General features: G+C 51.1%; 36 protein-coding genes, 1 pseudogene and 1 other annotated feature (1 of these 38 running past the window's edge). Of the genes and pseudogenes, 13 read left to right on the top strand and 24 right to left on the bottom strand.

The window, feature by feature from the left end:
- The first annotated feature begins 352 nt into the window (after window positions 1-352).
- Window positions 353-973: a hypothetical protein gene (locus BM056_RS17980; RefSeq protein ID WP_092472978.1), complete on the top strand. Its 621-nt coding sequence runs from the start codon at window positions 353-355 to the stop codon at window positions 971-973.
- Between the two features lie 595 nt (window positions 974-1,568).
- Here BM056_RS17980 and glmS read toward each other — a convergent pair.
- The 7 genes from glmS to BM056_RS17950 all read right to left on the bottom strand — a co-directional run bounded on the left by glmS (window position 1,569) and on the right by BM056_RS17950 (window position 12,015).
- Complete coding sequence (gene glmS / locus BM056_RS17975; RefSeq protein WP_092472976.1) at window positions 1,569-3,398, bottom strand: glutamine--fructose-6-phosphate transaminase (isomerizing); 1,830 nt, start codon at window positions 3,396-3,398, stop codon at window positions 1,569-1,571.
- A 169-nt stretch (window positions 3,399-3,567) separates the two neighbouring features.
- On the bottom strand, window positions 3,568-3,816 hold the full coding sequence (locus BM056_RS17970) for a hypothetical protein (RefSeq protein ID WP_131820788.1): 249 nt from the start codon (window positions 3,814-3,816) through the stop codon (window positions 3,568-3,570).
- A complete protein-coding gene (locus BM056_RS26320) occupies window positions 3,807-3,956 on the bottom strand; it encodes a hypothetical protein (RefSeq protein WP_165613594.1) in 150 nt (49 codons plus the stop codon). Before BM056_RS26320 ends, BM056_RS17970 begins: the two co-directional genes overlap by 10 nt.
- A 104-nt stretch (window positions 3,957-4,060) precedes the next feature.
- On the bottom strand, window positions 4,061-5,395 hold the full coding sequence (gene glmM, locus BM056_RS17965) for a phosphoglucosamine mutase (protein ID WP_092472972.1): 1,335 nt from the start codon (window positions 5,393-5,395) through the stop codon (window positions 4,061-4,063).
- Window positions 5,396-5,706: 311 nt separating this feature from the next.
- Window positions 5,707-8,892 carry an AAA family ATPase gene (locus BM056_RS17960; RefSeq protein WP_238456534.1) on the bottom strand — a complete coding sequence of 1,062 codons (3,186 nt, stop codon included), beginning with the start codon at window positions 8,890-8,892 and terminating at the stop codon, window positions 5,707-5,709.
- A 5-nt stretch (window positions 8,893-8,897) separates the two neighbouring features.
- On the bottom strand, window positions 8,898-10,187 hold the full coding sequence (locus BM056_RS17955; RefSeq protein ID WP_165613593.1) for a metallophosphoesterase family protein: 1,290 nt from the start codon (window positions 10,185-10,187) through the stop codon (window positions 8,898-8,900).
- Between the two features lie 250 nt (window positions 10,188-10,437).
- Window positions 10,438-12,015, bottom strand: coding sequence for an FGGY-family carbohydrate kinase (locus BM056_RS17950; RefSeq protein ID WP_092472966.1), 1,578 nt, complete (start codon window positions 12,013-12,015; stop codon window positions 10,438-10,440).
- Between the two features lie 220 nt (window positions 12,016-12,235).
- On the opposite strand from BM056_RS17950, the gene BM056_RS17945 reads away from it, so the two are divergent.
- The gene (locus BM056_RS17945) at window positions 12,236-12,958 is read left to right on the top strand and encodes a CpaE/TadZ family protein (RefSeq protein WP_092472964.1); all 723 of its coding nucleotides are present in this window, start codon (window positions 12,236-12,238) and stop codon (window positions 12,956-12,958) included.
- A gap of 66 nt (window positions 12,959-13,024) precedes the next feature.
- Here BM056_RS17945 and BM056_RS17940 read toward each other — a convergent pair whose 3' ends face one another.
- The 5 genes from BM056_RS17940 to BM056_RS17915 form a co-directional block, all read right to left on the bottom strand.
- Complete coding sequence (locus BM056_RS17940) at window positions 13,025-14,650, bottom strand: glycerol-3-phosphate dehydrogenase/oxidase (RefSeq protein ID WP_092472962.1); 1,626 nt, start codon at window positions 14,648-14,650, stop codon at window positions 13,025-13,027.
- 13 nt (window positions 14,651-14,663) lie between these two features.
- The gene (locus BM056_RS17935) at window positions 14,664-16,256 is read right to left on the bottom strand and encodes an FAD-binding oxidoreductase (RefSeq protein WP_092472960.1); all 1,593 of its coding nucleotides are present in this window, start codon (window positions 16,254-16,256) and stop codon (window positions 14,664-14,666) included.
- A 177-nt stretch (window positions 16,257-16,433) separates the two neighbouring features.
- Window positions 16,434-17,420, bottom strand: a complete 987-nt coding sequence (locus tag BM056_RS17930; protein ID WP_092472958.1) for a CdaR family protein — start codon at window positions 17,418-17,420, stop codon at window positions 16,434-16,436.
- 6 nt (window positions 17,421-17,426) lie between these two features.
- Entirely contained in the window at window positions 17,427-18,254 is an 828-nt protein-coding gene (gene cdaA / locus BM056_RS17925) for a diadenylate cyclase CdaA (protein ID WP_092472956.1), read from the bottom strand.
- A 600-nt stretch (window positions 18,255-18,854) separates the two neighbouring features.
- Window positions 18,855-19,202, bottom strand: coding sequence for an SLC5/6 family protein (locus BM056_RS17915; RefSeq protein WP_092472952.1), 348 nt, complete (start codon window positions 19,200-19,202; stop codon window positions 18,855-18,857).
- Between the two features lie 254 nt (window positions 19,203-19,456).
- Here BM056_RS17915 and BM056_RS17910 point away from each other — a divergent pair, with 254 nt between their 5' ends.
- The gene (locus BM056_RS17910; protein WP_092472950.1) at window positions 19,457-19,888 is read left to right on the top strand and encodes a hypothetical protein; all 432 of its coding nucleotides are present in this window, start codon (window positions 19,457-19,459) and stop codon (window positions 19,886-19,888) included.
- A 124-nt stretch (window positions 19,889-20,012) separates the two neighbouring features.
- Here the strand turns inward: BM056_RS17910 and BM056_RS17905 are convergent.
- Together BM056_RS17905 and BM056_RS17895 are read right to left on the bottom strand one after the other, a co-directional pair.
- A pseudogene (locus BM056_RS17905) lies at window positions 20,013-20,174 on the bottom strand (MerR family transcriptional regulator); the annotation flags it as partial.
- 247 nt (window positions 20,175-20,421) lie between these two features.
- Complete coding sequence (locus tag BM056_RS17895) at window positions 20,422-21,108, bottom strand: nucleotidyltransferase domain-containing protein (protein ID WP_092472948.1); 687 nt, start codon at window positions 21,106-21,108, stop codon at window positions 20,422-20,424.
- Between the two features lie 460 nt (window positions 21,109-21,568).
- Between BM056_RS17895 and BM056_RS17885 the strand changes: the two genes are divergently transcribed.
- From BM056_RS17885 to BM056_RS17840, 9 genes are all read left to right on the top strand, one after another.
- Window positions 21,569-22,591, top strand: coding sequence for an MtaA/CmuA family methyltransferase (locus BM056_RS17885; RefSeq protein ID WP_238456530.1), 1,023 nt, complete (start codon window positions 21,569-21,571; stop codon window positions 22,589-22,591).
- Window positions 22,592-22,778: 187 nt separating this feature from the next.
- Window positions 22,779-23,435, top strand: a complete 657-nt coding sequence (locus BM056_RS17880; protein ID WP_092472944.1) for a corrinoid protein — start codon at window positions 22,779-22,781, stop codon at window positions 23,433-23,435.
- Window positions 23,436-23,813: 378 nt separating this feature from the next.
- Window positions 23,814-24,491 (top strand): corrinoid protein, encoded by a 678-nt coding sequence (locus tag BM056_RS17875; RefSeq protein WP_337833523.1) that lies wholly within the window; start codon window positions 23,814-23,816, stop codon window positions 24,489-24,491.
- Between the two features lie 103 nt (window positions 24,492-24,594).
- Window positions 24,595-26,646, top strand: a complete 2,052-nt coding sequence (locus BM056_RS17870; RefSeq protein WP_238456533.1) for a sigma-54-dependent Fis family transcriptional regulator — start codon at window positions 24,595-24,597, stop codon at window positions 26,644-26,646.
- Window positions 26,636-27,388, top strand: a complete 753-nt coding sequence (locus tag BM056_RS17865) for a cobalamin-dependent protein (RefSeq protein ID WP_092472940.1) — start codon at window positions 26,636-26,638, stop codon at window positions 27,386-27,388. The genes BM056_RS17870 and BM056_RS17865 overlap by 11 nt, the downstream gene beginning before the upstream one ends.
- A 437-nt stretch (window positions 27,389-27,825) precedes the next feature.
- Window positions 27,826-29,199 (top strand): methyltransferase MtaB domain-containing protein, encoded by a 1,374-nt coding sequence (locus tag BM056_RS17855; protein WP_092472938.1) that lies wholly within the window; start codon window positions 27,826-27,828, stop codon window positions 29,197-29,199.
- 53 nt (window positions 29,200-29,252) lie between these two features.
- Window positions 29,253-30,002 carry a B12-binding domain-containing protein gene (locus tag BM056_RS17850; RefSeq protein ID WP_092472937.1) on the top strand — a complete coding sequence of 250 codons (750 nt, stop codon included), beginning with the start codon at window positions 29,253-29,255 and terminating at the stop codon, window positions 30,000-30,002.
- 195 nt (window positions 30,003-30,197) lie between these two features.
- Window positions 30,198-31,193: a CobW family GTP-binding protein gene (locus BM056_RS17845; protein WP_165613592.1), complete on the top strand. Its 996-nt coding sequence runs from the start codon at window positions 30,198-30,200 to the stop codon at window positions 31,191-31,193.
- A gap of 215 nt (window positions 31,194-31,408) precedes the next feature.
- The gene (locus BM056_RS17840) at window positions 31,409-33,037 is read left to right on the top strand and encodes a methylamine methyltransferase corrinoid protein reductive activase (RefSeq protein WP_092472933.1); all 1,629 of its coding nucleotides are present in this window, start codon (window positions 31,409-31,411) and stop codon (window positions 33,035-33,037) included.
- A gap of 224 nt (window positions 33,038-33,261) precedes the next feature.
- On the opposite strand, the gene BM056_RS17835 is transcribed toward BM056_RS17840, so the two are convergent.
- Entirely contained in the window at window positions 33,262-34,791 is a 1,530-nt protein-coding gene (locus tag BM056_RS17835; protein ID WP_238456529.1) for a L,D-transpeptidase family protein, read from the bottom strand.
- Window positions 34,792-35,679: 888 nt separating this feature from the next.
- Here BM056_RS17835 and BM056_RS17830 point away from each other — a divergent pair.
- Window positions 35,680-36,606 (top strand): deoxyribonuclease IV, encoded by a 927-nt coding sequence (locus BM056_RS17830; RefSeq protein WP_337833522.1) that lies wholly within the window; start codon window positions 35,680-35,682, stop codon window positions 36,604-36,606.
- Between the two features lie 12 nt (window positions 36,607-36,618).
- Here the strand turns inward: BM056_RS17830 and BM056_RS17825 are convergent, their stop codons facing one another.
- The 9 genes from BM056_RS17825 to leuD form a co-directional block, all read right to left on the bottom strand.
- On the bottom strand, window positions 36,619-37,317 hold the full coding sequence (locus BM056_RS17825) for a phosphoribosylanthranilate isomerase (RefSeq protein WP_092472929.1): 699 nt from the start codon (window positions 37,315-37,317) through the stop codon (window positions 36,619-36,621).
- A 2-nt stretch (window positions 37,318-37,319) separates the two neighbouring features.
- A complete protein-coding gene (locus tag BM056_RS17820) occupies window positions 37,320-38,027 on the bottom strand; it encodes an indole-3-glycerol-phosphate synthase (protein WP_092472927.1) in 708 nt (235 codons plus the stop codon).
- Window positions 38,027-39,055 carry an anthranilate phosphoribosyltransferase gene (trpD, locus tag BM056_RS17815; protein ID WP_092472925.1) on the bottom strand — a complete coding sequence of 343 codons (1,029 nt, stop codon included), beginning with the start codon at window positions 39,053-39,055 and terminating at the stop codon, window positions 38,027-38,029. The genes BM056_RS17820 and trpD overlap by 1 nt, the downstream gene beginning before the upstream one ends.
- 41 nt (window positions 39,056-39,096) lie before the next feature.
- Window positions 39,097-39,879: a tryptophan synthase subunit alpha gene (trpA, locus tag BM056_RS17810; RefSeq protein ID WP_092472923.1), complete on the bottom strand. Its 783-nt coding sequence runs from the start codon at window positions 39,877-39,879 to the stop codon at window positions 39,097-39,099.
- Window positions 39,872-41,056 carry a tryptophan synthase subunit beta gene (trpB, locus tag BM056_RS17805; RefSeq protein WP_092472921.1) on the bottom strand — a complete coding sequence of 395 codons (1,185 nt, stop codon included), beginning with the start codon at window positions 41,054-41,056 and terminating at the stop codon, window positions 39,872-39,874. Before trpB ends, trpA begins: the two co-directional genes overlap by 8 nt.
- Window positions 41,057-41,110: 54 nt before the next feature.
- Window positions 41,111-41,358 (bottom strand) — a binding site (T-box leader).
- Window positions 41,359-41,521: 163 nt separating this feature from the next.
- Window positions 41,522-42,400 (bottom strand): ATP-dependent sacrificial sulfur transferase LarE, encoded by an 879-nt coding sequence (gene larE, locus BM056_RS17800; protein ID WP_092473006.1) that lies wholly within the window; start codon window positions 42,398-42,400, stop codon window positions 41,522-41,524.
- Window positions 42,401-42,407: 7 nt separating this feature from the next.
- Window positions 42,408-44,027 carry a citramalate synthase gene (gene cimA / locus BM056_RS17795; RefSeq protein WP_092472919.1) on the bottom strand — a complete coding sequence of 540 codons (1,620 nt, stop codon included), beginning with the start codon at window positions 44,025-44,027 and terminating at the stop codon, window positions 42,408-42,410.
- Between the two features lie 109 nt (window positions 44,028-44,136).
- Window positions 44,137-45,225, bottom strand: a complete 1,089-nt coding sequence (gene leuB, locus BM056_RS17790) for a 3-isopropylmalate dehydrogenase (RefSeq protein ID WP_092472917.1) — start codon at window positions 45,223-45,225, stop codon at window positions 44,137-44,139.
- Between the two features lie 167 nt (window positions 45,226-45,392).
- A protein-coding gene (gene leuD, locus BM056_RS17785; protein WP_092472915.1) for a 3-isopropylmalate dehydratase small subunit crosses the window boundary here: on the bottom strand, window positions 45,393-45,421 show its 3' portion. The gene runs 484 nt beyond the window's last position; only the last 29 of its 513 coding nucleotides appear in the window; the start codon falls outside the window, past its right edge; its stop codon occupies window positions 45,393-45,395.

Raw genomic sequence — 45,421 nt, 5'->3', positions numbered from 1 at the left:
TATTGAACAATTGGCAGCCGGCAAGGTGAAACCATTTATTGTTAAGGTTTAATAAAGTCATGTTTTTGGTGAGTCCCTGAGGAACCCTTGGGCCTTAGTACTAGGCGCCTTTGGGTAGCCTTGATAGCCCGTTAAGAGGGCTGTTGTATAATATTAAGTCCGATGGAACGGTAAGCTTATTACATGTTTTCGGAGCCGCCCATCGGTAATTAACACACACTACAGCCCTTAGGGCTGTCAAGGCCGCCGTCCATCATGGAAAGTTTAAATCCCACAGTACTATTTTATGTAATTCTATGAAATCAAGAGATTATGGGATATAGACTCTAATAATAGGGGGTTTCTCCGGTATATGTGGCTGGCGGAAGGTCTTATTGGTAGATTGGCGATACGTTTTGTGTACCTGACACCACTGGTTCGAAATGCCATCATAACGAAAACGCAATCTCAGATTTATCTTACACCAGAGGAAAAGGTAGCTTGGATGGGTCCAAGTCCAGCAAGCAATGTGATTGATTTTGTAGAACATGTCATTACCGTAACTTTGGCGAACTTCGTAGACAAGTACATGTCGGACGGAACAATTAAGGAAACTCTCATCAAAGAGGAACTCAGCCACCTCGCAAAATTAGTCGATACAATTGAGCAACAAGATGATTACAAAAAGATCAGAAGCGAACTGGGGGCATCGTGGGGTGAACTTCGTTTCTATGATTCCACTAATGTCAATTTCGATTTGCTCTCCAGTGCCGTCTGTGAAATACTATCCGAACATCCAGATGTCCTTAATAATTTGAATGACACCATCAAAAAGAGAATTGCTCTACAGAGTGGTATCGGTGTGGTTAATTACGCCAAAGAATGTTTGTCTATCTTGGGGGATAAATATAGGTCAGAGTCATCTGAAGGTTTCGACGCAAACGACTACTTTAATCCCGAAAAGAACCCTTACTCGTTCCTGTCGGAACAATGACGCTCAGTCACAACACGCGGTAGAGATATGCTGTATTTTTTCGCATTTTTGTCCGGGCTGTCTTCGGGAATCCTTGACATGTCGGGCTTTTTCGCGTCTTGTCTGCTTCAAAACTTCTCCCTGAGTTTCCCCCGCATTGCGCTCCCAGCAAAAAACACAGGCGAATCCAGGCTTTTCACCCGAATTCACCCGTGCTCTACGGAACAACCATTTTTACTCAGAGTACAACCTATTTTGCGGAGGAGGGAAGAACTTCATTTTGCGAACATATTAATATAAAAAGCCGTGCGTCTTCTTTTAAGGAAAACTAACGGCTTTTTATATAATTGGATTGCGGAGATAATATTTATTATGAACCGTAGATACATAATCCACCGCTGTCAGACATGCCACCACAGAACAAGATTAGATTAAGGAGCATAAAATTATGACCAACTGCACCTTCAAACAAGGGGCCAGTCAGTATCCAACTTTATTGTCTTAGTATCCAACTTTATTGTCTTAGTATCCAACTTTATTGTCTCAGTATCCAACTTTATTGTCTCAGTATCCAACTTTATTGTCCAACAACACTAATTGTAATGGTCTAAATTCTCTACTCCACAGTCACACTCTTCGCCAGATTCCGCGGCTGATCCACGTCGCATTTGCGTGACACGGCCATGTAATAGGCCAGCAGCTGCATGGGCACCACCGCCAGAATCGTTGTCAGCATTTGGTGGGTGCGCGGAATGTACAGCACTTCGTCGGCCACTTTGGCCACTTCCTCCAGCCCGCGTGAGGCCACTGCCAGCACCGTGGCTTCCCGGGCCTTGACTTCCTTGATGTTGCTTACGGTTTTGTCGTAAAGCGCTTGCTGCGTAACTAGCGCAACTACCGGCACATCCTTCACGATCAGAGCCAGGGTGCCGTGCTTTAATTCGCCGGCGGCGTAGGCTTCGGCGTGGATATAGGAAATTTCCTTCAATTTCAGTGAGCCTTCCATCGCCACGGCATAGTCCAGCCCCCTGCCGATAAAGAAAGCATGCTCGCAGTTGCAGTGTTTTTGCACAAACTCTTTGATATTAGTGCCATTTTCCAAAATGGAGGCCACTTTATCCGGCAGCTTGCGCAAATCCGTGATGATTTGCGTTATTTCTTTATCTTCCAGTGTGCCCCGGCTTTGGGCCAGGTACAGGCCCAGCAGGTACATGGACAGCAGTTGGGTGATATAGGCCTTGGTGGAGGCCACGGCGATTTCCGGGCCGGCCCAGGTATAGAGCACATCATCCGCATCCCGGGCCACGGAGCTGTCAACCACGTTGGTCACCGCAATAACCCGGGCTCCTTTTCTTCTGGCTTCCCGCAGCGCCGCCAATGTGTCGGCGGTTTCACCGCTCTGGCTGATCACTATCACCAGTGTGTTTTTATCTATCAGCGGGTTCCGGTAGCGCAGTTCGGAGGCGATATCGGCTTCCACCGGTATTCTGGCCAGTGTTTCGATGACGTATTTTCCGACCAAGCCGGCATGAAAGGCGGTGCCGCAGGCGGTAATAACAACTTTGTTGATTTGCTGTAGCTGCTCTTGCGGAATGTTGATTTCATTTAATACTACCCGGCTGCCGTCCGGGGCAATCCGCCCGCTCAGGGTGTCTTTAAGCGCCCGGGGCTGCTCGTGTATTTCTTTGAGCATGAAATGGTCGTAGCCGCCTTTTTCGGCCTGCGCGGCTTCCCATTTAACATGGAAAACCTTTTTATCCACCCGCTGGCCTGAGCGGTCACAAACCTCAACATCATTCCTGGTTAGAACGGCAATTTCCCCGTCCTCCAGTATGTAGGTTTGCCTGGTATGTTTAAGCAGGGCGGGAATATCCGAGGCCAGGAAGTTTTCTCCCTCGCCCAGGCCCACAACCAGAGGGCTGTCGTGGCGGGCCGCCACCAGCCGGTTTGGTTCGTCCAGCGCCAGGGCCACCATGGCGTAGGACCCGTCCACTTTTCTAATTACCCTCTGGATGGTCTCCACCATGTCGCCCATGTAAAATTCTTCAATCAGGTGCGGCAGCACCTCGGTGTCGGTTTCAGACCGAAATACATGGCCCTGGGAGATCAACCACTCCCTCAGGGTCAGGTAATTTTCTATAATTCCGTTGTGAATCACGGCAAAACGCCCCTGGCAGTCAATATGAGGGTGGGCGTTGAGATCATTGGGGCGCCCGTGGGTGGCCCAGCGGGTGTGCCCAATGCCAATTGTGGATTCAGGCATGTAGCCGTTCATTTGCGCCCGCAGCTGGGCCAGTTTGCCCGATTTTTTCAAGGTTTCAATGGTATTTCCCCGGATTACCGCAATGCCGGCGGAATCATACCCGCGGTATTCCAGTTTTTGCAGACCTTCCAACAATATCGGGGCCGCCTGGCGGCCGCCCAGGTATCCTACTATACCGCACATATATTAATAACCTCCGATGCAATCAATTTATTTCAATTTATCAACTCAAAAATTACCAACACTTCAACATAATATTCTTATTTAGCTAGGCCCGTTACACCACGGGGCCAGGCCACGGAAACGGTTCCACCGTCTTTCCTTCGGACCTTTCGCTGCGCTGCGATGAGGCTCAAACCGTTCCCATGGCTCCGCTCTCATTCTGACTCCTGTCTTCTGACTCCTGACTCCTGAAAAAATACAAATGCCCGGGCGCTACCAGCCCCAGGCAATGGTTTTTGGGCACAAAAATACCGTCACAAGAGCATACCTGTCCCGACGGCATTTTTCCCGTATAAAATATGCCTTTTGCGGCCACCCGGCACCCTTTGTCCCCGCGGTTGCCCGCGGGATTTGTAGTGCCTTTGTCGGTTATGGCCAAACCGGGGAGCATCCGCCGAAAACTTCGATTAACTCCCACCTCGTCAACCCGGCTGCCGGGTTCTGGCGCTGCAATTCAGTTGTCAAAAAAGTGCCGCCCACACCCACACGGCCTGTTATCGCTGCATCACCGCCTTTCATGCTCTTACTTAATTAAACTGCTTACTTGATTAAAACATCTGAACAAAGATGCTTCAATTTAAACATCATATCATCAATAGCCCGAATCATCAAGTATGATAGGCTTATAACTGCTTAACTATATCAACCAGCTCGCCCACTATTTCCTGCAATTGGCCCATGTCCCTGCCTTCCGCCATTACCCGCACCAGTGACTCCGTACCGGAGGGGCGTACAAGTATCCGCCCCTGCCCGGCCAGGTGTTCTTCCTTTTTCCGGATGCTTTTGGCCAGTACCGGGCTGGACATGACCCTTTGTTTATCCGCAACCCGCACATTTTCCAGCAGCTGCGGCAGCCGTTCCATCCGGGCGGCCAGTTCGGCCAGGCTTTGCCCGGTGGCTTTTACCACCGAAAGCAGCTGCAGCGCGGTTAAAACGCCGTCGCCGGAAGGGCTGTGCTCCAGGAACAATATGTGCCCGGACTGCTCGCCGCCAAAAACAGCACCGGTGCGCAGCAGCTCCTCCACCACATACCGGTCGCCCACCTTGGTTTGCAGCACCTCGATGCCGGACTCGCGCATGGCCAGATGCAGTCCCATATTGCTCATCACCGTTACAACCACCGTGTTTTTGGGCAGCCGGTGTTGAGCCTTTAAATGATTGGCGCAAATAACCATGATCTGGTCGCCGTCCACCAGGTTGCCCCGGTGGTCGACGGCTATCAACCGGTCGGCGTCCCCGTCGTTGGCCAGGCCGAGGTCGGCTCCCTCGCGCACCACTGTTTCCCGCAGCTTGTCAGGGTGGGTGGAGCCGCACTTTTCATTAATGTTGACCCCGTCAGGGGTATTGTGGATGGGAATAACCTCGGCGCCAAGCTCACTTAATACCCTGGGCGCCACCCGGTAGGAAGAGCCGTTGGCGCAGTCCATCACAATTTTCAAACCTTTAAGATCTGCGGAAACGGTGCTTTTGAGGAAATTCACATAGCGGTCTTCCGCATCCTCCACCCGGTTAATTCTGCCTACAGCCGGTCCCACCGGGGATGGAATGCCGGTATCAGTGCCGGTAATCAGCTGTTCAACCTGTATTTCTTTGTCGTCAGGTAGTTTATAGCCGCTGGGCCCGAAAAATTTGATCCCGTTGTCTTCCACCGGGTTGTGGGAAGCGGAAATAACCACACCACCGGCGGCGCCGAATTCCCTGGTCAAAAAGGCCACGGCCGGGGTTGGCAGAAAACCGACACTAAGCACATCCACACCGGCGGAACAGATGCCCGCGGCAAGCGCGGCCTCCAGCATATCACCGGATATCCTGGTATCACGGCCCACCACCAACCGTTTAGCCCCCCCGTTTTGCGCCAGCACGTGTGCCCCTGCGCGGCCCAGTTTAAAGGCCAGTTCCGGGGTAAGGTCTTTGTTGGCTACGCCGCGTACGCCGTCGGTGCCGAATAACCGTGTCATTTGCATATTACCTCCCGCTCTTTTTAACCAGGTAAATTATAGCTTTTATTGACCGTTGATGTCAATTTATTTGGGTATTCAGGAGTCAGGAGTCAGAATTCAGAATGTGGATACACGGTAAAATACAAGCACCAAAGATACGCCTCCCGGTATACCAAAATCTTAAAAATGTTTATCCCGCTTTCTTATTCTGACTCCCAACTCCTGTCTCATGTCTCATGTTTTTATTCTGACTCCTGACTCCTGTATTCTGTCTCCTACCCCATATTATGCCCTAACCCGCGCTGCGGTTAATAATCTGCCGGATGCAATTATTGACTTGGGGCCAATTTTTTGACGCCGTCCATAAACACCAGGTTTAAACCGGGCACAATTTCTTTGGCGGCTTCGACAATGTGGTTGTGGCAGGTGAACAGCAGCACCTGGCGCCCCCGTGCAACCTGATCCAGTACCTGCAGCGAGCCGTGCAGCCGGCGGATGTCGAAATCCACCATAATATCATCCAGTATGATCGGCATGGGAGCCGCCACCGAGCAAAAGTGACAGGCCAGGGCCAGCCTTACAGCCAGGTATAGCTGGCTGGCCGCCCCCCTGCTCAAGGCCGGGGCGCCAACCCGGCGCCCGCCCGGTTCTTCCACCTCCAGGGCCGACGGCGAGCCCACCGGGGACAGGACCCGGTTATAGCGCCGGGCGGTTAGCGGGCTGATCAGTTGGGAGGCGTGGGCCAGCACGGCGGGCTGACGATCCCGCTCATGCTTTTCCCGGGCCAGGTCCAGCAGGGTGGAACACAGCACGGCAACCTGCCATTCCCTGGCCCCTGTCGCCAGGCTTTCACGCAGCATTTCCCTCTTTTGCCTGGCCCGGGCCAGTTCCTCGCCGCTCTCCAGAGTTTTCATTTCCTGTTTGAGGGCCGCCAGCTCGTCGCCTAAAGCGGCCAGCTGTTGTTCGCCGCTTGCCAGCGCGGCTTTGATGCCGTCATACTCTTCTTCGTGGCTGGATTTTTTGGTTTGCTCCAGCTCCCGCTCCAGTTCGGCCAGTTCCGCCGCCGAGCCGGCAATATTGAGCAGGTGCCCGCGCAGGTTTTCCGCCTTACCGGCCAGCTCTTTACGCTCACGGTGAGCCGCGGCGCGGTTGCGGAAGTCTTCATTATCAATGGCGCCGCCCAGGTCCAGCAGCTCTTTAATTTTTGCCCGCACCATTTGCAGTCCCGCAGCGGCGGTTTTTTGGCCGGCCAGCGCCAATTCCAGGTCTTCATGGCACCTGTCCAGTTCCGCCTTCATTTGCTGCTGCTCCCGGAGGTATTCCACCATTCCGGCCACGCGCCCCGCCACTTCTTCCCTTGGCACCAAGCCGCGTCCCAGGGTCTCGGCCAGCCTGTTCACCCGGTCCTCGTAATCTGTAGTATAGCGCCTGGTTTGCTCCGCGGCCTGCCTTTCCAGCCGCAGTTTTTTCAGTTCATCCGCCGCCTTTTCGGCCAGGGACAAAAAGTCGGCCGCCCCGGAAAGGGTGAGCCCGGTTAATCCCTTGCCGGCGAGCCATTTCTCCCACTCCCTTTGCAACCGGCGCAGGTTGCCCGTTATTTGCTCCAGTTCTGTTTCCGCCTGCCGCAGTTCCCTGCCCGCCGCCGCCAGATCTTTTTCGATAGTTTCCAGCCGGGCGGCCAGCTCCGCTTTGCTGCGCAAGCTGTCCCGCTCTTCCATAACGCGGCGCCTGAGGACAGGAATCTCCTCCCGCTGCAGCTTTTCCCCACCTTTCAAAACCGCCCCGGCCCGGCTTAATTGCTCGGAGGCCGCTTTGATGCTCCGGTCCAAACGCTCCAGCGCCCCGGCCAGGTTTTCTCTGGTTTTAGCCAGTTCCCCGGCTTCCGCACTTAGCTCTTGCAGCCTATCCCGCCGCTGTTTGACTTGCATCAAGTACAGGCCGGCAAGCAGCACGGCGGCCCCCAGGCCGACGCCGCCCACCCAAAGACCGTAGGGCCAATCGGCATAAATCATCCAGATACCCAGACAGCCCAGCAACACAGCCGCCATCACGGCCGCGACAAGCCCTTTGTTTCGCCCGGCCTTTTTTTGCTGCGATAAATTGCGTTCCATCCGATGGTAAATTTCCTGCAACCTGTTTTGCTGGATATCCTTCAATTCCTGCGCATGATTAAGCTGTTCCAGCTCCGCGGCTGCCCGGTCCAGCAGTTCCATTTTCTCTTCAATTTCAACCTGGCCGCCGGAAGCGGGCGGCAGGCCGGCCAGCAGCCCGGTGGTGCTTTCCCGCTCCAGCCTGAAGCGGTCATATTCCTTGCGGCAGCCGGTCAGGCGGTTGGCGGCAATGGCCTGCTGCTGCTCCAGCGCCGCAGACTGCGCCGCTGTGTCCTCAACCCGCCGCCTCTCCGCCAGGGAGATGTCCAGTGCCAGCACTCTTGCTTCATCCCAGCCCGGGCCCAGCATCGCCATTCTTTCCCGGGCGGTTCTCTCCATTTCGGCCATGCGGGCCACCAGTTCAATCAGGCTCTGTTTCTTTTCCAGGTACAGGGACCGCTCTTTATCAAATTCATCGATAACGTGGGCGGCGGCAATGATCTGTTCTTCCACCGCCATGGAAGCCAGCTTTTTCCGCAGGGCTTGGGTTTGCCCGGACCGGTTGAGAACCTCCTCCTGTTTGGCGTCAAGCCCGGCCTCAAGCTCGCCCAGCCTCTCCGTACCGCGCTCGGGAAAGTCCGGGATCGCAGGCAGGCGCCCCATTTGGGCCAGGCACTGCCGCAAATCGTTCCAGGGCGCCCGGGCTTTAAGCAAATAATCCAGACGCCGCAGCCTCGCACGCCGTTGGGACTGCAGCTCCCGCAGCCGGTCCCGGTCCCGCTCCAGCCGCCGCTGTTCTTCCAGCAGCTTAAAGTAACGTTCCGGCTGTTGCTCCAACTCCCTTATTTTCCGGTCCAGCTCTTCCAGCTCCAGCATCAGCTTGTTCAGCCGCGGGGTGCGACCCCGCGGTTTATAGAGCTCACCGGCGGACTTTTCCAGGGCGGCGGCGGCGTCCGCCAGCCGCCGGGGGCTGGTTCCCGTTCCGGCGCCGTAAATATAGGCGCTGATTTCATCCCTTTCCAGTTCCTCCAGCCTGCGTAATTCATCCAGGCCAAAGGCAAAGACGTTTTTAAACAAAACCGGGCTGAGCCCCCGGAGCAGCCGGGTTTTCAGCAGTTCTTCACCGGCCCTGCCGCCGCCGGGCAATTCCACCACAACCTTGCCGTTCCCTTTGCCGCCGCGCTCAACCCGGTAAACCTCTCCATCATCCTCCAGTAAAAGATAGCCGCGGGCCTCCCCGCCCCGCACAGGTTTGGCCAGATTGCCCTCGGTTTTAAAGCCGAACAGCACACCCCGGATAAAGGACAGCAGTGTCGATTTGCCGGCCTCGTTCAGCCCGAAAATGATGCTGACGCCACCGGTCAACTGATTATCCGTCAGCGCAAAATCGGTCAATATGCCGTAGTTGTATATGTATAAGCCCATCAGCCTCAACGCGCATCGTCCTCCCAGAGCAAGTCCAGCGCCATTTCCCCGGCGGCTTCGATAAGTTCATCCAAAGCTGTCCCCTGCGGCAGTTCAATAAACCGGGCGGCCCGGCCCTGCAGCGGGGCCAGCGCTTCCGCCAGCTGTTCCCGCAGCCGGCCGCCGCAGCGGGCCTCCCGGGCTATTTCCAGCAGGTCCCCCAGCAGGGTCTGGCTGCCCCGCAGCAACTCTTTGTCCACTTCCGGAGCGGTATAGGGCCGGATCGACTCCGGCCAGACAAATGCCCCCCCGGTCCCGGCAAACCGCCGCCGCAATTCCTCCAACAGGCCATCCAGGGCGCCGGGTTGCTGCAGCCTCCGGTGCAGAGGACCCCGGCCCGCCAGTTCCAGCCGCGCTACCAGGGAACGCCGCCCGTGGGCGCGGCTGAGCTCAGTAAGGGCGGCGTCAAGGCTTTCCAGCAGCTCCTGCTCCGTCCCCAGGCCTTGTATTGATACCCGCTGCTTGACCCAGCGCACCGCGTCGGTGGCCAAAAAACTCAGCTCAGCCAAACCGCCGGGTTTCACCCGGACCAGATAGCAGCCCCTGGCCCCCGTTTCATGCGGCCCCCGTCCCTGGAGATTGCCGGGGTAGACCACACAGGGACCGTGTTCTTTAAGAGTCAGCCTGCGGTGCACGTGCCCCAGCGCCCAGTAGTCAAAACCGCCGGCCGCCAGGTCCGCCAGGCTGCAGGGGGCGTAGTTGGCGTGCTCAGGATTGCCCCCGACGTTGCAGTGCAGTACGGCCACGGCATAGGGCGCGGCCAGATCCCGCCTGAACAGAGCGGCGTAGTTTTGGGCAACGTCCCGGCGCGGGTAGCTGATGCCGTAAACCCGGGCTATTTCCCTGCCGTCGCGGGTCACCGGCCGGGCCTCCACCCGGCCCGGCGCAAAGATATGCACATTGTCCGGCCAGGCCAGCGCGGCCTGAAACCCCTCGTGGTGGTCGTGATTGCCGTGGGCCACAAAAACAGAAATCCCGGCGGCGGCCAGGCGTTCAAAGGCGTCCCGCAAACGCAGCTGCGCCCGCAGGCTGCGGTCGGCCCGGTCGTAAACGTCCCCCGCCAGCACCAGAAAATCCACCCGGTTTTGCAGACAGGCCCGCACCAGGCTGTCCAGGGCCGTAAATGTGCAGTCCCGCAGCTGTTGCAAAATGTTTTCTCTGGTTTCTTCTTCACAGTCAATGCCGGCATAGCCGCGGAAAGGGCTGTCCAAATGCAAATCGGCAGCATGAATAAAAGAAAAGCCCGTATCCACCATACCACTTCCTTTAAAATTGTCATTACACCTCCACCCTAAAACCATAACCCAAAAGGAGGTGTTTCCTCTCTGTTAACACTGTAACTTGAGCTTTATTCTGCTTCAAGTTAAAATGTAAGCGGAGGTGTTTGTTGTGTCGGAAAGAGTGAGACTCACCATTGCTTTCACTTTTTTAACCATCGCCGCATTGATTTATTACTTTAAAGTGCCGCACTAAATCCATTCGTTAAATATAAGTTTTTACCAGGTTTTATCTTGTACCTGAAGGCGTTTCCGGGTAATTGGTAATATTGCAGATATCCTTATACGCGGGAAGCAGCTTGCGGTACATGCGTCTGAACACCTTGCGGTAAAGCCGGTCATATATCTTTACAGCTTCCCGGTTGGGCTGGAATTCCTGGCCCGGACCGGTCATTGCACCAACAGCCGTTTTCAGGTCGGGGTGGAGCCCGGCACCGACCGCAGCCAGCATGGCGGCGCCCAGGCCCGAAGCTTCAAAAACAGCCGGCCGGACAGCGGGCAACCCGAATACATCCGCAGTTATTTGCATCATTTGATCGCTTCTTGAGCCGCCGCCACAAACCTTGATTTCCGTTACCGGTATCTTGCTTCGCCTTTCAATTCTTTCCCGGCCTTCGCGAACCGCGTAAGCCAGGCCTTCCAGCAAGGCTCTGTACAGGTGGGCCCTGGTATGCACGCCACCGAAGCCAATTACCGCACCCTTTGCTTCCGGTCCGGGATACTTTAAGCCGGGGGACCAGAAAGGCTGCAGCACCAATCCCATTGACCCGGGACGCACCTTGGCCGCCAGCCGGTCCAGCAGTTCCTCCACCGGCACACCGGATTGGCGGGACAAAGCCTGTTCCTGCCAGGCGAATTCCTCCTTAAACCAGGACACCATCCAGAATCCGCGGTAGATTTGCACCTCCAGGTTGTATTCCCCCGGGCAGGCACTGGGATAAGGCGGTATCAACATGATAGGTTCAATATACCGGGCCGAATTTACGTTAATGGTGGCGGTAGTTCCGTAGCCGATACAGCCCTGGTGGGGCTCCAGGCAGCCCGATCCCAACACCTCACAGGCCTTGTCCGAGGCCGCCGCTATTACTGGCAGGCCTTCCGGCAGCCCGGTTACGGCGGCAGCTTCCGCTGTAATTTCCCCTAATTGCCGCCCCGGAGGCACCAGCTCGGGGAAAAGCTCCCGCGGCACCGGGATGGCGCGCCACTTCCAGTGGGAGGCGGGAGGCCAGGTCTGCCGGCGATAATCAAAGGGTATGTAGCCAACCTGACAGCCTATTGAATCGACAAAACTGCCGGTCAGTCTGTAGGTAAGGTAGCCGGAAAGAAACAGGTAGTGAGCTGTTCTTGCCCAGATCGACGGCTGATGCTCCCGCAGCCAGTTGGCCTCGGCCTCGGCCCGCAGGTAGTTCAGCGTTCCACCCAAGCCGGCCAGGCGGAAGGCCAAGCTCCATAAAAAGCCCACCGAAGGCACTTTGCCGGCGCGGCGCTGGTCCAGCCAGACAATGGCCGGCCGCAGCGGGTCGCCGTTGCGGTCCAGGTTGACCAGGGTCGCCCGCTGCGAGGTTAAGGAAACCGCCGCCAGCGCTGCCGGGTCGACCAGGCCCCGGCTCCACAGCTTGCGGCAGGCTTCGGCCAGGCGCTGCCAGTAATAGCCCGGGTCCTGCTCCGCCCAGCCGGGCCGGGGGGACCGGTATGGTTCAGTATATATCACCCTAACCTGGTCAATCAATTGACCGCTGGGATTAAAGGCTAAAGCACGCACGCTCTGGGTACCTACATCAATTGCTAAAACTGTTTCCTGGTACATATTTCAAGCTCCTGTGAAAAAGGTTACAATAAACTCTTTTTTGTTACTGAAAACCATATTATAATATGTTAAAATTATGTAACTATTCAGCATTGTTGGTGATAATAGCCGGTAGTCGGCAGGCAGAATGAAAGAAACCGGGCTCGGTGAATTCTGACTGCTGAATTCCGGCTCCTGATTACTGAATAGTAATAAAAGGTAAAAAGGAGTTTTATATTATATGAAAATAATCTCAATTTATGGTGTATCCCGGCAAAGCGGTAAAACCACAATTGCAGAAGAAATGGCGTTAATCAGCCAGAAAAAAGGCTATAAAACTCTGTTGGTGGATATGGACATCCATGACGGCGATGTCACCCAGAGACTGAAGCTGGACCAACATCCCAATATCAGCAACTGGTGTGAAGGCATCTACCGGAAAAGCAAAAAAACCTCAATTATCCACATTGAATATAATCAGGACGGCTGGCGGCCGTTTATACAAAAACACTCGTCGGGGCTGGCGGTTCTGGCCACCAACACCAACCCCAAGCTGCCTAATTACGGCAACATCTTTTATGAAATTAAGATTATTTACAACTCCATCAGGCAAAGTGATTACGATGTTGTGATTTTTGATATGGGTAATGACGCCACCAGCTTTAATTATATGATTTTGGAGGAGTCCGATTACCCCATTTTGGTTGTTGATACCTTTAGATATAATGTGGAGGCACTGAAGCATTTCCTCTGGGATGCCCGGGATGTGCATTTCCCGGTGGAAAAATTCCAGCTGCTGTTTAACAGAGAACCAACCGCCATTGAAGATCTGCCGGAAAGCGTAGGCCGAGAATTCCAACTGCCGGTGCTAAGCGTGCTGCCGGAAATTAAAAACAGAGAAACAATGGCGCCGGACATGTTTAACAACAAGCTTGGCGCTTTGCTGGAAGATATCATGAAATAATAAAGAAAGACTTGGTTCAGGTGGGGTTTTGACCCCACCTGAACCTTAGTCGCACTTATTTCGAGTTTATCGCCGCTTAACTCCGCCTTTAGAGGCGGGAGTCTTAGCGGCGGTTAACGAGATCAACCTGGGACTGTAAGCCTGGTCCCATAATTTCAGGTACTGCCGAACCTCCGCCTGCCATTTTGCATCATCCCAGCCCAGGGCCAGCTGCGCAACCCGGCGCAGTTGGCCCAGCAAAGGTGAGCCGCCCTCCACGGTAACGTTGCCCAGGCGAACCCGGCGCAACAGCAGGTCTTCCAGGTGCACCACCCCTTCATGCCGGGCGGCCCAGCCCAGCTCAGCCCACATTGTTTCAGTGCCCGGCACAGGGTCAAGCTCCCCCGCCGCCGCATCCCGCGCCAGCGGCAGCGCAGCCCGTCCGTAGCGTCCCGCCAGCCGCAGGGCGCGCTTTCCGCCCAGCTGTTCCGCTAGTAAGGCCAGATCTTGATTCAAACTTTTACCGGGCCCTTGTGCCGGCGGGATTCCCGGGGCGGACTTCAGCCATTTGCCGGCTTGCGCCAGGGCGTCCCGGGCCAGAAGGCGAAAAGTGGTCAGCTTGCCGCCGGTTACCGTTACCAATCCTTTTTCGGCCCGGACCACATGATCCCGGGATTCTTTGGAAGGATCTTTCTGCCCCGTTCCCACCACAGGCCGGACGCCGGAAAAGGTGGAAAGCACATCGCTTGCGGTGAGGTTGAGGGACGGAAACATCTTCCGCACCCCGGCCAACAAATACCGGCCCTCGGCGCAACTGATAAACGGCTCCCGCTCCAGTGCCAACTGGTGGTCTATGTCGGTGGTTCCCAGCAGGGTGGCCCCTTCCCAGGGCAATAGGTAAACCGGGCGGCTGTCTTCAGGGTGCGGAAAGCTGACTGCCTGGGCCAGGGGAAAACGCCAGCGGGGAAAAACCAAATGGCTGCCGCGCAGCGGGCGCAGCACGGGGGTTTTACACACCCGGGCGCCAATCTCGCCGGACCAGATGCCGGCGGCGTTGACCACCACCTGCCCGGCAACTTCAATCTCCCGACCTGAAACCATATCTTTGACCGCGGCTCCCCGCACATAGCCGGCGGCGTTTTGCAGCAGCTTGACGACCCGGGCATAATTAAGGGCCGTCCCCCCCAGTTCAACCCCCTCCAGGATTACCCGCAAAACCAGCCGGGCGTCATCCGTGCGGGCGTCCAGATACCACAGCCCGCCCGTTAAACCTTGGTTATTGAGTCCCGGCGTGATTAAGGCAATCTCACCGGGCTTATAGCGGCGCCGGCTGCGCCGCCCGGCCATGAGATCATAGATAGTCAGGCCGGCCCCGATTAAAAACGGATCAAGTGGCCGGTCGCGGTAGGTCGGGACTAAAAACCCTACGGGCTCAACCAGGCCGGCGCGGTCCCGCAGCAGTTTGTCGCGCTCCCGCACCGAATGCCAGGTAGTCTTTACCTGCCCCTGTTTGAGATAGCGCAAACCGCCGTGCACCAGTTTGCCCGAGCGGCTGGAAGTCCCCCAGGCGAAGTCCCGCTGCTCCAGCAGCAGGCAGCGCAGGCCCCGCCCGGCGGCCTCCCGCAGCACCCCCGCCCCGGTAATGCCGCCGCCGATTACAATAACATCCCACGGCTGGCCCAGCCTGGCTATTATTTGTTCCCGTTCCAGCATCAAACCACCCCTTTTAGGGCACCAGCTTGCCCGGGTTCATTATGCCGGCCGGGTCTGCGGTCTTACAAACAGAACGGATCATCTCCAGCCCCAACGTTCCTTTTTCAGCAGCCAGATAAGAGCGGTGATCCAAACCCACCCCGTGCTGGTGGCTGATGGTGCCCCCGCAGCGTACTATAGCCCGGCTGGCCGCCCCTTTAAGCAGCTGCCAGCGGCGCATCGTCTCGCCGGGGTCGGCGTCTATGCGGAACAGATAGGAAGTATAAATACTTGACCCCTGCGGGTAAACATGGGACAGGTGGGTAAAAACATGCACCTGCTCCCCGCTCTCCTTTAATCCGTCTCGCAGGGCAGTCTCAATTGCTGCGACGGTTTGCTCAACCCGGCTCCAGGTTGTGGCCGTCTCCAGGGTGTCCACCGCATAGCCCTTTTCCCACAGCACGTTGCGCAGGTACGGCACGCGGAAGCGGTTTTTCCGCCATTCATGCCCGGGCCTGGCGCCCACGGGGACGCCCCCGTGCTCCTTGATTATCACCGCAGCCCGGCGCAGAGCGCGATTAACCTCTTTGCCGCCGCCGACGGCTCCATACAAAAGCATGCATTTGTCCGGCCCCGCCCCCCGCCAGGCCAGATAACGGTTGAGCAGGTCAATCAGCCTGCCGCCTCCCGCCAGGGCCAGGTTGGTGGCCGTCTCCTCCGGCAAGCTGAGCCGCAGCATGGCCAGGGACATAGACGAACGGGCCAGGGCGCGCACCGCGGCCATACCGCTGTCCGGCCCCGGGAAAAAAGCGGCCAGGAAGGTTTCCCGCTCCGGCAGGGCAGTTACCCGGACGGTAGCCCGGCTGATAATACCTACTTTGCCTTCCGACCCCAAAATGAAATCCCTCAGGTCCGGGCCGGCAGCCGAAGCCGGAAAGGCCGGCAGCTCCAGGTCCCCTTCCGGGGTTTGCACCCTGCCCCCGGCAAAAAGACGCTCAATCCTTCCGTAGGCCAAAGAAAGCTGACCGGCCGAACGCGTTGCCACCCAGCCGCCCAGGGTTGAGTATTCGAAGGATTGGGGATAATGCCCCAGGGTGAAGCCCCGGGCCCGCAGCGCCGCCTCCAGATCCGGACCCCGTACTCCGGCCTGAAAATCGGCCAGGTGGTTGTCCTGGTCCAGTTCGATGAGCCCGTTCATCCGTCCCATATCAACGGTAAGCACCGGCCGATCCCCCTCCGGCGCGCTCAAATGACCCACCACACTTGTCCCGCCGCCGTAAGGAATCACCATGGCCCCGGTTTTTTGGGCATACGCCAGTAGCTGCCGCACGTCGTCCTCCGTTAAGGGATAAGCCACCCCGTCGGGGAAACACGGCACCGTCCCCCCCCTGAGGTTGATCCAATCACCCAGGCTTTGCCCGGCTGCGTGAAGCAGTCTGTCAACCGGATCGGTGGTGATCAGCGGATGCCCCGGCAGCGGTGCGGCAGGTACCCGCCGCACCGCTGTTTCCAGGGCAACGTCCGGGGGTGCGGAGCCCCGACCCAGCTTTTGCTCCAGATAGGCTTGGGCCGGTTGCGGCAGCGGATAGCCGGTATTGTCGTCGCCCCAGCCATTCCATCGTTTCATCGAGTCAACCTCCAGTATACTTTTACCAGTATTCTTTAATAATTGCCAAATCCCTGCCGGACAGCTGCTTAATAAAAGTTAAAACGCACCCCCTGTAATTACAAAGGATGCGTTTTAAGGAAAGGGGACATACCTCCTTTGATTGGAGCATGCCCCCGCTATTATGCATTATAACCTTTAACGGCCTGCTTGTGACCTTCCCTGCGTTTCCGGCTGGGTGTCGCTTTCAGGCGGAGTCTCATTTTCGGGAGGAGGCTGTTGTTCATCTTCCACCGGCGATATTTTAACGATAATGTGCACACTTTCCGGATTTAATTGTTTAACCCCGTCCGGCAGCAGCAAAACTGCTTCTTTTTCCACGTCCGAAGCAACGCCGGTAATGTCGACAGCCATAGTGCTGACGGCGGTCATGCTGTTTAATATCCCGTCATTGGCCGTAACCTGCACGCTGAGCGGGTTTGACGTTACTTCGCTGACGGTATAACCCGGTGCGGGCTCGCCGGTTAAGCGGATTCTTACCGGTATGGTTTTGGACGGTACGTGGATGACCGGAATAGTTACGGCAACCCGGTCCGGAGTTACCGATACGCCTTCCGCCCCCGTTTCCACGGATGCCACCCGCTCCAGGGTATCTTTAGCGCCGTTGACGTTTACAGTTACCCCCAGCTGATTGATTTCATCGAGAACCTGACTCGGCCCCCGGATGGAAACCACCGGCGGCTTTAAAACCGGCTCGCCCGCCTGCTGCCCGTCCGCTACATTGCCTTTCAGGCTGACCACCACGGGAACACTTTTAGTTACTATTCTATCAACCTGCAGGCGGACTGTCTGAGGGGTAACCTGCAGCACCTCCACCCCCGGGGGCGAAGTTATCTGCACCGGAAATTGCTGTTCGCCAACTTCACTGATGCCTGAAAGATCAACGCGGGCTGAAAAATCCATCCTCTGCAAGGTGCCCGTCACGGACCGGACTCCTTTGAATCTGACATTGACTGTCCGGGGCAAGCCTTTGATAATATATCCTTCAGGCTGATTTGCCTCCAGCGTAATATTGTAGCTGATATCGGTCACCGGGTTTTGCTCGTTGGTCACGTAAACCCACAATATGACGGCAATAAACAGCGCCAGTATTCTAACAGAATTATCTCGCCACTTAAAGGTCAATCAACATCACCTCCACTGCCAAAAGGAAGACAGGGCTTTTTTCTTAGATTGCCCCGGCTGCAAAAACTCCACCAGCAGTTCCCGCAGGCCGGCCTCATTTAGACGCCTGTAAAGACTGCCTTCCACAGCCATGGATACATTACCGGTTTCCTCCGATACCACCACCGCCAGCGCATCGGATTGTTCCGACAGGCCGACCGCGGCCCGGTGCCTGGTGCCCAGTTCCCTGCTGAGCTCCCTGCTTTCGGAAAGCGGCAGCACGCAGGCGGCGGCCTGCAGCCTGTCACCCCTGATGATAGCCGCACCGTCATGCAACGGCGATTTGGGGATAAAAATATTCTCCAGCAATTCTGCACTTACCAGGCCGTCCACCCTGATCCCGGCGTCAATAAATTCCTCAAGCCCGGTGCCCCGCTCAAGCACGATCAACGCGCCCGTTCTGGTGGCGGACATTTTCTGCACCGCCCGCAGCACCTCGTTAATCAGCGCGCTTAAATCACCTTCCGCCATTTGAGTCAGGGGGCGGGCGAAGAAATTACCTCCGCCAATTTTTTCCAGAGCGCGGCGCAGCTCGGGCTGGAACACAATCGGCAGCGCCACTACCAGCGCGGTCATGGTCTGCCTTAACAACCAGTGCACGGTATTAAGATTCAGCAAACTGCTCATCGCGGTGGCAACCAGCAGCACCACCATGCCCTTGATCAACTGGACGGCCCTGGTCCCCCGGATCAGCATCATCAGCCGGTATAAAACAAAAGCTACGATCAAAATATCAATAATACTGGTAATATCAAACAGGTTGAGATTAACCCTTAATGCTTTCAGATATTCCATTTAGCAGCCTCCATAAGCATAACCTATCTTAATTGTAACATATTATGCGGTTAAAAAAGCGCGATCAAACAGTTCCCTTAATGCTCTTTTTTATACTTTAATCCCTAATTCTGGTCATAAGCTGGGGACATTCATACGTTGGGGATATACTGTCCCCAACGGAATATCAATTGGGGACATACCTTCGACCCTAATAGCTTTACCCGAAAGAGAAGGTGTGTCCCCTGACCGATTCCCTTCGGCAGGTGTGCCCCCTGACGCTGATTGGCCGGTTATTTTCCGGTATTCCGGTAAAGAGATCAAGCTGCCGGCATTACCGGGTGAAATTCTAAATTTTTACCTGATCTACAGCTATTTTCCCTACCACCACAAACAAAGATGTAATTTATTACTTAAATTGTTTTATGGAGTTATTATAGAGTTGCTTCATAATATGACAAAAAGCCGGTATTACCGGCTCAGAGCTAAGGGTGTCAAGGGAACGTATGGCTCCAGCCTGGTTCGGTTACAAAATATCAAGGGGACGGGATTGATAACATTGAAATGTTGTCAACCCCGTCCCCTTGGCACCCCTTAACCTGACTTTTTATATCTTTATGCTTAAAGTCTGATAATGTTTAAACCATTCAGTAAGACGAGTAATATTGCAGCGGGTGCGAAATAGCGCACGGTAAAAAGGAAAACCTTTAAGAGGCTTTGATTCCCAAGGGCTCCGCTGTTTGAAGCCTCGTCAATCACCTGTTTGTCACCCAGTTTCCTGCTTACAAAAATACAAATAAGGATTCCACCCACCGGTAAAAGAATATTAGATGAAACAAAGTCAAATAGGTCGAACATGTTTTTATCAAAAAGCTGGAATCCGGAAAGGACACCGCTTGATAAAGTAGCGGTGGAGCCGAACAGGGCCATCACCAGTATGTTACAATGGTGGACTTTTTCCTGGACCATTTCCACTCCTCCGTAAAATACGCCACCGGAACTTCCACCAGGGAAATCATGGCCCCGGTAGCGGCAATGGAGCTAAAGTAAAAAATAGTACCAAAAAGAGCATATAATTCTCTTTTCGGGAGTGTTTCGCTGGCTTTTATTATATATTCAATATTCGTTCTGCTGCGTTAGGTAGTATGTACAATAATATAGTTTATAGCTAAGTTTATCACATACCAGAACCCAAAAGTCACTTAATTAAGGGGAGAACGAAATTGTGGTATAAGTCGTATATAGGAAAAATAATAATCATCGGTGTTACCCTTGTTGCCTGCTTAACAGTGGTAATGCTTGGCTTTGGCACTAAAATAGCTAACATCTTCCCTAATAAAAACCAAACACCTGCTCCCGTCTATCCAACGAACGAGAATGGTCAAACTTATGGTTCTGCACTGTACGCCACTTCTCCAAACACAGAACCGGATCTAATTAAGGCGATTGGCGTAGACGGCACTGTCGGTTACGTTCGATCTGTTGATCTGAATGGGCCGATGCCCAAAACGCCAGAGGAAGCTTTAGAACTACAGCGTAAGACTCCTAGCGTTAGAGAAATTCCTCTGTATGCTGTTGATGGTAAAACGGTTATTGGCAAATTCAAAATTAAAAACGGAGAGACACAAATATTCACTGATCAACCAAATAATTAGTGGAGTTGCTTTTATACTGTATAAAATAGATACGTAGGGGATAAAAAACTTCTGTACATTAGAAACCTACGGTTCCTTAAATGCCGCAAAATGGTTAAAATGCATATCAACAACAGTTTCTCTACTACTTTGCATTTGTAGCTGCATACATTTCTGCAGCTATACGTAGATAGTAGGAAAGCCCAAGTTGCTGATTTTCAAGCATATTTCTATGGAAATCATCCTCTAAAAAGAACCTTGCCTGAGCAGCAAATGATTTTGCGTCTATATTGTTGCCATGATTATTCTTATTTAAACCGGCTCTTTGGGTTTTGCCCGGCGTGGCAAAATGATCATGTATCTTCTTGGTGCCGCGTGCCCGGGCGGTTTCGACTAAAAGGGTTATCTCATTGTCGTTTAGTTTTCTTAGTCTTACTATTTCCCGGGCCTCCATTTCGTAAAGCATACCCTCCCTGAATGACTGGCCGAAAAGAGCAAAATGCGCAGCAGCAAGACCGATAAATTTACCGGCTCTCTTTATTGCGTCACATCGGCTAACCATTGATGATCGCCTCCAGGTACCGGTCGCTTTCATTTGCGGCCATACTTCCGATGCGTCCCCTGATCTTTACCAGCATACTCCTTACAATTTCCTTCAATTGTGTCTCGTTGCCGGGGGCAACATTCCCAAGGGTCTTGTTTATTTTTTCATGGTAAGTTTGAATTAAATAATCATCTTCAAGAATCTGTCCAATAACAATAAGGTCCCGTACGCATTTGCGAAGTTGCTCGATTCTGGTATCTTGTTCCTCATATATATCCAGGTCATCCAGTTCCAATTCAACGTTTTCCAACATGTTGCGTATTCCGGTCAGGGCAAGGGGTGCATGCGCGTATATAATTTCGCTTTCACCTACTATTACGCCGGTGGCCAGTGCAAAATGTACGTAGGGGTCCATTAAACGCAGATTACGCAGCCCTTCAACGGAAATAACCCGGGCATCCACGTTTTTGCCCACCCGCCGGGATAAATTTTGTTCCAGCTTGATTTGCTTCGACCATGGCCATTGTTCCGCTGTTATAATCATGACATCAAAATCACTGTTCTTCGTGGAACAGCCACCAACCCGAGAACCATAACATAAGACTGCTTTTAATTCTGGAACGGCAGCGCGAATAGATTCCAACACTCGGGGCCAAAGCGGATCGAGGTTGGCCAGTTTAATAATCGCAGGTTCCATGGGCATATACCCCCTTTCGTAAAAAGATTATAACACGGAAATGCCACTTTTACTATTATTACCATTGCTTAGGCGCTTTTATTTGTTAACCCACCATATCCAGCGTCATCTCTCTGAACGATTTTGCCCAAACCATTCCGCCATTTGCCGCCGGGCGGGCGTTGGAACACTGTTACATATAGGCACAGTATTGGCTTTAACACAGGTGTGCAGCTACATAACAGTGTTATTGAGGCAATTATCCCGGTACTTATATTGATCAATTAAAAAATTGCTACATAATTTAACAAAAAATTGGGACAATGCCGGCGCCGGTGCTTCCGGTGCTGTTTTCTTACTTTTAAAAAAAGCTGTATTATGGCGTGGTTTGTCTCTATTTTTTTAAAAATATTTAATATTTGGCAAATTTGGCACTGAAGTTGCTTGCTGAAGTAAGAAAAAATAAGGAGGTTTATCAATAATGACTGCAATGACCAGCCGTGACCGTTTTATGGCGGCCCTGACAGGTAAAGCGGTGGACCGGTTGCCTGTGGTGAGCGTTTGCCAGCATGCAACCTATGAACAAATGGAGGCGTTAAATGTTTTTTGGCCGGATGCTTTTTACGATGCCCGGGCCATGGCCAAACTGGCCGGTGGCGGCTATTCAATATTGGGTTTTGACTCGGTGAGGCTGCCGTTCTGCCAAACCCATGAGGCTGAAGCCCTGGGGGCGGTGATTAAGGATGGAGGGAAAAAAGATTTACCCAGCATCAAAATACACCCGTATAAAGTTGGAGACGCCGTGGATTTTCCGGATGATTTTTTGAACCGTGGACGCATACCGCAGCTGCTTGAAGGAATTCGCCTTTTAAAAGCTGAGCTTGGTGACCAAGTGATCGTGATGGGAGGAATTATCGGCCCCTTTAGTATAGCCGGCCAGGTTTTGGAAATAACGGCCATGCTGCGGGTAGCTTACCGGAAACCGGATAACCTGGCCCCTTATGTGGAAGCCGGCGAAAAAGCGGGGGCTCTGCTGGGCCAGGCTATGATTGAAGCCGGAGCCGACGTAATTGTCATTGAGGATATGATGGCTTCCCTGGATATGATCAGCCCGGACATCTACCGCAAACTGGCTCAGCCTTATGAAAAAAGATTGGTGGAGAAGTTCAGTGTGCCTGTTATTATCCATGTCTGCGGGAAATTGGACCGCATTATATCAGATGTGGCCCAAACCGGGTGTGCGGCCATCAGCGTTGAGCCGGTGGTGAATGCTCCGGCGGCCATTGAACAGTTTAAAGCCCAGGGTATTACCACTCCGCTCATCGGGGCGATAGACCCGGTGAATACACTTTATCAGGGCGACACGGAACGGGTGGTACAGGAGACTCTGGAAAATATTGAAAAAGGGTTTGCCATGATTTCTCCGGGCTGCGCCGTTCCCCCCGCCACCAAAACCGTGAACCTGACGGCCATTGTGGAAGCCGTTAAGGCGGTGGAGCGCTGAGCGGGAAAAGTTTTGCGGCCAGTGAACTCGATCAGCTAAAGCTGAACATCGAGGCTTCAGATGGGGATTCCACCCCGCCTGAAGTAAAAATAGGAACTCCCACTTATAGAAGTGGAAGTCTTGGAATCAGAGTAATTCAATCCAGCTGTTAATTAATAATACCAAAATATGAACAGGAGGAGAGCCAATGAGCAAAGAGCAGGAAATTTTGACCAAATTAAGGGACGGGGTATTGGAATATGATAATGACAAGGTGATTGCTGCGGCCAATGAGGCTTTGGCCGAAGGAATAGATGCGGAAACAGCTATTTTTGACGGCCTGGTTGCCGGTATTGAGGAAATTGGCCGGTTGTACGAAATTGAAGAGATCTTTGTGCCGGAAATGCTGCTGGCCGCCGACGCCATGTATGCCGGGTTGGACATTTTAAAGCCCCATATGAAGCAAAAGGGGGACCAGCGGGTCAAGGGACAGGTAATCATGGGTGTGGTGCAGGGTGACGTGCATGATATTGGCAAAAATATAGTTAAAATGATGTTTGACGTGGCCGGGTTCGAAGTGCATGACCTGGGCCGGGATGTTCCACTGGATAAATTTGTGGAGGAACAATTGAAAACCGAATCGGAATTGGTCTGCCTGTCGGCTATGATGACCACTACTATGGTTGGCATGCCCGAGATTATTAAAAAAATCAAGGAGAAAAACCCTAATTGCAAAATTATGGTCGGCGGCGCCCCGCTTAGTGAAGACGTGGCCAGCCGGTTTGGGGCCGACGGGTACGCCAAGGATGCCAATAATGCTTTAAAAGATGCTATTAATATGGTTAGTTCGTTGAGGAATCTTTAGTTGACAGCATATAGTGTCGGAAAAAAGTTTCGGAACAACTGAAAATTAGTCGTTCAAAAGGCCTAACTTTAAAAAAATAAAAAGGAATCTCGCCATAAGGGTAGAATATTTTTACTAAAGACCTTCATCCATATTTTAGAAAAGTTCTCATCATTAAACTTTCCCCCACATCAATCACATTAACCTTAGGCGACGATGATTAGTATGATCAACTGGTAATTTAATAAACTTGACCCCGGTGCTGCTTATGTTCCGGGGTATTCATGTCTTTAATGTGTGAACAGTGATTGCTTGGTTGGGAAAGCCGGATATAGAGCAATTTACACCGGCTCATTCTCTCAAAGCTGATGTTAAGATGACGGGGAGGGAGCATGCTCTGTGAATGGTTTATTACCCAAGGAGATGATCTGGGCCAAACTGAAAAAGGGAGTTATTATGTATGATGAAGAAATAGTTGTGCAGGCTGCCGAAAATGTTTTAAGATACGGCCTGGATATTTACGAATCAATTATGAACGGCCTGGTGCCGGGGATTGAGCAGGTCGGCAGGCTTTATGAAAGCGGGGAATATTTTGTTCCCGAAATGCTGATGTGCTCCGATGCGCTGTATGCGGGATTAAGCGTGCTGCGCCCGCACTTAAAAAAAAGCAAACCGGTCGTCAACGGGCAGATTGTTATTGGCGTAGTGCAGGGGGACATTCATGATATCGGTAAAAATATCGTCAAAATGATGTTTGATGCCGCCGGGTTTCAAGTGCATGACCTGGGGCGCGATGTGCCGCTGGATAGGTTTGTGGAAGAGCAATTACGCACCGACTCCGAAATTGTTTGCATTTCCACCTTGATGACCACCACTATGTACGGCATGGTTGAAATAATCCAAAAAATCAAGGAAAAAAACCCTTCCGTAAAAATAATGGTCGGCGGGGCCCCCCTTACTGAAGAATTGGCCCGAAAATGGGGGGCCGACGGTTACTCCCCGAACGCGCACAACGCCATTAAATATGCCATCAAAATGGTATCCTCCTTAAAAGAATTAACTAATTCAGGCAATTGATAGGCAGCCGCCAGCAGCAATAAAATTATTGCAAAATTTTTAAAATTTGGACAGCAAACACTACCTGTAAATATTAAAAAGAGAGGGAAGGTTGGTTGCTGTGATGAATCCGGATTATGAAAATTATTTTAAGGCCGGACCTGTTGAGCGCAAAATAAAAAGGATTTACCGGTCCTGGGAAAAATTTATCAATAGCTTTGAAATCGAGCCATATGTTATCAGGCCCCTGCTGGCCAATTCCTGGCACCGTTGTTTGAGGATGAAGGTGGATCCCTACGCCCCGTTGGGTGAGCTGCGCTTATTAAGCTCCCAGCAGCTTGAAAAGCGTATTAAACGCAGGAAAAAACTAATTGATGCGGCGATTCCTTTCATGTCCCAGTTGTACAGTTTTGTCAAAGGCACGGATTCCCTGGTCTGCCTGGCGGATGACCAGGGTATGATTCTTGATGTGCTAAGGGACCCGGTCATTCAACACCGCACCAAACACCTGTGCCATGATTTGGGCTCCCATTGGGGAGAAGCCATCGCCGGGACAAATTCCATCGGAACCGCCTTATTTGAAAAAAAACCGGTCCAAATAACCGCCAGCGAGCACTATTGCAAAGTCATGCATGATTTCACCACGTCCGCCGCTCCCATCTTTAGCCCCGAGCAGGAATTGCTGGGCGTATTATGCATTGTGGGTTTATACCACAATGTCCACCCGCATACTTTGGGCATGGTAGTCGCAGCGGTTAAGGCCATAGAAAATCATTTAATCAGCCAAAAAACTTCTTATGAATTATTAATTGCCTACAATAAAGTTACCGCCGCTATTGAAACCATGAATGAAGGGCTAATTGCCATTGAGGCCAATCAAAGGATAACCCAGTTAAACTCGGTGGGAGCTAAAATATTGCAGGTGGACAGAAAGGAATGCATTGGCGGTCACGCCTCGGTTATTTTTGGCAAGGAATTTCCGCTGCTGGATGTAATAACTACGGGGCGGGAGTATCTCGACCGAGAGTTTTATCTGGAAACGCCCCTGGGGGGAACGCGTTTTACCTCTACGGCCAAGCCCATAAAAGACGCCTTCGGTAATATTACGGGGATGATAGCGACATTAAAGGAAATAGATACCGTACATAAGCTGGTTCATAAAATGGTGGGAGCGCAGGCCACCATGGTATTTGACGATATTATCGGCAACGACCCGCAGCTGCATGCGCTGATCAAACGCGCCAAAAGAGTGGCCAGGAGCTGTTCGACAATTCTGCTGCTGGGGGAGAGCGGCACCGGAAAAGAAATTTTTGCCCAGGCTGTCCATAATGCCAGCGGCCGCAGCAGAGGGCCGTTTATTGTCATTAATTGCGGCGCCATTCCCAGGGATTTGGTGGAAAGCGAGCTGTTTGGCTTTGAGGATGGGGCATTTACCGGCGCCGCCCGGGGGGGAAGGCCGGGAAAATTTGAACTGGCCAGCGGGGGAACCATATTTTTGGATGAAATCGGTGATATGCCGCTCGATATCCAGACCAGCCTGTTAAGGGTTTTGCAGGAACGGCAGGTAACCAGAATCGGAGGGCAAAAAGCCATTCAGATCAATACCAGGGTAATTGCTTCCACTAATAAAAATCTGGCGGAAGAAGTGGACAAAGGTAATTTCAGGCTGGATTTATATTACAGGTTAAATGTGATTACCTTCAACCTACCCGGCCTGCGCGAGCGCTCTAAAGATATACCGTATTTAGTGCAGTACTTTGTGGAAAAGATCAGCCGCCGTTTAGGTCAGGCGGCCCCCACAATTACGCCCGAATTTTATAACTGCCTGTCCGGATACAGCTGGCCCGGGAATGTCCGGGAACTGGAAAATGTTATTGAACAGGCGCTGCACCTGGTTGAAACAAATATTCTGGTACCTGAACATTTACCGTCCCGAATATATAATCCCAATTTAATGGAGGCCGGGCAGCTTGAAAAAACGGATAAACTGAAAAATGCCGAAGCCGCTCTGATCAAAAACACTTTGGACTCCTGTCATTGGAATATTTCCAGGGCCGCAGCCATACTGGGCATCAGCCGGAATACACTTTACAGGAAAATTGCCAAATTCAGCCTGACACCTGAAAACAGCCGGGAAAAAGAGACCGTTGAAAGGAGAAAACACTATGACGGTTAAAGATTATTCCAGGATCTTTGTTCGTTATGACCTGGTTACCGAAAGTCCTTATTACTCCATCAAAAGGGTGGCCGGTGAAAATACGGCCATCCAGAAAGTTCTGGAAAGCGTTATTCTCGGCGATACGGAAAACATCGAAGAAGTTGTGAATGCCGCGCTGCGCGAGCTTGATCCGGTAGAGGTTATCTATCACGGGTTGTTAAAAGGGATGAATGAGGTTAGCAGGCTATGGGACGAGGGGATTTACTATCTGCCGCAAACTTTACTGGCTTCGGATACCATGCTGGTTGGATTGCAAATATGTGAAAACAAGCTCGGCTGCCCCGTCCGCAAACGCGGGCTGGTCGTTACCCATACGGCCGAAGGTGATATCCACGACCTCGGGCAGAAAATTGTCAATGTCTTGCTCAGAGCCAGCGGTTTTGAAGTTATCGACCTGGGTAAAGATGTACCGGTGGACCGGGTGGTTCAAGCCGTGCGGGAGCACAAGCCCGACCTGCTGTGCGGCACCGCGCACCTGACCACCACTATGGGAGTTTTTAAACAAATTTCCGACGCCTTGCAGCGGGAGGGTATTTCCGTCCCCTTTGCCTGCGGTGGCGGAGGCGGGGTAAATCTATCTTTTATCACCAGTTTTGCTTTGGGCATTTACGGCAAAGATGCTTCACTGGCGCCTAAAATGGCCAAGGACGCGCACAGCGGGATGAGCTGGGAAGCTATCAGAAAGAAATATAATGGATAAAGTGCGATGGTACACTGTGACATTATATAACACCGGCTTAAAAACCTGGATCAGGTTATTTTTTTTACTTTAAGCTGCTTTAAAGGGCACTCGGCCCGGAATAAGTTACAAAACGCAACAGTTATGATTGAACCCGGGTGGTTGTCCGGGACCGCTTAGCAAGCCGGCTAAAATTAATATTACCAGGGGTAGAACCTGTTGCAGCAACGGTTTAAGTTTTTTGAAAACACTAAATATTTGTTATCTTCCGTTTTTGGCATTAATATTGCATTTTATCATGGTGCAAAATACCTGGTTTGGATATTACATCCTGATCTTTGCGGGACCGGGTACGGATGCCAAAGCGGAGGGAGGTGCGGAACCGAATTTTTGAACGCTTGCTTGCAGGTTAAATACTGGCTCAGTTTTTTAGTTAACCAAAAGGGGGTTGGATAAATATGCCTAGATATGACCAAATGGCTTATGCCAGCGCTGCTGAAATGATCTTCGGCACAGCTAAAAATCCTGTTAGTTACGGGCGTGATTTTACCGTCGGCGGGGGATATGTATATCCCGAATTGGTGCCGCATCCCAGGCCGGGCACGGAATCAACCAAGCAGACACTGGTGAAGGAATACGAAAAAATGGTTACGGATGTTCTTGACCGTTGCGTGGCCATTGGCATCCCCGGCATTCAAATTGAGTTGGAGCACGTGTATCAAATGACCAAGAACCCCGAGTGGGGTGGCGAAATAGCCGCTGCGACCAAGCGTTTGCAGGATGACTATTTCCGGAAATACGGATTGAAAAGCGCTATCCGGGCCACGGTTGCCGATTACCGCAAACCGGACGAGGAAGATATCAGAAATTCCTTAGCCCTTGATGCAATCTTAAAAACTTTTCAAGCCAGCGCCGCCGGCGGGGCCGATAACCTTTCTATCGAATCTGTGGGCGGGAAAGAGGTTTCCGACTACACCATTGTACGCCAGGATATCCGCGGCACTTTGTTCGGCATCGGTGTGCTGGGCAGCCGGGATATGGAATTTATGTGGAAACAGGTTGTGGATATTGCCAACAAGTATAATGTGACCCCCGGTGGCGATACCAACTGCGCCCAGGCCAACGTGGCCATGTTTATGGCCGGCGGTTACCAGGACAGGTCGGTGCCGCATACCTTTGCGGCTTTAACCAGGGCGATTGCCGCCGCCCGCTCCCTGGTGGCCTATGAGCAGGGCGCGAAAGGCCCCAGCAAGGACTGCGGCTATGAAGATGTGATCATCAAGGCCATCACCGGCATCCCCATTGCCATGGAAGGGAAAACCTGTGCCTGCGCGCACAGCGATTTATTGGGCAACCTGGTCGGCGCCTGCTGCGACCTGTGGAGCAACGAGGCTGTTGAGTACCATGATATGTTCGGAGGCACTACGGTGGCTGTATTTACAGAAATTCTCGGCTATGACGTGGCCTTGATGAACGCGGCCATTGAGTTGGGCACCGCCCCGATGCTGCAGGAGATGATGGTGCAGTCGGACAAATATCGTGACACCCACGGTTTCATCCTCTGCCCCGAAAACGCCTACGAAATCGGCAAGGCGATAATTTCCAACAACACCTCTTATTACGCCAGGTCCCGTGCGGCTGCTATCAAGGCCGGCCGGTTAATGCTTGAAGACAGCAAATTACAGATGCCCGCTTTTGAAAAGGACGCTCTGGAGTCCGCCATGCGCACTCTGGAAAGTCTGCCCGACAAGGAAGAAGATTTTATCAGTGAATGCGCGGATATTTATAAAAAGCTTATCCCGGGCTTCAATCTGGCCAATTACGGTCTATAATTTTAAAGATATTATTCGGTAGTCTGACTGGGATAAATTAAGGAGGGAAAAAGATGGCAACAGTGGCGAACTATGCGAATATTTTTGTCAGATATGACCTCATTGGCGCCGGCGAAGCCAAAGGGGCCAGGGTATCCAGCAAAGACGCCGCTCTCCAGAAGGTGCTGCAATGCGTTATTGAAGGGGATGTTGACAATATTGAAACAGTGGTTGTCGAAGCCCTGGAGAGCAAAGACCCGATGACTATCATCAATGACGGTTTAATTAAAGGAATGAATGAGGTCAGCAGGTTGTGGGATGAGGGCGTATATTATCTGCCCCAGGCAATTGTGGCCTCCGACGCCATGTTGACGGGCATTGAGATTTGCGAAGAGAAACTGGGCAAAGCAATAGAAAAGAAAGGCACGGTAGTCACCCACACCGCGGAAGGGGACATTCACGACCTGGGCCAAAAAATCGTCAATGCCCTGCTGCGGGCCAATGGATACGAAGTCATCGATCTGGGCAAGGATGTTCCCGTGGATGATGTGGTGGCAGCGGTAAAAAAACACCAGCCGGTGATGGTAACCGGAACAGCTTTAATGACAACTACAATGACCGCCTTTGAAAGGATCTCCAAGCGCTTGAGCAAGGATGGGTTTACTCTGCCGTTTGTTTGCGGCGGCGGCGCTGTATCCCTGGAATATGTCACCGGTTTTGAACTGGGCGTTTATGGCAAGGATGCTTCCCAGGCCTCCGGAATGGCCAACGACGCTGTCAACGGTATGAGCTGGGGCCAGTTGAGAGAAAAGTGGAACAGTTAAGCACAAAATAAATAAGGAGTCAGAATACAGGAGTCAGGAGTCAGAATGAGAGCACGGTTTATCGCCTCTAAGCATTCTGACTCCTTAATACACAGTAGTCAGAATACAGAAGTCAGTAATCAGAATGAAAGCACGTTTATCGTCTCTATTCCGACTACTGACTCCTGACTACTGAAAATAAAGGCGGGAATGCATATGTATGTGGAAGTTATCAACGGTTTGCTGGGAGCGGGAAAAACAACCGTCCTTTTAAACATGCTGGAGCAAAAAAAGAATACGGAAAAGGTTGCCGTACTGGTTAACGAATTCGGAGAAATCGGTATCGACGGGGATCTGTTGGGCGGGCAGGGAGCCGACGTGGTGGAACTGCCCAATGGCTGCATCTGCTGTACTTTAAAAGTTAATCTGCTTAACCAAATTAAGATAATTGCTGAAGATTACCAACCTGACCGGCTTTTGATCGAGCCAACAGGTGTGGCTACGATAAAAAATTTAATGAGCATATTAAATAGCCTGAGCCTGGAAAAGTATCTGGACCGGATTATGATCCATGTAGTTGTCGACGCCAGTATATTTCGGGAAATTATCGGCCAAAACATCGGATTTGTAATCAATCAATTGGAGATGGCCCAGGTGATTATTGTAAATAAATGCGATAAAGTCAGTGCCGGTGAGCTGGCGGAGATACGGAAAATTATTCGCAGGTATAATGCTGAAGGACAAATTGTTTTAGCCGTTTATGGCCGGCCATTGGATCAAGGAATTGATTTAATTCTGCAGGAACAACATAACCGGGGACACGGCCCCATGCCTGAACATGGCGGGCAGCATGACCACCCCCATGCTCATGAGCATGAATTGCCGCTGAAAGATTACGAGCAATTCAGCAGTGCCAGCAGCCGCCTTTGCGACCTTGCGGAATTAAGGCAGTTTTTTGCGGAAATGAGCCATGGAGATTATGGATCTGTTGAGCGGGCCAAAGGAATTTTCCATGTTTCCGGGAACCAGTGGATACGTATAGACCTGGCTGCCTACCAAATCATGGAGGAGACGCCAACCAATGTTTTTACCACCAGCAAGCTAATGGTCATCGGCACCGGCCTGAAAAAAGATGCATTGGGCCACAGGTTCAACCAATGTCTTATTGCTCAGGAGTCAGGAGTCAGGAGTCAGAATAAGAGAACGGTTTAGCGGAGCCATGGGGACGGTTCGAGCGCTTTCGAAGCGCAGCGAAGGGCTGATACCTGAATAATAACGATGCGAATTTAATCTCGTTAACCGCCGCTAAGACTCCCGCCTCTACAGGCGGGAGTCTTAGCGGCGATAAACTCGAAATAAGTGCGACTAAGGTTCAGGTGGGGTCAAAACCCCACCTGAACCAAGTCTTCTTTATTGGAGGAATTAACATGGGGCAAATCGGTATTGCGCTTGATTTGGGCACCAGTGGCTTCAGAGGGCAGGCCATCGATCTGGAGAATAACGGGATAATTGCCACTGTGCTTACCGCCAGGCACCCTTTGCCGGGAGCCAATGTAATGGACCATTTAAATTTTGCCCTCGAAAGCGGCCGGGAAACGGCCCACGGCCTGGTTATCGGGACAGTCAACCAGGTCATAGCCGGCTTAAATATCCCTTTAGACAGTATTAAAAGGTTGGCGGTTTGCGGCAACCCCATTCAATTGTCCTTATTTGAAGGTATAGAAATACGGGATTTGGCTTTTGCCGGCGAGCGGAAAAAAAAGCTGCTGGGCATTGAACCACCCAACCGTGACGCCAAAATACTGCCGGCGGCGAATATTGCCGGCTTGCGGTTACCGGCGGGCGTCGAGGTTCTTATCCCGGGGGCGGTAAAACATGAAATCGGGGCCGACGCTCTGGCCATGATGGTTAAATCCAATCTTCCGGCAAGCGAAGAAATTGCTCTGGTTACGGACTACGGAACCAATGCCGAAATGGCTTTAAAGGTGGGCGACAAAATTATTACCGGCTCCTGTGCCGCCGGCCCGGCCCTGGAAGGCCAGCATATAGACTTTGGCATGCTGGCGGCCCCGGGGGCGGTTCATGACCTGACAGCCGAGAAGGCCGGGTACCGTTGTCTTGTTCTCGATAACGATATGATGAGCGTTTCCGGGAGGCTGGTTGATCTTACCGCTCCGGCAGATTTGGATCAAGCCGGAGTGCCGGCAGCCGGGATTACGGGAACGGGAGTCATATCCATTATTTACGAGGGCATGACAGCCAACCTGATTCAACTGCCCCGGATTAAAACACCCGGTCAAAAGCTGCACCTGGGCAAAAAAGTGGCTTTTTCCGAGCACGATATTGTGGAGGCGGGCAAGGCCATAGGGGCCATCAGAGCCGGTTTTATAACTCTGGCCCAAGAAGCGGGAATAGGGCTGGGGGATATAACCACCGCTTATATGGCCGGCGCCTCCGGCACTTATGTAAATGCGTGGAAGGCGTTACAGGTGGGGCTGGTGCCGCCGGGAGTCCAAAAAATATATCAGATTGGCAACACCTCCCTGTCCATGGCCAGGGACATGGTTGTTGACCCTGAAAAAATATGGGAGCTACAAAGGCTGGCCCGGCAATTGCGGGCCAATCACTGTATGTTTGGCGAATCCAGAGTGTTTGAAAGGGCTTATCTACTGGAATTATCCCTCTGGGGCGAGGGTATGCCCTGGCACCAGTACCACCGGTTCAGTAAAATGTACAAACTGCCGGAGTTGATCGAACCCAACCCAAGCCCTGAGATTAACAGGCTTTATGATCGTGATATCCCGGACCTGGGCCGGCAGGGGGTAACCTACATTGATCGTGTCGGTTACCCGTGCCGGGTTGCATTTACGGGCTGTACCGGGTGCGGTACCTGTATTGACGGGTGTCCGGAAAAAGCCCTGTCACTTTTTGAAGGAAGCGGGGCCGTATTGTCCATCCGCCCCGACCGCTGCAACGGCACGGCCTGCAAACGCTGTGAAATTAACTGCCCGGAAAAGGTATTTAAATTTAACTTAATCTCCTTTGTTACACTTTAGACCACCATGCCGCTAGCGCGGCACCATCAGAAGAGGATGAAAAAAATTTGGTTCCCGGGGTTGTCCCTCTGTAAGAGCAGCCCCCTGTGCCGTTCCGTTCCAACGTCATCATCTATCCTGTAGACGGAACGCCACAGGCAGGGGGCGTTCCCTACAATGGCGATGACACCATGAGGTGAATTTTCATTTTAGCCCCCTTGCATCCCGATAGAGATTCGTCCTCCTTATTCTTCATAACTAATAATAGGGACCCCTTCTTCTATATTATCAAAAATAGCTTTTGCCAAATGAAGTGGAGCATTTATGCATCCATGGGTTCCAGCGCTTTTATATATTTGTCCGCCAAAAGCATATCTCCAACTGGCATCATGTATTCCCACATTCCCGTAAAAAGGCATCCAATATTTTACTTCAGCTGCATAACCCGCGCCCCTTAAAGTTGTGCTTTTTTGCTTATAATTAAGCATAAAAGTTCCCGTCACGGTAGCATTCCCTCTATTGGGATTCCCTGTTACTATAGGACCCTGGGTAATAAGCTTTCCATCTTTATAAAACCATAGATGCTGTCTCGTTATATTAATTTCTACATAAGTGTTACCTATTTCGTCTTCACCCCTGGATAATGCCTTTTGAGCATATACAGGTTCTTTTTCAATTGATTCACCGCGGATTATATTTTCCAATAATGCTTCTGTTTCAGCCTCCTGATTAATTTTCCATCCATAAAGTCCGCCCTTAACTTCTATTATTTTTCCTGTGGATGTTTTAAAATTTCTTGCTATCCCAACTGTATCATATTTTCTGCTCAATTCATTTACATATTTCATAACTGCATTTTTGTTTATTACCACATCTAAATTCTCATCCACACTCAGCCATTCATTTATTTTATCTCCATCTAATATCTCATCTTCATCGCCAAATTTATAATTGATTTTTACGGCTACATACCGATTTAGTAAATCTTTGGTTTTCGGCGTTTTAGCAGAGTTTACGGTATATTTGGGATTTTCGTAGCAAAGTTTTTCATTTAAATCCATTTTTAATTCTCCATTTAATATACTCGTTTTTATAACTTCATGTAGTTTATCCTTCAATATTTTATTCCCGTACACTTCTTCAACCATTTCATAAGAACCATTTGAATACTTAAAACCAACATTTCGGGGTTCTATAATATTATTATTCAAACAATTCAAATCATTTATTTTACTATCCAAATCATCTGCATTATAAAAAAACAGATCGTTTACATAATATTTTTGACCCTTAAACAACGAGCCTAGCCATTTAAGCGCATTTTTCGTACGATATATCTCAGAAAGACTATTATCTTCATTGTATTGCATCCGTATAGCCTGCCCTGTTATTTCTTCTGTTTTGCCATCTCTTTCTATTAACTGCAGCTTATAGTCTTTGACATAACTTCTCATGATCTGATCCACATCATCATGCGCTTTAAATGAGACATTTACCCTATTTATTACTGTGTTGAAAAAGAAATGATTAACAAAATATAATGAAATAAGTAAATAAATTGAAATAATTAAAATAATATTTCGTGTAAACCTGCTCTTAAAAAGCTTATTTATATTAATATTCTTCATACTGCTTATACCTTCTATAAAGAAGACTTGGTTCAGGTGGGGTTTTGACCCCACCTGAACCTTAGTCGCACTTATTTCGAGTTTATCGCCGCTTAACTCCCGCCTGGCGGGAGTCTTAGCGGCGGTTAACGAGATAAAAATCAGCATTTTTCTGCTTAGATAATCATATGTTTGTAGTTGTGGTTTTAAAACTTAAAAAAACCAGTGGTAGCTCGGCTACGACTGGTTTTTCCTTGTCCCTGGCTTGATGTTTTCCTTTTCCGATCCTCAATTCGCTGATAGTGAAGAATAATAGCACGGATTCCAGGTTTTACATAAAAAAATATATGCGGAAAATGGTGCAATGCATCATCAGATTCCCCGGCCCTAATTTGGTACGAATAGAACAGTTCTATTCATATTCTTATAAAGAAGACTTGGTTCAGGTGGGGTTTTGACCCCACCTGAACCTTAGTCGCACTTATTTCGAGTTTATCGCCGCTAAGACTCCCGCCTGTAGAGGCGGGAGTCTTAGCGGCGGTTAACGAGATAAAAGAAAACAATAAGAAGGAATGTAAAGTTAGTTGATAAAAGTTAAAGTTAGTTTACGGCCCATTGTTAGTAAGATAAATTTACCCACTGTTTTGAAAACAACTATAAGCTGAGTAACCGGTATTGGTTTATAATGAACGAATGAAAAAATCGACTCTACCAGATCCTGTCCGACATTTCCCACATATTTGATCGCTTATTTTGTTGTGCAATCAAGTTTCATACAGAACTATGTCAAACAGGACTTTTGATAAAGAACTGCTTGGGCATAGTTATGTGACTATGCCCTTTTTATTTTGTGCAATTCGTGTTTCCACCCGATCTGTTACAAGATTGCAGTAAGCAAAGAAATTTTCTCTAACAAGGTGGAATATCTTGAATTCGGTAAGTGTATTGAATATCATCCGTATAAACTAAATCAGATCATTCAACAATATCTAGGATTATTTCGTTTGCACATAGGTTTAGAAACGACCGGGAATTTCAATGGTTTCTTGGGAAAACATGTATAAGCGCACATTATTAAATAGTGCTTGTGACGAAATTATAGGGATGGGAACATGCAATAACGCAAATAACAGGACGGAGCATGACTATATGTTGATAATAGGACCCCACATATCCACAGCAAAAGGATATGCGAAAGCTGCCAGGGACGTAATAAATATGGGAGCAAACACCTTTCAATTTTTCAGCAGGAATCCAAGAGGATCGAATTTCAGAGTTTATGAGCAAAAGGATATCGTTGAATTTCAAAATCTTAGACGAAAAAATAATTTTGGATCGATTCAAGCTCACGCATCATACACACTGAACCTTGCAAGCCCAAACAGCAAGGTGTACGATTTCAGCTGTAACGTTATAAAAGAAGATATCATGAGAATGAATGATTTGGATATCGAGTATTTTGTATTTCATCCTGGTAACCACACTGGTATTGGCATTGATGAAGGAATAAAACGGATAGCAAATGCACTGAATAATGCCTTTAATGGAAAGGAAAATATAACACTCTTGCTCGAGACCATGCCTGGAAAGGGAACTGAGCTCGGCTTCCGCTTTGAACATTTAAAAAGAGTTATAGATTTAGTTGAGTATAAAAACAAATTGGGAATATGCATGGATTTATGCCATGTGTTTTCATCCGGATATGATATAAAAGGTAACCTGGATGAAGTCTTAGAAGATTTCAATAATCAAATAGGTATAGAAAGACTAAAGACCATCCATTTGAACGATAGTATGTTCCCGCTGGGCTCCAGAAAAGATCGGCATACTCCTATTGGTAAAGGTGAAATAGGGCTAAGCGCGATTATTGATATTATGAAACATCCCAATATAAGAAATTTGCCTTTTTATATTGAGACTCCCCTGGATAATAACGGCCATGGAAGGGAGATAGAAATGATTAAAAAACTATCCGGATTATAAATTAAAACGGCATCAGCGATGCCACCTATTAAGCGGTTGAATAGATGCTAACAGCCGCGACAATAATTCAGCAGCCTTTTCTCCCGGGCTGTTCTCTATACCCGTCATGACATCGATAAAGTCTGCGCCCGTCTGCAGCAAAATATTACAAACATTACCGGCATTAATTCCACCGGCAATAATAACAGGCTTTGAAGATAAATTTATTATCTGCGAGCAGAACTTAAGATCCAGTTCGGTACCATTTGCGGATGCATTTGATGGCACACGTGAATCTGCAAGCAATCCGTAAACACTGGTCCTGCAGAGTTCCTCTATGATCGTTTCAATATCCGCAGTTCCAAATTGTGAGATGCGATCTTCCATTACTGGAGGAACTGTTTTAATAACATCAATATTCAGTTTCCGAAGTGCATCTGAAATAATTATGGTTTCCTCAAGCGTTTCTTGATAATGAAGCTGCACCATGGATGGACGCAGGTTGGCTGCCAGTTCAATTACTTTTTCGGGAGCGCCGCCGGTAACAATGCAGCTTACGTGCGGAGATTGGACTAAGTTCAACAACGGCAACGCCTCGGTGCGGCTCAAGTTCCAGGGAACCGGCAGGGGGTATTCCGTTACAAAGCCGAGAATATCCACTCCCAGCTTCATACACAATTGAACATCTTTTTCGCGTTTCAACCCGCATATTTTCACTTTGATGCTGCTCATTTTTAAACGTAATCTCCCATTCCTCTGCTGAGAGCCAGATAGCACTCACGCATGTTTTCTGCCTGCCAGATTGCTGTTCCGATAAGTACCGCATCGGCACCCGCCCGAACCGCTGCCTGGGCTTGGGCAGGGGTTTGAATGGAACTTTCACTGATCAGTATTGCATCATCTGGCTTATATTTGGCCAGTAGTTCTGTAGCCGAAACGGTTCCATCATCTCTTTCCAGCTCGAGGATATTACGATTGTTAATACCCACAAGTTTAGCGCCAATTTTTCCGGCCAAGATCAATTCTTCTTTCGTATGAGCCTCAACCAACGGCTCCAGTCCGATTTTCAACGCTTCTTCATACAGCTTCATCAGCGATGAAAACGGTTGCGTGGCGCAAATAAGCAGGATTGCCTCTGCGCCACAATCCTTAGTAATCTTCAAATCATCAACGCACGTAATAAAATCCTTACGGAGCGTAGGAAGCTTTGTTGACGTCGCAATTCGCTCCAGAAGTTCTAAAGAGCCGCCAAAGTTCTTTGATTCGGTTACAACCGACAGTGCGGGCGCACCTGCTTCAGCCAGCAGCTTAGCCACTTCCGCCGGATCTCTGCCCCGAAGGAGATCGCCCTCTTTGGGGGATGTGCACTTTATATCGGGAATGACGGGAATGAACCCCGCCTGTTTTTTTGCTCTAATCGAATCAGAAAATTTCGTATTCATTATTCTGCTCCAAATGAGTTGGACATTTCACGCAGCTGACTGAGTTTCTCTGCCGCAGCACCACTGTCTATCAGCTTGTTGGCGAGGGCTATGCCTTCCGCGAAGCCGGCTGCCTTGCCGCCGACTATCAATGCACCGGCGGCATTGAGTACAATCGCATTGCGTCTGGGTCCGGTTATTTCACCTGAGAAGACACCATGGATCGTTTTGGCGTTTTCTTCGGGAGTGCCTGTTTTAATCTCTTCAAGGGTGCAGCGCTCGATGCCGAAGTCCTCGGGCTGAATTTCATAGGTTGTGACCTCACCATCTTTCAGCTCATTAATTCTGGTTTTGCCAAGCAGGGAGATTTCATCCAGACCATCCAGGCCGTGTACAAACATGGCGTTGGTATATCCGAGCTCTTTAGCTACATAAGACACGGTATCGAGAAGCTCGGGCTTGTAAACGCCAAGGACATGCCTGGGTGCAAAAGCGGGGTTAATTAATGGACCAATGATGGTATAGAAGATGGTTTTGATACCAAGATCCGATTCCGCGGGCAGAACTTTACACATTACCGGATGGAACAAAGGTGCGTAGATGAAAGCAATACCGATTTCCTCAATCAGTTTTTCAGCCTGTGCAGGCGTAAGGTTAATGTTGACGCCCAGAGCTTCCAGTACATCTGCGCTGCCGGACAGGCTTGAAATGGAACGGCTGCCGTGCTTCGCAATGGGTATACCTGCTGCCGCAGCAACAATGGCTGTTGCGGTGGAAATATTAAAAGTGCTCAGGCCCCCGCCAGTCCCGCAGGTATCCATTAGCTCCGCTTCCACCTTGGGTTGCAGGGGAACACAGTTTTCGCGCATCGCTTTGGCGATGAAGGCTATTTCCTGCAGAGAAGCACCTTTCATCAGAAGTGCGACCTGAAAACCGGCAATCTGAACGTCGCTGACTTCATCATTGTTTATGGCTTTAATTAGTTGAAAGATCTCCTGTTCAGTCAGTTCCTGATTGTTTGTGGTTTTGTTCAAAATATTCTTATACATACTTATGTCCTCCTAAAAATGTTTTCCGTTTATGCATGATTTTATTTAAGGGCGTCTTCAATGCCTTTTTTCATACTGCGTACATATTCTGAGACGGGTTCAACACTGTCTTTGCCGAATTTTGCCACCAACTTTACAATTGCACTTCCGACAATGGCACCATCGGCCAGCTTGGCCATGCTACCGGCCTGTTCAGGTGTGGAAATACCGAAGCCGATGGCACATGGAACATCGGTAACTTCCCGAACCTTTTGCACCATTTTGCCAATGTCTGTTCTAATCTCGCTGCGTACGCCGGTCACGCCAAGGGAAGATACGCAATAAATAAACCCCTTGGCTTCTTTGGCGATCATGGTAATCCGCTCCTCCGAGGTGGGGGCGATCAGAGAAATTAAATCGATTCCGTGGAGCCCACAGACATCTGCCAATTCGTCTTTTTCCTCAAACGGCATATCAGGAACGATGATGCCATTGATGCCGCATTCGGCACATTGGCTTAAAAACTTTTCTTTCCCGTAAGTGAAAATTGGGTTGAGATAAGTCATAAACAGCAGCGGCACATCCGTTTTTTGCCGAATTCTAATGACCATATCAAAAAGCTTATCAGTAGTGCAGCCGCCCTTCAACGCACGTTCGTCTGCCTCCTGAATAACGATGCCTTCCGCAACCGGGTCGGAAAACGGTATACCGATTTCAATCAGATCAGCGCCCGCTTCCACCATAGCGAAGAGCAGTTTCTCCGTGGTTTCTATATCGGGATCGCCGCCCGTGATGAAGGGAATGAATGCTTTACGATTTGCAAAAGCCCTGGTGATTCTACTCATAAAGTGATACCCCCTTGTATCTGGCGATTGCCGCTACGTCTTTGTCACCTCGTCCCGAGAGGTTAACGACGATGATTTGGTCCTTCGCCATCGTGGGCGCCAGCTCGTTGGCGTAGGCTACGGCGTGTGCACTTTCAACGGCGGGAATAATTCCCTCGGTGCGGGAAAGATATTCAAAGGCAGCCACGGCTTCAGCGTCCGTAATTGGAACGTACTGTGCCCGGCCTGTATCTTGGAGATTTGCGTGTTCCGGGCCGATTCCCGGGTAATCGAGTCCCGCCGAGATGGAGTAAACCGGTGCGATCTGACCGTATTCATCCTGGCAGAAATAGGATTTCATGCCATGAAACACGCCGACTGTACCATTAGCAATCGTTGCCGCATTCTTTGGGTTGTCTACGCCAAGCCCGGCAGCCTCACAGCCGATAAGTTTTACTGACAGATCTTGAATAAACTCATAGAAGGCTCCCATGGCGTTGCTGCCACCGCCGACACAGGCGACAACTGCATCGGGAAGTTTTCCTTCGACCGCCATGAGTTGTTCTTTTATCTCTTGACCTATGACCTTCTGGAAATCCCGTACAATGGCCGGGAAGGGGTGCGGCCCCATGACCGAACCCAGGACATACAGCGTATCATCCATACGTGCTGTCCACTCACGCAAGGTTTCGTTGACGGCGTCTTTTAACGTCATAGTTCCGCTGGTTACCGGATGGACTTTGGCGCCCAGCAGCTCCATGCGAAATACATTCAACGCCTGACGTTCGGTGTCTTCCTTGCCCATAAAAATTTCGCATTCCATATCCATCAATGCAGCAGCCGTAGCCGTGGCAACTCCGTGTTGTCCGGCACCCGTTTCGGCGATTACACGGGTTTTTCCCATGCGTTTCGCCAGCAGCACCTGGCCCAGGACATTGTTGATTTTATGGGAGCCTGTATGGTTAAGGTCCTCCCGTTTGAGGTATATCTTTGCGCCGCCAAGATTCTGTGTCATCTTCGCCGCATAATACAGCAATGATGGCCTGCCGGCATACTTTTTCAGTAAACCCTCCAGCTCATTTTGAAAATCAGGGTCATTTTTATATAACTCGTATGCCTCTTCAAGTTCCTGAACGGCCTTCATCAATGTCTCAGGTATATATTGCCCGCCGTAATGGCCAAATCTTCCTTTTTTCATATAACCACCCCCTGGTTTACGCTGTTGAAAAATAAAAAAGCTTTTATCCCGTCTTAATAGGACAAAAGCTTATAACTTCTGCGGTACCACCTAAATTGAAGCAAATGCATCCACTCATTAGCGTACTATCATACGCTTTCCCTTGATAACGGGTGGAAATCCCGTTGGACATTACTCAGTCAAAGACCTTTCCCTCCACCTTTATGAGTCCATTCCATACCCATTACTTATTGCATTCCCACCGTCTGCAACTCTCTTAAAAGTAATCAAAAGCATGTACTCTTCTCAATCAACAGTTTTACTGTATAAATTTTACTAATGATACTGCAACTTATTCCAATTGTCAACAGGAAATTGCTCTAATAATTTCACCACTATTAGCGCAGCTTTTAAATCAAAATGCACTCCATTTTTATGAAAAACCGCAATCCGTGCACTTCCAAAAATAAGGAAAAAGATAAGAGACTATAGCACTTCGTTTAGGCTGCCGCTTCTAAAGCCGTGCAGGTCGAGCGTTACGTACTGGAAGCCCAGTTCCCTCAGTTGGTGCCTGACTTTTGCCAGCACATGCTCATCGGTGAAATCTTTAATTAAATCAGCGGGGATTTCTATCCTGGCCAGGTTTTCATGGTGTCTCAGCCTGGCCTCGGGAAAGCCCAGCCGCCTTAACAGCTCCTCCCCGCTCTCCACCTGGCGCAGCTTTTTTTCGGTTATAGCGCTGCCGTACGGGATACGGGAGCAAAGGCACGGCGCCGAGGGCCTGTCCCAGGTGGCCAGGCCAAACTCCCGCGCCAGCAGGCGGATTTCCTTTTTGGTCAGCCCCGCCTGCTGCAGCGGACTGGCCACATTAAGCTCGCGTACGGCCCGCATGCCGGGCCGGTAGTCCTTTAAATCGTCCGCGTTGGAGCCGTCCACCACCACAATTTCCGCCGGCGCTTCCTCAGCGGGACAGCTGCCTTGCAAGTCATTTGCGCCGGAGCCGCCGGCCGCCACGTATTTTGGAGCTTGAAGTGCTTCCCGCAGCTTGCCAAAGATAACTTTTTTACAGAGGTAACACCTATCGGGGGGATTGGCGCAAAAAGCGGCGTCCCGCAGCAGCTCGTCCTCTTTAATCAGCAAATGCCTGCAGTTAAAACCGGCGGCCAGTGTTTTGGCCGCCGCTATTTCATAGGTGCTGTGAAAAGGAGCGTGGATGGTCGCCGCGGTCACGTTTTCCCCGCCAACGGCGGCAACAGCGGCATACAGCAGCAGCGAGCTGTCCACACCGCCGGAAAAGGCCACCGCGATTTTCCCGCATTCCTTTAGTATCTTAGTTAATTCCCTGTACTTTTGTTGGTGTGGCATAACTATATCAACACTTGCCGCGGAAAACGCCGGTAATGGCGCCGGGGCCCGCTTCATCTTCATCCTGGTTTTCCAGCCGCAGCAGGCCGTAGGCAATGCTGTCCACCAGGGCCTGCCAGCTGGCTTCGATGATGTTGGAGCTGACCCCCACCGTACCCCAGGCACAGTGCCCGTCCCCGGTTTCCACCAGCACCCGGACGACCGCTTCGGTACCGTCCTTTTCGTCCAGTACCCGCACCTTGTAGTCGGAAAGCTGCATTTTTTCCACCTGCGGGTAGGACTCTTCCAGTGCCTTGCGTAAAGCATTGTCCAGGGCGTTGACCGGGCCGTTGCCCTCGGCGGCAGTGTGTACAACCCTCCCGTTGACGTTCATTTTAATGATAGCCTCGGAATAAACCGTTCCGTCACGCATTTCAATCAGTATTTTGAGGTTTTCCAGGGAAAATGGCTCTACATAACCGTGAAACGCCTTGCGCAGCCGCAGCTCAAAGGAACCTTCGGCGCCTTCAAACTGGTAGCCCTGGTTCTCCAGCTCCTTTAATTCCTGCAGCAGCTTTTTGTTGTCTTCTTTTTCTATGCCCAGCCCCAGGTCCAGTTCCTGGTATTTATACAGTAAATTGCTGACGCCGCTGAGTTCCGATATCAGTACCCGGCGACGATTGCCGACACGCTCGGGCTCGATATGCTCATAGGTTTGCGGGTTCTTTAACAGCGCGCTGACGTGAACCCCGCCTTTATGGGCAAAAGCGCTGCCCCCCACATAGGGCTGGTTGCTCATGGGATGCATATTAGCCAATTCACTGACGAACCGGGAAAGCTCTGTCAGTTCAACCAAACTCTTTTCCGGGATGCTCTCAACCCGGTACTTGAAAGCCAAGCTTGGGATGATGGAGATCAGGTTGGCGTTGCCGCAACGCTCACCGTAGCCGTTGATTGTGCCCTGCACCTGAACGACTCCGGCCTTTACCGCCATCAGCGAATTGGCCACGGCCAGTTCACAGTCGTTGTGGCAGTGGATGCCCAGGGGAACGTCAATTTCCCGGGCCACGTCGGAAACAACCCGGTGGATTTCGTCGGGCATCCGCCCGCCGTTGGTGTCGCATAAGATAATTCTGGCCGCCCCGCCGTCCCGGGCGGCCCGCAAAGTAGCCAGGGCGTATGCGGAATTGGCCGCATACCCGTCAAAAAAGTGCTCCGCATCATAAAACACTTCTTGGCCCTGCTGTTTTAAATAAGCAACGGTTTCCCGGATCATGCGCAGGTTTTCCTCCAGCGTCGTCTGCAGGGCATATTTAACATGAAAGTCCCAGGTTTTACCGAAAATTGTCGCCACCGCAGTGCCGGCCCGCACCAGCTGGCGCAGGTTCTCATCCCCGGCGGCTTCCACGCCGGGCCTTCTGGTGCTGCCGAAAGCCGTAACGCGGGCGTTTTTCAATTTATGCTCCTTGATTAAATCAAAGAATTGCAAATCCTTGGGATTAGAACCCGGATAGCCGCCCTCAACATAATGAAAGCCAAGCGCATCCAGTTTAAGGGCGATCTTGACCTTGTCTTTGGCCGAAAAGCTAATCCCTTCACCCTGTGTTCCATCCCGTAATGTTGTGTCGTATATCTCAACGTTCGGCAAGTCAATCTCCCCCAGCAAATTCAATGCTAAACCACGGGGACAGTTCCATCGGTCCTTCGCTGCGCTTCGGAGCCGCTCGAACCATCCCCATGGTTCCGCTACCTTTAGATTACGCTGTAGTACCGGCCTCACTGACCCTTTGGGCAATTAACCGGGACATTTCGGAGGTCCCCAGTTGGGTCATGCCGGGCTGCATAATATCAATGGTACGGTAGCCTTCTCCCAGTACGGAGCTTACCGCCCGTTCCACCAGCGCGGCCCCCTCTTCGGAGTCCAGGGAATAACGCAGCATCATCGCCACGGACATAATGGTGGCAATGGGATTGGCGATATTCTGGCCCGCTATATCGGGCGCGGAGCCGTGGATCGGCTCGTACAGCCCAACTTGGCCGCCCAGGCTGGCAGAAGGCAGCATGCCGATGGAACCGGTCAACTGCGACGCCTGGTCGCTCAGGATGTCGCCAAACATATTCTCGGTCAGCATGACATCAAATTGTTTGGGATAGCGCACCAGCTGCATGGCGCAGTTATCCACCAGTATGTGGCTCAATTCAACATCGGGGTATTCCGCAGCCAGACCGGATACTACTTCCCGCCACAGGCGCGAGCTTTCCAGCACATTGGCCTTGTCGACGGAAGTTAGCCTGCCGCTGCGCTTGCGGGCCAGCTCAAAAGCAAACCTGGCCACCCGCTCAATTTCCTCGGTGGAATACTCCAAGGTTTCAATAACCCGGAAACCTCCCTGAGGAAGCTGCTCCCGGCGTTTTTCCCCAAAATACAGGCCGCCGGTCAGTTCCCGGATGACTACCAGGTCCAACCCCTCAACCACTTCCCTTTTCAAGGTGCTGGCATCCACCAGGGAGGAAAAAACCATGGAGGGGCGGATATTGGCAAACACCGCCAGCTTTTTGCGCAGGGGCAGCAGCGCCCCCACCTCGGGCCGCAGGTGCACCGGCAGGTTATCCCATTTGGGCCCGCCAACCGCGCCCATCAGCACGGCATTGCTCGCCAGGCACTGCCGCAGCGTTGCTTCCGGCAGCGGGGTGCCGGTCTGGTCGTAGGCGTTGCCTCCAAAGGGCGCCTCGGTGATTGCAAATTCTATTCCGGTACGCTCCCGCACCGCATTCAGCACTTGTACGGCGCCGGCTATAACCTCCGGGCCGATCCCGTCGCCGGGCAGCGTTGTGATCTTATACATGAATTCAACTCCTGTTGAATTCAGGAGTCAGTAGTCAGGAGTCAGAATTCAGTAGGGATCTCTCGCATTACACTTAATTGTGCCCCATAATTATTCTGACTCCTGTCTCCTGACTCCTGACTCTTTTTTTATTCTGACTCCTGTCTTCTGACTCCTGACTCCTTTTTTTATTCCGACTCCTGTCTTCTGGCTCCTA

The sequence above is a fragment of the Desulfotruncus arcticus DSM 17038 genome, from assembly GCF_900113335.1.
Classification (GTDB): domain Bacteria; phylum Bacillota; class Desulfotomaculia; order Desulfotomaculales; family Desulfallaceae; genus Desulfotruncus; species Desulfotruncus arcticus.
The sequence above is the reverse complement of the archived record's forward strand: the minus strand, read 5'-3'. Positions and strand labels throughout refer to the sequence as shown.

What these genes read in the sequence shown, in the direction of transcription:
- BM056_RS17980 (WP_092472978.1), top strand. Translation starts at nt 353, where the DNA reads ATGTGGCTGGCGGAAGGTCTTATTGGTAGATTGGCGATACGTTTTGTG.
- glmS (WP_092472976.1), bottom strand. Translation starts at nt 3,398, where the DNA reads ATGTGCGGTATAGTAGGATACCTGGGCGGCCGCCAGGCGGCCCCGATA.
- BM056_RS26320 (WP_165613594.1), bottom strand. Translation starts at nt 3,956, where the DNA reads ATGAAAGGCGGTGATGCAGCGATAACAGGCCGTGTGGGTGTGGGCGGC.
- glmM (WP_092472972.1), bottom strand. Translation starts at nt 5,395, where the DNA reads ATGACACGGTTATTCGGCACCGACGGCGTACGCGGCGTAGCCAACAAA.
- BM056_RS17960 (WP_238456534.1), bottom strand. Translation starts at nt 8,892, where the DNA reads ATGGGCTTATACATATACAACTACGGCATATTGACCGATTTTGCGCTG.
- BM056_RS17955 (WP_165613593.1), bottom strand. Translation starts at nt 10,187, where the DNA reads ATGGTGGATACGGGCTTTTCTTTTATTCATGCTGCCGATTTGCATTTG.
- BM056_RS17950 (WP_092472966.1), bottom strand. Translation starts at nt 12,015, where the DNA reads ATGTACCAGGAAACAGTTTTAGCAATTGATGTAGGTACCCAGAGCGTG.
- BM056_RS17945 (WP_092472964.1), top strand. Translation starts at nt 12,236, where the DNA reads ATGAAAATAATCTCAATTTATGGTGTATCCCGGCAAAGCGGTAAAACC.
- BM056_RS17940 (WP_092472962.1), bottom strand. Translation starts at nt 14,650, where the DNA reads ATGCTGGAACGGGAACAAATAATAGCCAGGCTGGGCCAGCCGTGGGAT.
- BM056_RS17935 (WP_092472960.1), bottom strand. Translation starts at nt 16,256, where the DNA reads ATGAAACGATGGAATGGCTGGGGCGACGACAATACCGGCTATCCGCTG.
- cdaA (WP_092472956.1), bottom strand. Translation starts at nt 18,254, where the DNA reads ATGGAATATCTGAAAGCATTAAGGGTTAATCTCAACCTGTTTGATATT.
- BM056_RS17915 (WP_092472952.1), bottom strand. Translation starts at nt 19,202, where the DNA reads ATGGTCCAGGAAAAAGTCCACCATTGTAACATACTGGTGATGGCCCTG.
- BM056_RS17895 (WP_092472948.1), bottom strand. Translation starts at nt 21,108, where the DNA reads ATGGAACCTGCGATTATTAAACTGGCCAACCTCGATCCGCTTTGGCCC.
- BM056_RS17885 (WP_238456530.1), top strand. Translation starts at nt 21,569, where the DNA reads ATGACTGCAATGACCAGCCGTGACCGTTTTATGGCGGCCCTGACAGGT.
- BM056_RS17880 (WP_092472944.1), top strand. Translation starts at nt 22,779, where the DNA reads ATGAGCAAAGAGCAGGAAATTTTGACCAAATTAAGGGACGGGGTATTG.
- BM056_RS17870 (WP_238456533.1), top strand. Translation starts at nt 24,595, where the DNA reads ATGAATCCGGATTATGAAAATTATTTTAAGGCCGGACCTGTTGAGCGC.
- BM056_RS17865 (WP_092472940.1), top strand. Translation starts at nt 26,636, where the DNA reads ATGACGGTTAAAGATTATTCCAGGATCTTTGTTCGTTATGACCTGGTT.
- BM056_RS17855 (WP_092472938.1), top strand. Translation starts at nt 27,826, where the DNA reads ATGCCTAGATATGACCAAATGGCTTATGCCAGCGCTGCTGAAATGATC.
- BM056_RS17850 (WP_092472937.1), top strand. Translation starts at nt 29,253, where the DNA reads ATGGCAACAGTGGCGAACTATGCGAATATTTTTGTCAGATATGACCTC.
- BM056_RS17845 (WP_165613592.1), top strand. Translation starts at nt 30,198, where the DNA reads ATGTATGTGGAAGTTATCAACGGTTTGCTGGGAGCGGGAAAAACAACC.
- BM056_RS17840 (WP_092472933.1), top strand. Translation starts at nt 31,409, where the DNA reads ATGGGGCAAATCGGTATTGCGCTTGATTTGGGCACCAGTGGCTTCAGA.
- BM056_RS17835 (WP_238456529.1), bottom strand. Translation starts at nt 34,791, where the DNA reads ATGCTGATTTTTATCTCGTTAACCGCCGCTAAGACTCCCGCCAGGCGG.
- BM056_RS17830 (WP_337833522.1), top strand. Translation starts at nt 35,680, where the DNA reads ATGTATAAGCGCACATTATTAAATAGTGCTTGTGACGAAATTATAGGG.
- BM056_RS17825 (WP_092472929.1), bottom strand. Translation starts at nt 37,317, where the DNA reads ATGAGCAGCATCAAAGTGAAAATATGCGGGTTGAAACGCGAAAAAGAT.
- BM056_RS17820 (WP_092472927.1), bottom strand. Translation starts at nt 38,027, where the DNA reads ATGAATACGAAATTTTCTGATTCGATTAGAGCAAAAAAACAGGCGGGG.
- trpD (WP_092472925.1), bottom strand. Translation starts at nt 39,055, where the DNA reads ATGTATAAGAATATTTTGAACAAAACCACAAACAATCAGGAACTGACT.
- trpA (WP_092472923.1), bottom strand. Translation starts at nt 39,879, where the DNA reads ATGAGTAGAATCACCAGGGCTTTTGCAAATCGTAAAGCATTCATTCCC.
- trpB (WP_092472921.1), bottom strand. Translation starts at nt 41,056, where the DNA reads ATGAAAAAAGGAAGATTTGGCCATTACGGCGGGCAATATATACCTGAG.
- larE (WP_092473006.1), bottom strand. Translation starts at nt 42,400, where the DNA reads ATGCCACACCAACAAAAGTACAGGGAATTAACTAAGATACTAAAGGAA.
- leuB (WP_092472917.1), bottom strand. Translation starts at nt 45,225, where the DNA reads ATGTATAAGATCACAACGCTGCCCGGCGACGGGATCGGCCCGGAGGTT.